We start from the raw sequence: 57,671 nt of genomic DNA on the forward strand, positions 1-57,671 counted from the left end.
AGCAACAAGTTACTCAATCAGCATTTTTGCTGTTATCAAAAATTTTCACTGGAAACATTAAGGTGATAAGTGACTGTGATCACAAATCAGGAAAGTAGGAGCAAATAAACAAGATTTTCGGAGTGTATGTTAATATGACCCTGGAAGGAGTTCGCGCCAGGATATTTCTGTCACTTCAACAGCCGCTTCAAGATTCGAACAGTACTCATCAAGCTTATTGAAGACCGAAGAACTGTATTTGATACGGGCGTTACCATTACCGAACTTGTTACTCCCTTGAAGATCCGACAAGGTTATTATCCCGCCGATGACTTTTCCGTTTCCATTGACTTTTGTCACCCTGTCGGCAATTATCAGCCCCCTGAATTCACCATGGAAATTAGTCAACTCAGCGGTTCCCCACTTATTATGACAGATATAAATACCGGCCCCGGTAACATCACAGTCACGATCGGTATACAAAAGACCCCGGTATCCATCCGCGGGACATTCATTCGTGTAGTACTTCTGCAGTGCTCCCTTCGGCAAACCAAGGATTTCTTCAGGTGTTACAGGATATCCCTCACAGGTTGGGCGACGTTCGACCGTTCCGGGTTTTTCACCCTTTTTATCCGGTGCCTTACCCTTTCCTCCGGTTGCCGAACTCCCGCCGATTGAAACAGAACCACAGGTACTCACCCCAAAAAGACCATCACCCACCACCTAATCTCCCGCTTCATTGTAATCCTGGCCGTCGATGATAATATTTCCTTTTGTTGTGATATCCCCTTTTGCGGTAACAGCGCCACGTATGGTCGAAAAATCGATATTCAAAACACTTCGAGAATATAATGCGGTGACCTCAATCGCTTTGCTCTTTTTATTCAGTGTTGCGACCGACACGATCCACAGTGAATCAACAGCAACATTTGAACTGCAAGTCACGGTGAATGCACCTCCACCAAAGGCCATGTCGGTTGCAATTTCGATTTCAGTTCCTGCTCCCGGTTCTATTTCCGAAGAACGGAGTTTTGCAAAGGCATATTCCTTGCCCGATTCAGCGATATTCATCAGCGAAGAGCCGGTACGCTTGTTTTTTGATGCACTGATATTCGCAGAGGTGAATTGGAGAGTCGCCATGGATGCAAATGTCCCGATAACGGCAATGATAATTACAACCAGTAATACGCCACCATCCGAATCGGTAATGCCAGGCTTCATTTTCATAGTAATATCTTCCGTTCCCATTAATTATCCCCAGCCCTTTCCCGCCAGGATAATTCTTTAATCTCCCAATTCATATTGTCGCAGTACTCTTCAATATTTTCGACGAGCGATGAGCAGTATTTAATAATTGCCGTTCCATTGCCGAATATTTCCTCCCCGGTTTCGGCCAGCGTTATCACCGCCCCTATCAATTCGGCATCACCGTTAAAATGATCGATCCTGTCGGCGATGATAATTCCTCCGAAAACCCCATTGTTCACCTGAAAATCGGCACTGCGGGTATCATTATGGCATATTATTATCCCTGATGAGACGCCAAAATCAATCGGTCCGTAATCGTTGGTTAAATAATAAATACCATGGAAGTCACCGGAAGGAAGCGACGCAACCTTATACTCATCGAGATCACCCGGCAGTATCCCGAGTACTTCTTCGGGAGTAGTCGGGTAACCGGTGCAGTCGGCATTCTGGTTTATTTCGGAGGAAGTCGCCGATGTGAATGGCGCCGTACCGTTACCGCCAATCTTTGAAGCCCCTTCCTGGGAAACTGTATTACAGGTGCTGATTCCGTATAAACCATCGTCGATAACATTACCATCGGCATCATGATTGCGTCCGTCAATAGTGACGGTGCCGATGGTCCGGACAAAACCGCATGCCGTAACAGCTCCCCGTACCCCTGTTATCGTAAAATCAAATTCCGGAGAGATCGATGCAATCACATCTATAGATCTGGTTTTGCCGTCATTAACCGCAACAGAACGAATCCACACCGAATCCATGGCCGTGTTTGCACTGCAACTTACAGTATAGTTTCCCTGTCCGTTTTGTTGATTTTCCGCAGCAATGAGCCGAGTATTTGCCTGGGGCATAAAGTTTTTAGTGCGGAGATTCGCCAGCAAATGCTCTTTGCTGGCTTCGGCAACATTCAAAAGCGAAACATTCACCCTTTTGTTTTTTGATGTTTCAATAATACGATTGGTTATCCTCAGCGTTACTAGTGCGGCTATTACACCGATAACAGCAACGATTATCACGGTTATTAAAACCGAACCCTCGGTAGTCTCTATGCGTCTCATTCCTGTTCTCCTTGAAAATTAGTGATAGTTGCGAGGGTTCGCTTCAATTGTGGTTTCAACCGTTTCAGAGGTTGTGGAGCCCGAAGGCACCCCTCCCACTCGAAAAAATAACGAGCGGGCATTTTCAAAATTTGCCGTTATTTCATTTCCTTCACTGTTTTTAATGGCTATTTCGAGTATACTAATCGATGGAATCTCTATCTCTTTTCCATTCTGGTTTCTTATTAAACTGTTTACTCCACCATCGGTACCGATTGAATACTGTATACCGGTTACCAGGAGAACTTTATCGCCTATAGCGAAGCCATGGCCCGCAGGCAACGGTTCGGTGACAGGAATGTTGCACGATGTTAAAGAGAGCGCGATGTCGGCTACCTGTCGATAGAGTGTATCGGCACCCATAAGACAAAGCCACTGATCAGATGTTATCGATGCGGGATCTTCAACGTGAATGCACGTCCCCCCTGATGCAGGGGCTGAAGCGAGAGCTGTTTCGCCTTTACTATCATCTCTGAAGATGAGTATCTCATCATCTGGATCACCAAGCGTAGGCCTGATACCCGTACCGGCAAGACCGTACCCAGCCATTCTGATATCCCGTTCAATTAATTCCGATACGCGGGTAAGTTGACTGCGCACTTCAGCAATCCTTCGCTGCTGTTTGTTCTGTTCTGCAAAACCACGATACAAGTTTGTCAATGCAAGGCCGACAATTGTTGCAATGACAATTGTTACCATTAACTCAATGAGCGTAAAGCCTTTATCCGAGTATCTCATAAATTCCTAAGGTTCTGCTATGATTGTTGACAGAGTAATCTGATGACTTCCGGTCTCCTGAGGCCAGGCAACAATAAGGTTAATCGTTTTTTTATCATTATCCGTATAGACTTCCCATACCCGGTAATATTTATTATTGATAATATCACTATTGCTTTCGAGTGCATCATAGCTTGTTGTTCGAAGGCTTTCGAGTTTGGAATTTCCAAGCGATGTTGCTTCTGCAATATCTTTTGAATTTTTATTTGTTGAGATAAATGAAAACAGATATCCATGAAGAGCAAAGGCAACAAGAGTCATTATAAACATTGCAATGATTATCTCGACCAGTGTAAATCCACTCTGATCATTGCGTTTCATATAATCATGCCTTTCAATTTCAGTTTTTACCGGAAAACGGACCATTATCATGCATCTCTAATTATAGATCTGCACTTCTGAGAAAAACGGAAGCTGTTTTTCCGATTTCCCGTAATATATAGAATAATACAACTATAAAAAGAACCCGCCAGGGATTATCTCTCTATAGATGCATTAGATTCATTTTCTGGAGGCGTTTCTACAGCGTTTTTCGCTGTGTCCTCAATTGAGAACTTCGGTAATTCTTTTAAAATTTCTCTTCTGGTATCGGTATACAACATAGGCCATAATATGCGTATTTTTTGATATATTTCATCCCTGGTGAACCGCGGCACACCCTGCTTATACTTCTCCGGCACCCTGTCGGCATGAACAAGCATGTAGTATAAATATCGTGCATACTGATCGGGGCCGATTTTATCAGATTCAAATTCGGCATGCATGGTTTTAACCGGTTCCACAAATTTGTTCACCTTCTTTCGAGCTGTTTCCCGGCTTTCAAAATGAAGATATCGGGCTGTCAAAAAACCGATTGTCAAAAAGAGCGTGTAAAAGGTAACATAGACGATGATTGCCGATGTTTTTCGGGCCTTAACCTCTTTTTGAAACGATTTGACAACATCTTTGCCCGATGCCAGTTTTTTATTCATACCGGCAACAACATCTTCTTTTTTCTTGAATTGATTTTTTGTCGAACCGATAGATCTGTTTTTAGCCATAAAAATCTAGATAAAGAGTAAGCGTAGATATAAAGGCACAAGGCGCACGAAGCGTATATATTCGTGCTCAATTATTGTATCACTTCAGAGCATATATTGTCAATGAAAGACGACGTGTGTAATATTTTAAAGGGGAAAAGAGAAAATAATAATATTAGTTATGCCGTAAGCAGGCATAAAGACCCCGAAGCATGCTTAAAAGCACTGGATTGGAAGAAGCTATTTTCTAATGCTGCCGGCGGGAAGCTGAATGATACTGTTTATTTAAACAAACATGGCTTCCCGATACATGCGTTTGGCGTTTTTGGGTTTTCTGCCGTTTGATGATGCATTGATTTCTTTTGCTGCCGAGCGAAGAAAACACCGGGCAACCCAGTATACAAAACCGGCAAACAGCAATGCTGCCAGGGCACGCATGTACCATGAGCGTTTTTTATTTTTATTGAACATGTAATAAAAATGGGTTAAAGTGAGAATAATACTGCGGTAGCGTTATCGTAATATACATTACCCTTATTATATCATAACAGGCCAAAGGATGTAAATATGAAATATTGTTCAGGGAAAACAGGACGGATATTTGTTGCGCGGCTTGAGGATGGTGATGACATTTATGCCTGCATAGAGCGTATCGCCTCCAGGGAAAAAATACCGGGGGCGGTAGTATGGATAATCGGTGGTATGAAAAACGGCGGAGTTGTTACCGGTCCGAAAACACCGATTGTTATGCCTCCCGAGGTAATGATCGAACGTTTCGAGGAGCCCCGGGAAGTTCTGGCGGTAGGAACGATTTTCCCTGGTGATGACGGTACGCCCTCACTCCATCTCCATGCAGGCGCAGGACGGGGCGATAAACCGCTTATCGGCTGTCCCCGGATCGCGGCGGAATGCTGGCTTATCGACGAAGTCGTTATTCTGGAAATAACAAAAATGAATGTTGCCCGTAAAAAAGATCCTTCCAGCGGCCTCGAACTCCTTGACATTGGAGATTAACGTGACCCCCGGCAGCAAACGCATTTCATCATTCCAAAAGACAATTCACCGGTATTACGAAATTCACGGAAGATCGTTGCCCTGGCGCTCCACCGGCGACCCTTACCATATCGTGGTGTCGGAAATAATGCTCCAGCAAACACAAGTCGACAGAGTAGTACCGAAATATCTTGAGTTTATCCACCGGTTTCCTGATTTCCATTCCCTTGCCCGGGCTTCGCTCGATCAGGTACTTGCCCTCTGGCACGGCCTCGGGTACAATCGACGGGCACTTTCACTTAAGAAACTTGCTGAAAAGGTAATTGACACATTCGACAGCCGATTGCCCGAATCAATCGATGAACTCATTACTCTGCCCGGCATTGGCAAAGCAACTGCATCATCTATAGCAGCCTTCGCCTTTAACAAACCGGTCGTTTTCATCGAAACGAATATCCGCACGGTGTTTATCCATTTCTTTTTTCCGGAACAAGAAAAGGTTACCGACACAGAGATTACCGAAATGGTTGAATGTACGCTCGACAGAAAAAACCCGCGCAAATGGTATAATGCACTCATGGATTACGGTGTCATGCTCAAACAGAATCATCCAAACCCGGGCCGGAAAAGCGCGCATTATAAAAAACAAACTCCTTTCGAAGGATCGCACCGACAAATCAGAGGAATGGTTCTGAAAGCATTGTTGAATGCAAAAGTCCTGACCCGGAAACAACTTCTGGACAAAATTGACAGGGAAGAGCACCGGGTGGACACCGCCCTTGATCATCTGATTGCCGAAAGCATTGTTATAAAAAAGAGAGGGAAATTCAGTATTGCATAATCGTTACAACGCCGGTAGAGATGTTCAATTGCAGGAGCGTTCAATTGTCCGTAACGTAGGGGCGTTCAATTGAACGCCCCTACGCCAGGCCGCACATCACAAAAACGCATCGTAAAGAAAGGAATAATCATGAATATCAACAACAATTTCGGCTTCTACGCTGTTCTTACCGATCCACTTCATGGCTACGAACGGTTGACCGAACTACTGGTTGAGCACCGGGTTCCCTATGTTCAGCTCAGAATAAAAGAGAGTGCCGAAGAACTCGTAAAAAGAACAGCCCGGGCCATGAAGAAAATCACGGCTAACTCATCAACCCGGTTAATAATCAATGATTATCCTCATATCGCCGCTGAAATCGGCGCAGATGGTGTTCATATCGGCCAAAATGATCTTCCCTACGAAAAAACCAGAGAAATCGTTGGCCCTGATGCAATAATCGGCATATCGACCCATTCACCGGAACAGACAAAAAATGCCTGCGCCCTCAATCCCGACTATATCGGTGTCGGGCCGGTGTTTGCTACGCCAACCAAAAAAAACCCCGATCCGGTGATCGGAATCCAGGGCATGAAAACTATGCTCGATATTGCAACAGTTCCCGCAGTGGCTATCGGGGGAATCAATCTTGCTAACCTCTCCGAAATCCTGAACGCGGGTGCACGGAATTTCTGCATGGTTCGGCAACTCACCCAGGCAAAGAATCCAACGGATATTCTTCTTAAAATGAATGAGATAAGCTCCAGAGAAAAATAGGGAGAGTTGTTGCGGCAGGAATGATCGTTACCAACTTTGCACCTGAATCGTTTGGATATCCCATGTCCCCACATCAGGTAATCACCCTTAGGGTTGCGTGAGCAGATGTGAGTGAAGCCGAGAAAGTCAAACCTTTCCGGCTTCTCCTCGCCGCGCCTCTGCCGGTTTGAAGCGACATTTTCAGTCCGTCTTCGATATCCTCTTGCCATCCGTTCACAAAAAATGTACCATTATCTATACTGTTTCTAATACCAATCACGTTTCGGAACATCTATGCTCTTCAGAAAAAACCGCCATTCACTAAAGCATCTGGAACCGGCAATTCTATTTGGTCTGGTACTACTCCTCTTTTTCACCATTGTAAGGGCTGCGCAGATCGCCACTACCGAAGAAGGAAAAAGTGTACTTCTCAAAGATGACGGCACCTGGAAATATGCCACTCAGAGCGATGTCATGGCGGTGAAAATGCTGCAAAATAAAAATAAACGGACATCATCGAACAAAGACCCATTTGGATTCTCTGCAAAGAATATCGACGCTCCCTCTCAGCAAAACAGCAAACAAAGGGCAACAACACAGCAGGCCCCCCGTAAAAACAGCAGCAGCGGAACACCGGTCAGTCTGACCCGGGTCATCCATCCAGGAGCGGGTTTTGATTTCCGTAAAGCTCGATGGGGAATGACAAAATCACAGGTTAAAAATTCCGAAACCGCCAAACTGATCAATGAAACCGCTACAAGCCTCCAGTATTCAAGCAAAATCGCGGGTATGACCTCGAAAATGACCTATATCTTTAAAGGCGGGAAACTTGCCGGGGCCTCATACGATATCAACCAGGGCCATGTAAACCCCTCACTGTTTTATGAAGATTTCGAGAAGCTGCTCGATCATATGAATAAAGCCTACAGCGCCCCCTCAACCAGGGATTATCAATGGAAAAATACCATGTATAAAAAGGACAAAAGCAAATGGGGCTTTGCGATCAGTATCGGATTTCTCACCTGTAATGTAATCTGGAAAACCACCCGCACCAAAATCAACTGCCATATCAGCGGCGGGAAACATACATTTATCACCAAGATCGATTATGAACAGATTTGAAGATATTCCACCGAAACCCGCTTTGGAGGAAACTACTTTTTCTTGTTTCTGATTTCGCTATTCGGATTTCGAATGTATTACTCCGGCTCCATCGGTAACAGCGGCAAAATGCACCGATGCCTCTCTTCCGGTTTTTTCTTTATACCCGGCTCTGATTTTTTTCCTGAATTCGTCAACAGCATCACGATGTATGAGTGTCAGGGTCGCGCCGCCCCAGCCGCCACCGGTAAGCCGGGAACCATAAACCCCCTCGAGGGAAGCTGCATAATCGACAAGGGTATCGAGTTCGGGACAGGAATTCTCAAAATTTACTCTTGAACTCTCGTGAGATTGATACAACAGGGTACCGAATTCGGTAAGTTTCCCCTCCTTTAAAAACTCCACGCCTCTGCGAACCCGTTCGTTTTCTCCAATCACATGAGCGGCTCTTTTGTAAACAACATCATCGAGTTCCCCTTTTGCAGACTCGAGCATTGTGGAAGAAACATCCCTGAGCGACACGACTGAAGAATCCCTTTTTGAAAAGAACTTCGCAGCTTCGGCGCATTCTTTGCGCCGGCCGTTATACGCTGAATCCGACAGTGAATGAGTAACTCCCGAGGTGGTGATTGCAAGAAGCATGTCCTGGTATTGAATGGGAACGGTCTGATGTTCCAGAGAGCGAAAATCGATAAACAGGGCGTGTTCTTTTTTCCCGAAAAGCACTGAAAACTGATCGAGAAGTCCGCAATTTGTCCCACAGAAAGTACTTTCGGCATCCCGGCAGATATGTGCCATTTCGACCGGGTCGACCGAAAATCCGTATACGGTGCTTAATGCAAGTCCGGAAGCTATTTCAAGAGCAGCCGATGATGACAGTCCGGCTCCCATGGGAATCGTGCCGGTTATTGCCAGTGCAAAAGGCGCTGCCGGAAATCCTTTCTCCCGCAAGATAGTATACACTCCCAGAGGATAATTCACCCACGCACTTCCCTGCTGACGGACAGCATCGGCCACTACCACCAGCGAGGAATTGAACGTAGAGAAAAATTCGAATGTGTTATTCTTTCCGGTTGGTCCTGCCGCTGCATAGATATACCGGTCGAGAGCACACGACAGCACAAGCCCTTCATTGTAGTCGGTATGGTTTCCAAGAAGTTCAACCCGACCGGGCGCCCGGGTGACTGCAAGAGGGAGGGTATTGAATTGATTGGCGAAAACCTTGCGTATTTCGTTTGCCGGAAGATTCATGAATGGATTATGCCGCTCCCCGCTCATACACGATTCTTCCCTGTGAAATAGTACAACTCGCATATCCCTGCAGCTCGAATCCGTCAAAGGCGGTGTTCCGGCTTTTGGAATACATACAGTTTGGATCGACTTTCCACCGTGCATCGGGGTCGATTACCGTGATATCGGCATCAGCCCCCCGAGAAAGCGTCCCTCCCGAAAGACCGAGAATGCGATTGGGAACGCAACTCATTCTTTCAACAAGTCTGTGCGGATCGATAACTTTTTTTCCAATAAGATAGGTGAGTACCACCCCCAGGGAGGTCTCCAGACCGATTACGCCGAATGATGCAGCTTCAAATTCCACGTCCTTTTTATCCTCACTCACATGGGGTGCATGATCACTGGCAATAATATCGATAGTGCCGTCGGCAATACCTTCCAGAAGAACATCCCGGTCGTGAGCGGTACGAAGTGGAGGATTCATTTTTTTATATGTATCGAATGCGGGAATAAGATCTTCATCGATCAGTGTAAAATAATGAGGACATGTTTCGCAGGTGATATTAACACCCCGTGCCTTTGCTTCCCGGATAATCCTGACCGACCCTGCTGTTGACACATGCGCTATATGGATCCGCGCGCCGGTGTATTCGGCCAGCATAATGTCCCGTGCCACCATAATCTCTTCGGATATCGACGGTATCCCCCGCATTCCCAGACGGGTGGAAACCGCACTTTCATTCATATGCGCACCTTTAGTAAGATCGGAATCTTCACAATGACAGATAACCGGTATGTCAAAAGATTTTGAATAATTCAGCGCATTTTTCATCAGCATCGATGAGATCACCGATTTCCCGTCATCGGAAACACCCCGCGCCCCGGCCCGTACCATTTCACCGAAAGGAGACAACTCCTTGCCCTCAAGTCCTTTGGTAATTGAACCGATCGGGTAAATCCGGCAAGTACAGGGCTCTCCCCGCTGAACAACATATCTAATTTTTGATTCTTCATCCAGAACCGGATTGGTGTTGGGCATACAGGCAACTGCGGTAAAGCCGCCCGCTGATGCAGCTCTTGTCCCGGTCTCGATAGTCTCACGATCTTCCCGGCCAGGCTCCCTCAGGTGAACATGCATATCCATGAGGCCGGGTACGACCCATTTCCCTGCAGCATCGATGGTCGTGTCGGGAGTAAACCCGGACGGAAGCTCGGGAGCAATCGAAACAATTGTCCCTTTGTCGACTGCCACACACAACCGGTCGTCGGTTCCGTTTACCGGATCGATAACCCGGCCGTTCAGGATGCCGATTGAGCCCGGAGGTACTGTGGGATCGACAGGATATAATTTCTGGTTATCTTTTTTGTTAAGCATTCTCACCGCCTCCAAGAAGATACAGCACCGCCATACGTACCGCCACACCGTTTGTCACCTGATCCAGAATTATCGATTTGTCTCCATCTGCTACATTCGATGAAAGTTCGATACCCCGGTTGATCGGACCCGGGTGCATAATAATGACATCATCCCGCATCGCCGAAATTTTTTCCAGATCGATACCATAGCGTTCCCGGTATTCCCTGATCGATGGGAACATTCCGCCCTGCTGCCGTTCCAACTGGAGTCTCAGCAGCATGACAACGTGGGCATCGCCAACTGCTTTTTCGATATTATCGGTTATTTTCACCGGCAGAGACTCGGAATGTTGCGGGAGAAGAGTGGGAGGACCGCAGAGGGTGACATCCATACCCATGGTTGTCATTCCCCAGGCATTGGAACGCGCTACCCGGCTGTGGATAACATCCCCGATGATTGCAACTTTCAATCTCTCGAGCTTGCCGAGTCGTTGACGGATTGTCATCATGTCCAGCAAGGCCTGGGTTGGATGCTCATGGGCGCCGTCACCGGCATTCACAATGACCGCATCGGTACACTGCGTGAGAAAAAAGGGAACACCGGGACACCCGTGCCGCACAACCACCATATCAATTTTCATCGCCTCAATATTGCGAATCGTATCTCTGAGCGTTTCACCTTTTTTTACCGAGCTTGTGGATGCCGAAAAATTGAGAGGACTTGCCGACAGACGCTTTTCTGCAAGTTCGAAAGAGATCCTGGTGCGTGTGCTGTTCTCATAAAAAAGGTTGACAATGGTCTTGCCCCGAAGGGTGGGTACCTGCTTGATCTTCCGCTGAAGGACTTCGTAAAAGTTATCCGCCGTATCCAGTATCTGAATAATATCATCCCTGGATACACCTTCAAGGCCGAGCAGGTGTTGTATTGCTAGTCCCATTATCGTTCCATGAGCCACAAAGAATCTTCGCCGTCAATTTCTTTTACATTCAATGCGACTTCCTGATTATCAGCGGTTGTCGTCTTTTTACCCACATAATCCGCCCGGATTGGAAGCTCCCGATGCCCCCGGTCGATTAGCACCGCCAGACGGATAATCTTTGGTCGTCCAAAATCCATAAGCGCATCGAGTGCAGCCCGAACAGTCCGCCCCGTATAAAGAACATCATCCACAAGAATGATGGTAATACCATTGATATCAAAAGGTATTTCGGTTATCTGAACATTTGGTTGTTTAAACGCTACCCGGTAGTCGTCGCGATAGAGGGTGATATCAAGAACTCCGGCAGTTAACGATGTGTTGAGAGCCTCGTTGATTTTATTGGAAATCCGACGGGCAAGATAAACACCCCGGGTCTGCATGCCCACGATACCGAACGTGGAAGGGTCTCGATGGTTCTCGAGGATCTGATGAGTCATGCGAGTCAGAGCAAGATCGATGCCCTGCTCATCCATTAGAAGTTCCATTCGTTTCATCGGCATCAAAATACTCAACCGTACGCAGCGATAGCAAGTGCATTACTCATTCGGTATCGTGCCCAATTTTGAAGGTACCACTTCCTGAAAAAGACCGGTGCCGATAAGCGTCAGATCGGGGACAAAAGTCGTTTCAAAATCTATCAACGGCGCGGTGTGACTCCACCCTCCGCCGGTCGTAAGGACAATACATTCTTTGGAAAATGTATTCTTAAGTTTGTGAACGAGCCGGGAAAGTGCTCCGGCAACGCCTTCCCGTACCCCGTGAGCGATACAGGAGCGGGTCGATGTTCCTGGAAAGGGGATATGGGCGTTTTTGGTGTCGATCTTTGGAAGCTCGGCAGTGCTTGTATGAAGCACTGTGCATTGAGTTTCAACCCCCGGCAGGATCACACCTCCCACAAACTCAGAGCCATTACGAAGATAGTCGACTGTAATTGCGGTGCCTGTATCGATAACAATAGAATCGTGGCCCGGATACGCGGCCCTGGCATAGAGAAGATTGGCGATGCGGTCTGAACCCAGTACCTGAGGCGGATCATAGGCTATCTTTATCGGAAGCGATGGATTGTACTCCACCAGAGCGCCAATTCCGGTCTTTTTCAGAAGAGGCAAAAGCTCTTTCCGAAGCGAATTGATAACCGTACTGACATACACCGGGGTCGGCCGTCCGGTTTCCCCCTGACGGGAGAAGGAATTGAGTGCAACGCCGACCTTGTTTCTGATCTTATCCGAAGAAAAAACTTTCTGTTTCTTGCAGGTAAGATTGACACAATCGATTAACCCGACCTGGGTACGGGTGTTTCCGATATCAACCGCTATTACAAATTCGCGCACCGGTAAAATCCTTTAGAAAGGCTTTCGTTCACAGACATGGCTGGTCTCCGATAACCCTCATTGGTCCGGAAGAAAAATAAAGCGTCATGCCATCCTTTTTCAAACATAACCTGCCGTCATCTAAAACGCCCTCAAAGATACCCTGTTGCTCTCCCAAGGCAATCATCATGCCGACGCCATACAATCTCTTGCAATATAGCTGATGCAATAGAGAAGAATCCAGATGAATATTCCTATAGAAATTTTCCACTACCCCCGCAAGGATCTCTTCAAGCGATACATTATCACCTGTTTCATCGCTGAGTGTTGTCGCAACAGCGGCAATATCGGGGGGAAACAGGCATGTTCTGTTATTTAGATTCAGGCCAAATCCTATTATCAAATGGTTTTTACTGTGACGAGACGTTTCCAGTAAAATACCACATATCTTCTTTTGATTGCACAAAATATCATTAGGCCATTTTATCGCGCAACAGGTATCCGGGGCTTTCTCGTGGAGAATATCATAAATTGCCATGCTGATTGCTCTGTTATACCTGAAATGACATGAAATATCATCAACCGGACAAACTATCGACACCCATAACCCCCCGGGGATATGGGAGAAAAAACTATTGCCCCGCTGCCCCCGACCCGCAGTTTGTATATCAGATAGAATTATATACATACCCTGTTGCGGAAAAGCCTTCAAGCTTTTGGCATAGGTATTAGTCGATTCGACTACCTCGAAGTGATCGAATTTCTCGACATACGGAAGCTCGGTAATAGACGAAAATCCCTGTAACACTGCTGCACCTTCAATATCATAGAAGTTTTCGGGTCAATAATATATATTTAAACACTTTATTTAATCAGCGAACAGAAAGAAATGACAATGTCTCAACTCCGCGGTGTTGCCCTCCTGCCGAATCAGTTTGTATTCAAACATGCTTTTCCTGCTCTGGCGAAAGATCCACACACCTGGAAAACCATCGCCCCTCTTGGGCTCAGGAAATATTTTGCTGCAAGGGATCCTGAAAAAGATATTCCTGTCGGTATGCTCTCACTCCGGGTTAATGAAGTATGCAACCTTCGATGCGGTTCATGCGGACAATGGGGTGAAAACGGGCACCTTCGCGCTAAGTTGGATGCAGGCGAGAAACTGAACCGGCTCGATTTTGACGTCGTTAAACGGGTACTCTACGAAACAAAACGTGACAAACCTTTCTACTATATCTGGGGTGGTGAACCCACCATGTGGAAACCATTGCTCCCCCTATTCCAGGAAATGGGCAAAAACAAGCTCTACGGCTCTATCGTTTCAAATGCCCAGTCTCTGGCGCCAATCATCGAAGATCTTATCGAAACAGGCGCCCTTGCCATTCTTTATTTGAGTCTTGATGGCTGGAATGCCGAATCGCAGAACCTCATGCGCTCTCCGGCCCGGGGCAAAAAATCGGATAATTTTGAAAAAACCATGGAAATCATCGATCGGGTGGATGAAATCAAAAAAAGAAAAAACCTTGCTGCCCCCCTGGTTATTCCAATTACCGTGATATCCAATGATAACTATATGCATCTCTCCCAGATCCACCGTCTGGTTCGAGAAAAAACTCAACTTCACCCCTATTACTTCGGATGGTATATCACCAAAGAACGTGCCGCACTCCACGAAGAGGTATTTGAAAAACGATTCGGCTACTTGCCAAAAAATCATAGAGGCTATCTCAAATCCTGTTTTCAGGATGTCGATCCCAAACTTTGCGCTCAGCAGATACGGGAAACCCGTCGGATAGCCAAAGGATGGCCTTCGGTACCCCAATTTCTACCTGATATAACATCCGAAAGCCAGATTCGCCGCTACTACGAAGATCACACCTGGGATTGCGGATTCTCCTCCTGCGAAAGCATTTATGTCACCGCGGAAATTTCACCCGACGGCAGAATAACCCCCTGCCGGGACTATCAGGACTACACCTGCGGGAATATCAATGAACAGGCTTTCTACGAGGTTTGGAATGGTGAAGACTTTAAGGAATTCCGCAGACAAATGGGAAAAGGTCTCATGCCGGTATGCACCCGCTGCTGCGGCCTTCAGGGATTTTAGCTGGCAACCAAAACCTGGGGTACAAGGTATACAATTTTGTTTCACATCGTTGTCCCTCTCCCGATAGCACCTCGGGCCAGGTCTTTTGTCTCACACCTTTCGTAATCTTCCCCTCATCTTCATCTCTCGACTTTCGCTCTTAATCCGGCCCGAAACATCGATAGGGATTTTCTGCAGCATAGTTCGACATAACTTCCCGGTAATCATCAAACCAGTATGCCCGTGGATTGCTCTCAAATTCCATGAACCCGGCTTTTTTCTGCGGGTGATATGCCCTGTGGTACCGGAAGTAAACCTTATGACGGCTTATTCCCAGGATCTCGATTTTACCTGTTGAGTGAGACATGACGAGACGGGCTCTTTTGGCAAGTCCCGAACACTCCATCCGCGCCAGCTCAAAAATCCGGAACGATTTCTCTACCGGTACCGCAAAGGGATGATTTCCCGAGGTAGGCCTTCCCTGAAAAACGTAATAGGGCGGTATTCCGGCAAAAGAAAGCTTCTTGAATAATTCGGCCAGCACATGGGGATCATCATTGATACCTTTCAACAGTGGGGTCTGGTTGCAGACAATAACGCCCGTCTTCTGAATAAGCGCCATCGCATCAAGTGCCTGCGGTGTCAACTCCCGGGGATGATTGAAATGAGTCATCAAATAAATACGTTTTTCCGGAAGTGAGTACTTGTTGAATACTTCGAGCAGGCTCCGGTCATTGAGTATCCGGAAGGGATTGAATGCCGGCATTTTGCTTCCGATACGAATAATTTTGACATGATCAATCTGCCTGATTCCATGGATAATCTTACTCAGCTTGTTCGTCGACAAAATCAACGGGTCGCCGCCGGTAAGAAGAACATTTGTCAGCTCGTTATGATCACGGATATACTCAAGAGCGGGCCCAATATCGCGGGTAACTTCATCGTTCAGATGCATAAACAGGCGCTTACGAAAACAGAACCGGCAATATCCTCCGCAAACATCGTTTACAAGAAGTAACGCGGTGTCCTCGTACTTGTGCTCCAGCCCCGGCGCTTTCGTATTCTTTCTTTCATCTGATGCATCGAGCCGTCCCCACACCTTTAATTCCCGGGTATCAGGTATAATTATCCGTCTGATCGGATCGTCGGGATCATCCCAGTTAATCAAGGAGAGGTAATAATCATTTGTTCGGAATGGATACTTTTCGCACACCGGTTTCAGAGCTTTACGTTCCTGCGGGATGAGATGCATAAGCTGATCGAGCTTGGTGATATACTTTGGTTGCTGCATAATCCTTAGCCTGAAATAATGTGACCGATCATGTATCTCGTTGGCACCAATAATAACGCGCCATTTATAACCTCAAAAACGGCGCCATCCTGTGCACTTGTAAAGGTCGGGGTTTCATTTCCCCACGATAGAATCAAGCTGTTACAGATTAGAATCGGAGACTCCGACAAGCGTTAAAATCCAACGGGCGGCGTTTTAATAGGAACGCCGCTCCTGCCGTTTCTTTTTGCGCTTATCTATAGGTATGAATGGCTTGCTTTTGGGCCCAATATAAATCTGCCGTGGACGATAAATTTTTGTTGATGATTCAACACCTTCTTTCCACTGAGCAATCCATCCGGGAAGTCTTCCCAAAGCGAACATTACTGTCAGCATATTTGTTGGAATACCGATAGCACGATAAAGAATACCTGTATAAAAATCGACATTGGGATATAATTTGCGGCTGACAAAATAGTCATCATTCAAAGCGATATCTTCGAGTTCCATAGCGATGTCAAGCAAAGGGTCGACGATGCCGAGTTTTGGAAGGAATTCGTCACACAGCCGCTTGCTGAATTTAGCACGGGGATCATAATTTTTATATACCGCATGACCGAAACCCATCAGACGGAAATCGTCATTTTTATCTTTTGCTTTCTGAACATACTTCTTGATATTCCTGCCGTCGTTCTTAATTTTATTCAGCATCTCGATAACCGCCTGATTGGCGCCGCCGTGAAATGGCCCCCAGAGGGCACAAATACCGGCGGAAATCGATGCATACAGATTGGCCCGCGCACTGGCGACAAGTCGCACGGCAGTTGCGGAACAGTTCTGACCATGATCGACATGGAGAATAAGCAATTTGTTCAGCAGCGTTACAATATCCGGATTAATATCATAATAGTTGACCGGTGAAGAAAACATCATGTTGAGAAAATTTGCACAATAGCTCAGGTCGTGACGTGGATAGACAAGCGGCTCGCCCTGTGATTTTTTATAGGAAAATGCCGCGATGGTTCTGACCTTCGAAATCAATCGTGCTGCGGTAATATCAAAATTAGGATCCTTGTGCGACAGCAGATGATAGAAACTCGATAAGGATGTCACCATTGAAGCCAGAACACCCATGGGATGAGAATCGGCAGGATAACCGGCAAAATAGTGGTGCATATTTTCATGAATCATCGAGTGCTGATTTAAATATCTGCTGAAACGATTGAGTTCCTGAGCAGTCGGCAATTCACCATGAACAAGAAGATATGCAACTTCAACAAAGGAGCAGTTTTCTGCAAGGTCAATGATATTATACCCCCGATGACGGCACTGCCCGTTTTCTCCATCAACAAAGGTTATCGAACTTAAACATGATGATGTATTTGCAAAACCATTATCAAAGGTTGTGCAGTTTGCATCGGCTTTTAATCGGCTGATATCAATACCGACCTGATTTTCGGTTCCTTCGATAATCGGAAGTTCAACATTATGGTTTTTTATTTTTAATCGCGCTTTCTGCGGTGTACTCATAAAATTCTAAATCCTTCAGGTTGATGGTTCCAGAAAAACAATATAGTAAACAACACCTTCAGCAGGCCCAAAAAGGGCACGTAGAATATATATTTCTTACACGCTGATCAGACAAATTCTAAAGACTTAAAATTCACCCTCAAACGTATGTTCGGGATAAACAGGCCTATTGGGGCATAATTAAACTGGGTCAATTAAAGAATAAGACTCCTGTTTTGTGTGAATAGCCTCCTCGCGGGTAAGATTGCTGGAATAGAGGAAAAACTGATCGACCGCTATGTCCGGTACCGAAAAAAGCGCATTATTGACCACAAAGGGCATCACTTTTGAAGACGGTACCTTCTCTTTAAGCCGACCGATAGTTATGTGGGGATGAAATTTTCGTTTCTCTGGTTCGCATCCGACAGAATGAAGCGCCTGCTCTATCCTGTTGAACAACTGCAACAGCAACTCATTATTTTCAACTCCAACCCACAGGACTCTCGGATCTCTTCGCGGAGGAAAATATCCTGTCCCTTTGAGTGAAAGTTTGAACTTTGTTGCATGAACCGAATATAACGCCGACTTTATCTCCTCAAACAGGTGCTTATCCACCTCTCCAATAAACCGAAGCGTCAGATGTATCTGGTCGGCAGGCATCCATCGTACATGAGGGATACCAAAACAGATACCTGCAATTGCTTCCTTGACATCATCGGAAAAATCAAGGGCAATAAACAAACGATACATACTACGACCCTGTATTTTTCTCTGTTGAAAGATTATATTTGTATTTTCGTATATATACTGCCTGGTTGCGGCAGCGTACAAACGTTAGTGATATCCGATTGTATTTACTTTCAATCGGCATCCATCGTGGAAACACCAATTCCGTAATAAAAAGCCGGCACAGAAACCATGGCAAGCAGGGAAAGCCGGTTGATCAAAGATTTTACATACTTATATTGCGAATCAATGCTGAAAATATTTCAGTGTTATCCTGAATACAAATTAGTCACCAAGTTTCATTTAATTGATTCTACTACCTGAAACGAAAGGCGAAATCATGATGCCTGTTCTTACTGTCTCACAAATGAGAGCTATTGATGAACAAGCGATATTGAGCAATATTTCGGTGGGATATTCTTATATGATGAAAGCCGGAATGGAATTATTCAGTGTAGCGCACCAGATGGTTAATGACCGGAAAACCGGAGATATTGCGATTCTATGCGGAAAAGGAAACAATGGCGGTGACGGTTACGTTGCCGGTCGGCTGCTTCTCGAGGCCGGGTATGGGGTGATGTGTTTCGGGTTGTGTGAAGGTGAAGAACTGGAGAATGAAGCTAAAAAGGCGTATGATGAATATATTGAAAAAAGCGGCAATTTCTGCCATCTTGATGATATCGAGCTTCTGGAAAATATCCATACGTATGCATTGATCATTGATGCCATGCTTGGTACCGGCATTAAAGGTAATCCCCGGGCATTTTACGCCGATGTTATCAGAAAAATCAATCAATCGGGTGTCCGGATTCTTGCGGTTGACACCCCCTCGGGACTCAATAACGACACGGGGATACCGAGTTCTCCGTGCATCAATGCAACCGCCACCGTTACCATGGGCTTTCCCAAAATCGGCGCCTATTTTTATCCGGGCAAATCATCAGTCGGTACGTTGTTTATTAAAGAACTCGGCTACCCTGAAAAGATCGTTGCCGCAAATCACGATAACATATTTATTCCCGAATTCGGCGACCTGAAAGGTGCTCTTCCGCCACGAAAACCCGACGGGTCCAAGTTTGATCATGGGTGTGCAATGATGGTATGCGGATCCAAGGGAATGACCGGCTCTGCAACACTTGCATGCCTGGCTGCAATACGAACCGGATGTGGCATGGTCCATTGCGCCACTCCTCACAGTGCCCTGCCGGTCCTCAGCAGCAAGCTGACCGAAACCGTTATGCACAGCATCGATGAAACCAGCCGGGGAACACCATCATATAATGCACTCTCCCAGTTGCTTGATCTGGCCGAAAAAAATGATTCGATCTGTATCGGGCCCGGCATTTCCCATGATAATGAGACAACACAACTTGTTAAAGAGTTCGTAAAAAAGGCCGGGAAACCGATGATCCTCGATGCCGACGGTATTAACGCGTTCAAGGGAGCTGCAGAGCACCTGAAGGAGATTAATGCCGAGATAATTCTTACTCCTCACAAAGGTGAATGGGCACGCCTTTTTGGTTCTTTGCCCGAGCAGCCATTGGAGATAATCGCGTCCCTCAAACAGAAAGCTTCGGAATATAACTGTACAATCCTTCTTAAAGGCAACCCGACACTTGTTGCCGATCCCCAGGCCAATATCTATATACTTCCCTACGGCAATTCGGGTATGGCTACTGCAGGCTCAGGTGATGTCCTCAGTGGAATTATCGCCTCCCTTCTGGCCCAGGGATGCAAAACAACCGATGCAGCGATCCTGGGTGCTTTTATCCAGGGAATCGCAGGCGATTTTGCCCGGGAAAAACGTGGGGAGTATTCCATGATTGCCGGAGATCTGATCGACTCAATATATAAGGTGATGAATATACTCACCGAATAGTCGGATCAATTTGAACCTAACCGGAAAAAGCCATTTTTGGCAATGAAAACACAAGAATAAGAGTAGATAAAAAAAGATCGGCCGCGAGTGCTGTATCTCACGGCCGGCTAGAAAGGAGTGTTACAAGAACAGACGTGCTGGTGCTATGGCAGTGGTGTAGGCTTACTTATATAATACCACTAAACGGATAAAGAGTCAAGGTTTTTTTTGGTTATTTTTGGTTATTTTTACAAAACTTGCGTTTTTCGCTCAAAAACGAGGTTTTTTTTAAAAATAAATTGCAAAAAAAAAATGGTTTATTACATTAATTAGGGGCCAAAAAGGGGAAGATCACTTAAATTTTCCCTGTCCGAATAATTTTTGCCGGTTTCTGGTGGCGGAGAATCGGATTGTATCGCAGGCATGTGACGGGTCGCTTTGATTTCATGGCCGGCCAGATACATTCCACCATCAACAATAACGAATTCATCACCGGGCAGAATATTCTTGCCGCAATTACAGAAGCACAGCCCCCAATTTTTTGTCGCATTCATAGAAACAGAAGCCGAAAAAAAAATAAAAATGCACCTTTTATTTTGCATTATCCGTGCACACAAAATAAAATACCTTATGGTTAAAACAATAAAAATCGATTAGCGTAATTTCTCATCATCCGGATTCTCAATTATTTTAAGTACATATTTTAAACCGTGTCATTATACCTGCAACAATAAAGGGACCTTAATGGAAATGCAACGAATACTCGTTACCGGAGGCGCAGGCTTTTTAGGCTCACACCTTTGCGATCGCCTGGTAGCGGAGGGCCACGATGTAATCTGCCTCGACAATTTTTTCACCGGTAACAAAAAAAATATCATGCACCTCATGGATTGTCATAATTTTGAAGTCCTTCGTCATGATATAACACTTCCCATATTTATCGAAGTCGATAAGATTTATAATTTTGCCTGTCCTGCATCGCCAATTCATTATCAATACAATGCGGTGAAAACAATCAAAACCAATGTAATGGGAGCAATTAATTGTCTTGGTATGGCCAAACGCGTGAAAGCCCGTGTCCTCCAGGCATCAACATCAGAGGTCTACGGTGATCCTACCGAGCACCCTCAGAAAGAGTCATACTGGGGAAATGTTAATCCGATTGGGCTACGCTCGTGTTACGATGAAGGCAAACGGGTTGCGGAGACACTGTTTTTTGATTATCACCGCATGAACGATGTCGATATCAGAGTAATGCGTATATTCAACACCTACGGTCCCCGAATGCATCCGCACGACGGCAGAGTTGTATCGAATTTCATTGTTCAGGCACTCAAGGGAGACAATATCACCATTTACGGAGACGGCTCACAGACTCGCTCATTCTGTTATGTCGACGACCTTATTAATGCTGCAATCCGATTTATGAATACGGAAGATGTTACCGGACCGGTTAATATCGGCAATCCGACAGAAACCACAATAAGAGAACTTGCAGAGTTAATTATTGAACTAACCGGGTCAAAATCCGAAATTGTTTCCAAAAAGCTCCCCTCCGACGACCCAAAGCAGCGTCGTCCGGAGATCACCCAAGCCAAATCGATCCTGAAGTGGGAGCCCAGAGTACCTCTGAAAGAGGGGCTTGGCAAAACAATCGAATATTTCACCAATCGCCTAAAGGGCTGATTTTTCAAGCTCTTTAGCACCGTTTCAGATTCTTTAAATATATCGAATATCATGAAACAGGCAGTAATCTCCACCAGAAATAAAGACGCCGTGGCGATTCTTAAATCGTGTCTTCAGAAAGAATATACCGCCGACTTTTTAGAAAATCCCAACGATTGTCTTGATCGGCTTCAGAAACAACGATATGAACTCCTGTTTATCGATATCCTTGCCCTGAGAAAAATGAGTATCGAATACGCTCAAGCAAATAATTACCGAAAACTGCTCAATCCCTTCTGGAAAACCGCTCCCTCTCTTGAGATAATTATTCTCTGCTCTCAGGAAAATATCCGGAAAGCCGTTGATGCCGTGCGGGCAGGAGCAAGCAATTACCTGACTTTTCCGCTCGATAAGAAAGAGGCGGAATATGTTATCGAAACCACCCTCGAGGCGACCCGTGCGCAGTCGGAACTCGATTATTTCCGTGACCAATTCTGGGATTCCGACTCATTAAGAATTGTCAGCACCAAAAATTCGACCATGCGCACAGTCTTCAGTAAGGTCAAATCGGTTGCCCCCTCGGCAACGACTGTCTTGATTACCGGAGAAACAGGGACAGGTAAGGGATTGATATCAAAGCTGATACACTCAAATAGCCCTCGAAATAGCAAACCCTTTATCAGTGTCCATTGCGGGGCGATACCCGAAAATCTTATTGAAAGCGAACTCTTTGGCCATGAACGAGGAGCATTTACCGGCGCGGTAAAACGAAAACTCGGAAAATTTGAAATTGCCGGTGATGGCACCATTTTTCTGGATGAGATCGGCACTATGCCGCTTTCTGCACAAATCAAACTCCTGCAGGTATTGCAAGAGAAGCATTTTCAGCGAGTTGGAGGTGAAACTGATATCTATACCAGTGCCCGGATTATCGCAGCATCTAACGCCAATCTCACATCAATGATTGAAAAGGGTGAATTCAGAAGGGACCTTTACTACCGGCTGAATGTCTTTCCTATCGAACTTCCACCCCTCTGCGAACGCCTTGAGGATATTCCATCACTTGCCAATGATTTTCTTTTTCGGCTGAATACGACCCATTCAAAAAATATTAAAAGCATTCATCCTGAAGTGCTTGATGCATTTTATTGCTATTCCTGGCCGGGCAATATCCGGGAAATGGAAAACCTGATGGAACGGGCCTATCTCATTGAAAAATCATCAATTCTGACACCAGAAAGCTTTCCGGGCGAATTATTCACCAGCCAAAAGACTGTTGCCGAAATCCCGTTGATTACCTCCCTCACCCTCGCCGAACTTCGAAAAACCAGCTATGCCGATATCGAAAGAAATTACCTGAAAGGGCTTCTGGCAAAAAATCAGGGAAGAATCGACAGCACCGCTCGCGCAGCAGGAATCACGACCAGACAACTCCACAAATTACTCACCAAACACGCTATCCGAAAAGAAGAATTCAAAAAATCGGAATTCAGCCGACAGGTTCAAGAACAATGAGTTCCGAAATAATGAAAAATGCGACACCAGCGTTCCTAAAATAAGCGATAATGCATGCTCTCCCTGAACAGAGCTGCTATTCCTGCCAAAATCTACCTATCCAGACCACGTTGGCATACTGATTGCATTATTCCTTCAGAAAATTGAACCGGACCAGATCATATCCCGGAAACATTTATTAACGGCGAAACATCATTTAACTAACAAAAAAGCAGTAACTTACATTTTTAGGCCAAGCACACTGAGCGTTTGATATCAATCAAATAAAGCATTGATATTACTGAAGATAAATAAATGTTCACTGTAAAACCGGTGGATTTGGTTTTCCGCCAATCACCAATGGTCGTAATCCATTGAAAATATTTAAATTAGAAAGGAAGGGTAGATCTATGGCCTATGGAGAGCTTCGATTCGAGGATGAAGACGATGGTGCCGCCTTTCATGAAGAATGTGAATTTTGTGGTCGAATCAGCGGTCATGACCCCGATTGTGTAATGACCGACAAATATGATGCGTTTGATGAAATTGAAGATGTTTGATGCTCTATGCCAACAATTGGAATGCAGGCGGAAAATAACGGTGAAGCAATTGTCCTTGATTCCGACAGTGATCCGGCTGTAAGCGATAAGCAAGAAGATAAAACATTGGATCAAGAGGAAGAGTCGGACGAATATTCATTTGAAAAGATACGATTAGTTTTCGCAAGCGGGGGCAGCCCTTTACTGTCTCCGCATTTTTTTTGCTTTTGTTGCCATTCATTGTGTGCTGTTGTTTCAAAGAAAATTATACGTAACAGTTGTTTTTTCTAGTATTTTCACATTTTCAATGTGGGATATGAAAGTTATTCCTCTTGCAATTCCTTTATTGACCCGGAGGCCAAGATTCCACTCCATCGAGAAAGGTGAGAAGTGAAGATAGCTGTAATATTCAATAAAACCGCTGTACAGGCTGATGATGTCATTGAGATATTCGGTCCCCAGACAAAAGAGCGTTATAATCCGAAAACGGTGGAGAAAGTTGCTACCGCCCTTGAAAAGTGTGGACATAATGTGCGGGTAATTGAGGGCAATATTAACGTCGCAGAGGAGCTTCGCAATTTCATGCCCCGGGTTATGGAAGGCGAAAAACCGGGTATGGTATTCAATATGGCCTATGGCATACAGGGCCAGAGCAGATACACCCATATTCCGGCGATGCTTGAAATGCTTGGCGTACCCTATGTCGGCTCCGGACCCCAGGCCCATGCGGTGGCACTCGATAAGGTCATGAGTAAGATTGTTTTTGAGCAGCACAATCTTCCCACACCGCGCTACTGGCTTTTTTCATCGGCCAATGAAAATCTTGCCCGTGAGGTACTCTTTCCTGCTATTGTGAAACCGAAGATGGAAGCGGTTTCCATGGGAATTGCAGTAGTGCATTCTACCGGGGAACTGCTTGAGGCCGTAATAAACATCACACAGACGTTCAGTCAACAGGCTCTGGTTGAAGAGTTTATTGCCGGAAGAGAGTTTGCCGTAGGACTTTTAGGCAACGGACCAGATCTTGAAACATTTCCTGTTGTCGAATTTGATTTTGGCGGCATTAAAGAAGGTATTCAGAGTCATGATGCAAAGATGATGGCACCGGTATCGAAGGTTTGTCCGGCAAAAATACCCGAAGAACTCAATAATGAACTGAAGCGAATTGCCAAAGAAGCCTTTAATGCCCTTGGCACACTCGATTTTGCCCGAATCGATTTCCGGGTAGATGGATCGAACAAGATATACATTCTTGAGATAAATTCGATGGCCAGTCTTGGTATGACCGGTTCCTATGTCTGTTCGGCAAAGGCAAATGGGTATTCATTCGAAATCCTGGTTAACCGTATTGTGGAGGTTGCCACAACCCGGTATTTTGGAAATCGTTTCATTACTGCGCCGGAAGAGGAAGAACTCCGGGCACGGGATGAAGCCATGCCGCTTCGAGTTCGGCTAAGGAGTCATGTGCGGGGAAACATCCCGGCTATTATCGACTATGTAAAACTCATGACCAGAATGGATACTTATGTCAATGATACCGAGGGGATAAATTCATTGGGAAACTGGATATCGGCCCGAATGAAAAATCTTGGATTCAACCGTCAGGTATTCCCCCAGACCGAAGCAGGAAATATTCTTTATTTTACCAACCATGAAGACCAACACAATGATATCCTGCTTATAAGTCATCTCGATACGATCTATACCTATTCGGAACGGGTCCCCTACAGGGAAGTACAGGGACGGATCTACGGTTCGGGTATTGCCGAGAGCAAAGGTGGTCTGGCAGTCATGCTCGGAGCATTGCAGGCGCTCCGGTTTACCCGCTGGCTGAAAAAAGTGCGATGCGCGGTTCTCTGCATTACCGATGATTCCCTGGGAGGTAAATTCGGCGGCAAATTGATTACCGACTTCTCGAAAAAATCAAAATATACCGTTGGTTTGAAATCTGGAGGAAAGGCTGGAGGTATTATAACTTCATGCAGCGGCAGTGCCAAATACCAGATTGTTCTTTCTCATGCCCGTAGTCCCGAAGAATCGAAACAGACCGACATTATCGGTGTGACGGCACATAAAATCCTTGCATGGCAAAAACTCGATTCGGAAAAAGACGGGCTCATGGTTCGGCCTGTATCACTCGAAGCGAAAACGGGGTTCGGCCTCTCAACCGATTATGCAAAGACTGCTCTGGAAGTTCGATTCAAAGATGAGAAACAGGTGGATATCCTCAATGAAGAAATCAGAAAGATTGCCGGAAAAAGCATCGATTCAAAAGTCCGGATTAGAGTAAAAAGAAGCATCTACTGCCCCGCATTCAATGAAAACCAGCATGTGAACGACTTTTACGGCAAGGTAAAAGTAATGGCCGAAAAACTGGAAGTACGGGCCGCATCGATACACCGGATAACATCATCGGCCATCGGGTATGTTGTTCCCGAGAGCCGTGCACTGGAAGGACTCGGGCCCGCAGGAGGCGATCAGCGTTCTCCTACCGAATATATAATCAGGGACAGCTTACTGGACCGTGCTACCTTGCTTGCCTTGATCATCCGGATGTCGATAAAAGATTAACCGTGCCACCAAAAAGGAGCTTTTCCATGCATGGCTCGTCGCAAAAATTCGCTGTTTCAAAAAACGGTATGGTTTCTACGGCCTTTCCTTTAGCCACCGAAGCCGGTGTTGCAATGTTGAGGGCCGGTGGCAATGCCATTGATGCCGCCTGTGCTGCAGCCTGGACCCTGGGTGTATGCGAACCCCAGGCAAGCGGCCTCGGCGGTCAAACCATGATGCTTCTTTATGGTGGTCGAAAAGTAATTGCTCTGGACGGTTCCTCCCGGGCTCCATCACTGACCCATGTCAATGCAATTTACCGGGATGACCGGACATTGGGATACAGGGCATCAACCGTACCCAGCACCCCGGCAACGCTCGGATATGCACATCTGCGCTACGGAACATTGCCCCGGGAGCAGATTATGGAACCGGCAATTGCCGCTGCCGCCCACGGCTACACGATCACTCCCCTGCAGCACCGTCTCCAGCATGAACAACTAGAAAACTTCAATATAATCGAATCCCGCTCGGGCGCCGATTATTTCCTTGATAATGGCACCGCCTATGCAGAAGGCGCGCTCTTTCGTCAACCCGACCTGGCGGTGCTCCTTAAGACATTATCAATAAAGGGAATAGAAGAATTCTACAATGGCACGACAGCCAAACAGATCGATGCTGATATGCGGGAAAACGGCGGACTACTCCGGTATGATGATCTTGCCCTTATTCCCTTGCCTCTTCTCAGAACACCACTCAAGTGCACATTCAGAAAACACCGGGTCTATTCCATGCCCCCGCCGGGGGCAGGACGGTCCCTTCTGTTTGCACTTCTGATGATCGATGCTATTCCGGCAAAACTGCTGAGAGATAAGGACCGCCGAAGGCTTCATATATTCGCCGAAGTCTTCCGAAAAACCCTGCTCGAAAGAGCCGACAGACCCTTTGATCCCAATTTCTATCCTCAACATCACGAAAAAGATATGCTCGACCGCTCATATTCACGTGAGAGTATTACCGAGCTCATAAATGCTGTCGATAGAACTATTTTACCATCCCTTATTACCGAAGATGAAATTTCGGGCGAAACAACGCATCTTTCGGTTATTGACCACAATGGATGGGCGGTCAGCCTGACACAATCAATCGAACGGGTATACGGCAGCAAAGCCGCCGCCGGAGGCCTGGGCTTCCTTTATAATAACTATCTTTCCGATTTTGAATACAAACTTCCGGAAAATCCCTATTATCTTCGCCCCAATTCCGTTCCCTGGGCATCAGTAGCACCTTCACTGATATTCAAAAAAGGAGAATTATGGATGGCTCTTGGATCACCCGGCAGCGGGCGGATCTTCTCTACACTGGCCCAGTTCCTGGTCCATGTCATCGATGATAAAATGTCGCTCTTCGATGCCATGAATGCTCCGAGGATCCATTGCTCACTGGGAGGACGGGTCAGCATCGAACGAGAACGGTTCCCGCAAGGCGTTGTCGATTTCCTTGAAGCAAAAGGGTACCGTATCGATCTGAGAGATCCCTATGCTTTTTACCTCGGTGCGGTTCATGCTGTTGTAATGTCGGAAAATGAATTCGAGGGAGTAGCGGAAATCCGGCGAGATGGAACGGCAGGCGGAATATAACAATGAAACTCCCTGTCCTGATTACCATCCCCCATGGTGGCACATCTGTACCACCCGAAATTAACGATCATATTGCACTTACACCGGAGGATATTCTCAAAGATGGAGACGCCTTTACCCGGGAGATATACGACCTGCGCAATAATGCGGTCGATACAATTATCTCGGAAACGGCCCGTGCGATTATCGACGTCAATCGTGCTCCCGATGATTTTCCACCGGGGAACCCTGATGGAGTTCTGAAAAGCGTTACCTGTTATAATAAATCGGTGTATTTGCCCGGAAAAACACCCGAAAGCAAAACTGCAGACCTGCTGCTGAAACGGTATTATGCCTCATTTCACCGAAAAATCAACAATTCTCTTGCAAGAAATAAGGAATTAAAGCTCGGATTGGACTGCCATTCAATGGCGGCATTCGCTCCTCCGATATCCCCGGACAGACAAAGTCCCCGACCCGCAATATGCCTTGGCAATCGCAGAGGTCAAAGCTGCCCTTTTCCCCTTGTGGAAAAACTCAGAGAGCGCCTTTCCGATGCCTTTGCTGTTTCGAAAAATGATATACGAATTAACGATCCCTTTGCAGGTGGCTATATTATCGGGACCTATGGGAACGAACCAATACCCTGGATTCAAATAGAACTCAACAGAAATTTATACATGACATTGCCTTCAAAGGAAGGCGAAAAAATTCTCCAGGATAATACAAGAATTCAAGACGTTAACCGAAAACTTAACCAGGGCTTACAAAGCTTTTTCCGCTCCTGCGGACTTTAACAAACTATTCCCAAAGATCTTCAGCATCATTGACATCGCTGACGATCTCAGCATAACCGTCTTTGGCTCTGTTTTCGAAATCAAGCTCTTCTACATCATCCTCATTAGAGAAATCTTCCTCGTAATCCTCATGTTCACGAAGAATTTCATCAGCATCATAGGATTCATTCAGCAGCATGCAACCTTCTCCTTAAAACGTTTAAATCAGAACCATTCCTTCTTATTTTTATAAAAAAGGAATAATTATTTCTTATTTCCTTTCCCCTAGCCAAAGGAAAGTATCTGGCAAAATGGTTAATGGCAGCAAAAATCGCAAGACCCATTATCCATTAATTCAGCAAGCTATGTAATTTAATAAAAAATTTTGAAAAATTCATGAAAAATTTCATTTATTTAAAAAAATATCTGCAAATATAATGCCTTTTCATTTCTTATCCTACCACCCCTCTTCATCGGTAAAATCATGAGCAATTATCCGCAATTTTTTTGTTTCATTTTTATCATTATTTTTAATCTGGAGTATTCTTGCACCAATCATTAACTATCAGAGGGGAATACCCCTTTGAGGGGATACGCCCCCGGCTTTCGCCAACCACAGCCTTACAAGAGTGCAACCACTCCTTTTTGGTAACCGGCTCGACGGTATTTCAAGAAACCACCGACAGTAAAACAGGATGATTCAAATAATTGTTAAAAAAGAATCAAGTGCTTGATATATATGTTGGATAGGAAGAATAATTCAACAATGAAACCGGCGTTGCTTTCTGTGCATACGGCCAGCTATGTTCCGAAGGAAGGAGTCCTTTGGTATAGCACTTTTTGAGCATGGTTCCCAATCCTTCAACATGGAAATACAAGGTGTCTCTCTTTTTCGTTCTTTTGATGAGACTGCTCGGAAATGTCGATATCCCGGTAATTGATTCCTGACCGCCGTTTACGCAAAGCGTTAAAGGAGTCGCCGCTTCAATTCCGCAGAGGGTCGGTTTATCATTGCGAACAGCATCAATCGTCTGCAGCACCTTTTCATAAGGGTCATCCATGGGAGAGCCGTAACTCTTTGTATTTCCATTATTAAACCGTGCGATCAAATTCTGACTTCCTTCGGCAAAAGTAACCCTGGCATTTTCAAACTCGAATTCGAACAGGGGCCCAATTTGTTCTTTTGTCGTATGTGATGCATAATGAAGGACTTGCACGCCGGAATCGGTGACACATCGCAGGGCGGCAGTATCATAATTTTCGATTGGATACGCACGAAACGCCTCGATTTCGATGCTCGATGGAACTGCACTCCTTTCGGTTTGTTTGCCAAGTACATAGAGTGAGTTGTGAAGAAAATGAGCGGTGGCATTTTGCACCGGGCTGTCGAGTACCCATTTACCGTCGGGATCTTTCAGCTTTCCCGCCCAGTTGTTTCGATGATAATATGATTCCGGCCGGGGCCAGAAAGTCAGGCTTTTAAAGATTTTGGAGCACCGAATACCCCCTTCAGAACATCCTGTTTCAAAGCTTGAATCGCCCTGCTGAATGACCATTGATAGCCGATTGCCACCAGCTTGCCTGTTCTATCACGAACATTTTTCATTGTCTGGATACCCTGAACAACTCCGCAAATGGGCTTTTCACAAAGCACATTGCTCCCCTGCTCCAGAGCAAAACAGGTGTGCGGAACATAATATTGGATCGGCGTCGGAATTATCATCAGGTCTACGGATAGATTATCATAAAATGCTTCAAAGGAAGAAAAGATTCGAATTCTCCTGTCTTTTAGCTCTTGCAGGCGGATACATTCATTGGGATTGATACTGATCGCGCCGGCGAAAGTTACCGAACTCACCGTGCGGTCGAGCAATGCGGAAAGAAAGAAATTACTGTAACCGGTAAGCGCTGCAAGACCAACGGAGATATCCTTTCCCATCCTTATCCCTCCTGTATCTCATTTCTTCTGTCTCCAGCATGAAGAAACAGATTCACGCAGGGATCATCGGGGTCTGCTGTCAGATGATGGTCTTCTCCGGGATCGACCACAAAGACATCACCGGTAATCATGGGATGTTTCTCCCCGTTTACTTCCAGAACGGCTTTTCCTCCAAGAACCACAAACACTTCACTCTCGTCTTCATGAATGTGCAGATCTCTGCCCCCCGGGCCGTCATTGGTGTGGGTCCTTTGATTGGGCTTCTTAAACCCCATCCCGCCCCCATTGATATACTTTCCGGGGATAATACCTTTCAGAAAATGGCCCTCTCGGATATCGGGCAACGAAGTCAATCGATACTTTTTCAAATCAGGCTCCTTCACTATTTATCCTTATCAAAATACAATATTTCTATTTGGAGAGGGCTTTCCCGTCATACCGACCAGTATTAAAAAACGGGCCACCGGAAAAATAACCTGTCGTAAAGCCCTTTTCCGAAAAAACACTTGCATTACTGTACCAAATGTCATACTATTAATTAGTACCTGTTCAGAAAAGCCTTTTCTGAACGGAGTGATGGAGTTTTGTTGCGAGTATCCGATATAATAATGGTTGTACAACAAAAGCATTGCCCTGCAATTTCACTCCACCAATATTCCGTTTAAAATTGATAAAAGTTAATTTTGAGCAGGTACTGATTAATACATCCTTTTTACCTTAACATTTATGTAATTCCCGGCCTATGGAATTTAATGAACAAGCCAGAGCCTGCTTCAAAGCGGCTCGTGAAGATCCTTCCAATCCCAAATTTACCTACGAGCTTAACTCCCTTTACTGGTCGACAATTCAGGGCAGGATTGGCGATCTTATTCTTGAGGAAAAGGATGTTTATTCCTTTCTTGACGCCGAGCAAGACTTCATAAATCTGGGTCTTGTTCCCGAGCTGATTGAAAATAGTGAGGAAATTAAATCCTCAACCAAAGAGAATCAGGAAAATCATTCACCTCTTACAGTGCAGACCGTCACCGAATGGCTGAAAGAGACCATTGAAAAAATTAATCAAGGCAATAAAAAAGAATTTCTGGAACGGGATATTGCCATGTATCGTCGGCAACGGAAAAAAGCCGGCAAAGAGATTGCATCAATTCAGGAGGGACGTAAAAACCTTTTGCTCTCTGCACTTGATGGCGTCTGTTCCACTCCGGAGCTAACGTTTATCAATAATCTACCCGAGATCGATAAAACAACCCTTTCTCTTATGAGGACAAAGCACAGTGTTGCGAAGGGAAAGTTTATGTCGGTACCCGAACGGCGAGACTTGGTGGCACGGGAAGCTAAAGTCAAAGAAGCCACCGAAAAGGTCGACAAGCTTTATAACAAAATTAAATCCGACAAACAACGGCTTGAATTGCGCAATTATGCTCGTCAGGTGAATGATCTATTCAATCAGATTATCGATGTGGAAGAAAATATCGTTAAGGCCAAAGATGAAATAGGGGAAATAGAAAAACAGCAGGAGGAATTGTCGCCAAAAGAAATCCAGGCCGGTATCACCAAAGAACTTGATTACCTTCGGGACCTGATGAAACTCTCGGCAAAACGGCTTCGAAACGAAAGTTGTCCGATTTTGAGAAGTGAGAAAGGCATATTTACCTGGAAACAGCTCTATTCGTGTCTTGATACGATTCTTGAATTTGACCCCGGCGTTTTCAGGAATGATCGGGCCTCCTTTATCGGCAAACCCTCGATCATGCTGGTACCGGGTAACGGCAACGCCCTCTACGACTGGAAAGCGAACAGAATTTTGGTTCCTCTTTGCCCACCGGCTGGCAATTTTATGGCGTCGATCGCTTCGGCAATAATCGAATACCGTATTGATGTTGATGATGATAAAACCATGATGAACTCCTACAGCAAACTCCCCCATCTCAAGGGAGTCCGCTCACTGTTTCAAATCAGATCAAGCTTTACCAAAGATTACACTACCTGGATGACCTCCGAGGCAAAGGGATTCAAAGTGCTCCAAAAAGAAACCAGGGTCTGGTTCGAGCATGAGATTGCCCCCAGTAAAAACGAGATTTACTGCCCTCCCCGGTATCAATCTTTCAATCTATCATCAGATCAATTCAGAAAACTTTTAGAAGAAACCGAAAGCCGCCTGGCGGATACTCTTGCCGAATCGGCTCCCGACGACCTCTTTGTTGCCGGCATCCTCAATTATCAGCAGGGTAATTTCGAACGCGCATTCGATTGCATCAAAGCTTACAGTGAAAAGCAACCCGAAAATCCTCTGGGTCAGTATAACCTCGGTCAGACCGGCATGAAAGTGTCCCGTAAAACTGAGGCGATCAATGCGTTTACCGAATTCTACCAGAAAAATCCCCAATCCTGGTGGGCGGGCGTAGCCCGGGAGCATCTGCGGCGATTGCAGATGGGATAAATAAATAGAGACCACCCGAACTGACGGATAACCCCGGAAAATTATTTTGTTTGCGAATTTTACCAGCTATTTCGAGCATTGTACGGGTATGGCTTTTAGATTTCCGGTGGTATCATCTATTTTAATGCTACACCTTACAAAGGAGATCGGTTATGAATGCAGGTATAATCGTCTATTCACAAACCGGCCATACTGTTCATGTTGCTCGTGCACTGGCAGACCTTTTACGGAAGAATGGCCATGATGCCGATATTCAGATGCTTCGAACAAACGGCATCGTCAAGCCAGGGGCCAGAGATTTCACCATTGTAAACACACCTGAAATCGATCAGTTCGACACCCTTATTTTCGGGACTCCTGTATGGGCATTTACTGCGGCACCGGTTATAATAAAATATCTAACTTCACTCAGTTCATTGAAGGGCAAAAAGACCCTTCCCTTCGCGGTAAAAGCGCTCCCCTTTTCCTGGACCGGCGGCAAGCAGGCGATCAACAAAATAACCGAAATGCTTGTTCTAAGCGGCGCTGAGGTCTGTGAAGGCGAAATTGTGCATTATGCAAGGAAACCCAGCGACGAAAAAATCGGAGAGATTGCCGAAAGTATGTATAAAAAGCTTGGGGAATGATGGTATTCTTTTAATATTATCAAAAGGTAATAAGAAAGTAAAAAGCTCGGGACGGGGTTTCTTTATTTCTTTAAACAACATGTTATCTTATCAATACTATTCTTTTCCCTCTTCAAGACCTTTATAATACAGCTTTGATACCGACGGCACCCCTATTCCAAGAAAATCTGCAATCTCTTTCATCGTAATCCCAAGACTATGTGCTTTAAAACAAAATGTCTCACGAGCTTTTGACCTGCTATTCATGCGTCCTTTGCGCAGAAGATCCTGCATTTTAATCCCATTTGAGCGACAAATCCATTCCGCTACCTGTCTTATATCCTTATCCACTTTGCTAATCAATTTTTCCTTTTCGTGATCAAGCTTTGCCTTGTGAAGCACTTCCTCAATAAAGCTTCTATCGCCAATAATGCGATCATCAACAGCTTTATTGCTCTGTTGAGCTTGCTTGTCCTTGAATATATAGATGTCCTCCTGAAAAAGTCCGGTATCCTTCTCAAGTCCTTCCTGCATAAAAGATAGGTAGGCTTGAATTGCATTTTTCCTGCTTTTGCAGAATCGAGCAAGTACCTCGCCACTTTGTTGCCATTCAGGTTTATTATAACCGACAATTCCACCATGACCGCACCAGGGATAAGATTCTAATTCCTTGAGATTTTTTACAACCCCGCCACGAACCGGATTAAGATGGATATATCTTACAAGCTCCAGGAAATAAACCCGCTCTTGACATATACGTGACCTGTATCGATCCTGATATACATATCCCTGCTTCGTGTGCCTTTTGTTAAAATACATTGCATAGGTAGTATTCAATTTTCGCATAAATCGGCTTAAGCTAACTGTGCTGGTACGAATGAGAAAATGATAGTGATTACTCATAAGCGCCCAGGCATAGCAGCGGTAATTATTTTCTTGCAGTAATCTTCCAATACGTGCGATAAAGAAACGGCGATCATTGTCATCAATAAAAATCTCTCGACCATCAATACCACGTGAAATGATATGATGGACTGCTCCAGGAATGGATATGCGTCGCTTTCGTGGCATGCTATAAATATACTACGCTTCAAGGGATAAAGCAATAAAGAAACTCCGTCCCTATTTATACAAGGAGAACTGCGACACTGTCGCCGACCAGTTAAAAGTATTTAGGAATTTTCATCCGGAGATAATCGACTATTCGGCAGCTTCGTCTGCCCGGACAAATGCCGGAAATTTTCTCACAGTCAGCTCTTCACACCAGGACCAATCATGGTATAATTTAAAGGGGAGCAAAATACCGGATCCACAGCGTTGCATAGGCTATCGACGAATAAAGGACTTGTCATTCTCGCAACACCGGAAGGTAACAACATTAAAAAGCTGCAGATCGGCTATCAGGAATAGCTGGCCTGCATCTCAGCGGTCATCACATGGGTGGTATGATCATCGGTATTAAACCAGAAAAGTAATTTATTATTATGAAGGGTGAAACATTCGGCAAGGGATGGCTTTGCAGTACACGGATAAATGCGCTTGTATTTCCGTTTGGCTTCGCTGATAAGTCTCTGCTGGTGCTTGTTCATTGCATATCCTTTCTAAACGACTGGAGATACAAATGCAAAAGCAATGCCAATCCAAATATGCGCAAATTGAGCTGTAAATGGGCGTTAAAGCGATTAAATGCGCAAGTTTTTCCGGGGCTTGATAGGAAATAAATGCCGGAAAAGAAGAATTGGAGCAATAGAGGGAGGGTGAAAATGAGAAAGCTGGTATCAACTATCCTTGGATGCTTTGCTCTCAGCTATGGGAGCGTCTTTTTTGTTGATCCACAGAATGGGAGTATCAATAACGACGGCTCCTCACAGAATCCCTGGTCGACTTTGCAGGAGGTAATCGACAACAACAAAATCGAGACCAGGCAACCGGCAGCCTATCCTTACCACTGGGGAGAGGCGCTCGAACCGAAGAATGCAGGTGCGCCAGTCAAAGCCGGAGACACACTTCTTTTAAGGACCGGGTTTCACGGCGAGATCACGATTTCACGGTGCTACAACACCGATTTTATTACCATAGCAGCGCAGGAAGGGCATACTCCCGGCGCACTGAGCCTTAAAATCACCGGCGCATGCAAGTGGAGAGTTAAGGGTCTTGAAATAAGCCCCGAATTTGTCTCACCCTATGCAAAAGTGAGCCCGCTTGCAGTTGTCGAAAATCACAACTATTCCGGCCCGAGCAGGGAAATCTTTGTGGAAGACTGTTTTATCTATTCTCTCAAAGACGCTTCCTCCTGGACAATGAGCGACTGGGACACAAAATCCTGCAATGCGATCGGTGTTTCTGGGACTCACGTCACCATCCGCAACAATCACTGCAAAAATGTCAATTTCGGTATCAGTGTTTCGGGTGACAGTTGTTTGATCGACCGCAACACGGTCGAGAATTTTGCCGGTGACGGCCTCCGGGGGCTTGGTGATGATGAAACGTTCAGCAACAACCTGATCAAGAATTGCTATGATGTCAACTCTAATCACGATGATGGTTTTCAGTCGTGGTCGCGCACCGCAGACGGCGTCGGGAAGGGCACTGTCTATCGGATCAAGCTGATCGGCAATACCATAATCAACTACGAAAATCCCGATCAGCCGTTCAGAGGCACACTCCAGGGAATCGGCTGTTTTGACGGCTTCTTCGAAGACTGGGTGATAAAAAACAATGTGATAATAACCGACCACTGGCACGGCATCACACTTTTGGGTGCTTTCAACTGCCGTATAGTCAATAACACGGTCTGCGATCTCAACAATCAGAATCCCGGCCCCCCATGGATTCGGATCGGCGACCATAAAACCCGGGGATCAAGCAGCGGTTGCATTGTACGCAACAATCTTACTACAAGCCTCAACAGCAGCGATATCGGCGTTACTGAAGACCACAATATTATTATCAGCGATCCGACAGATTTTTTTGTCGACTATGATGCTCTCGACCTTCGTCTTAAAGCAGAATGTGATGCTATCGATGCTGGAAATGAATCCCTGGCTCCCTCAACAGATATCACCGGAACGCTCCGTCCACAGGGTTCCGGCATTGATATCGGCGCCTACGAATACACCGATACGGCAGTCGATCCGACCAAAGCTGCCGGTATTGGGGGCCACAATATTGCTTTTCACATTTCAACATGCTCCCGGCACATGGTTGTTTATCTTTCCGGTATGCGGAATATAAATCTTACTCAACTTTCGCTGGTTGATTTTCAGGGACAAAAGGTAATGGAATTTGTCTGCCGGAACAGGTATGAATGGCACGGCAAAAAAGCATATAACCCCGGCCCGGGGATATATGCCCTGACCGGGGTCATGGATAGAACAATTTTTTATCGGAAACTGGTCGTCACCGAATGATCGCCGTGGCGGCATCACTTTTCCGTGTTTTTCCGACCAATGCGAAAAATTGATTTCGCTTTACTAATAATTAACCATACACGTATCCGCCGACTGATTTCCCATGGTATCGGTAGCCATGGCAAATATTACGTTGCTACCGGCGGATAGCTGGACCGCCTCCGAGCTTCGATAGCTGTTTCCCCACTCCCTTGTTGCGGGGAGATCATTGATTCTCACGGTCTCCACTCCCGACTGATCGGTCACTTCCACCTGTACCCAGATCTGCTGTTCCTTTGATGTTGAACCGCATACTGGATCGGTAAAACTAATGGATGGCCCCTGGGTGTCTCCTCCGGAGGTCGTCGTCGTATCGGTCGTCGTCGTGTCGGTACCGCTCGTATCCTGACTGTAGTAGATCACACAGGTGTCGATCGTCTGGTTACCGGCAAGATCATCCGCACGGATGATTATCATATTCGATCCAGGGCTTAAGCTGATCTGACGATTGCTCCGATAGGTGATGCTGTCCTCCTGTTCACCATTATCATAACCGATAAGAACCATTCCTAATCCCGAAGGATCGGTTATCCGGGCCCGTACCCAGACGTGCGATGAGTCGATTGTCGACCCGCAGGTGGGACTCACCACGCTGATCGACGGCCCCTGGGTGTCGGTGCCCGGCGTGGTCGTGTCGACAGTCCCCGTATCGATGGTACTGGTGTCGGTACCGCTCGTGTCTTGACTGTAGTAGATCATACAGGTGTCGATCGACTGGTTACCGATCATATCGAAGGCCTTGATTAAAATCATATTCGCCCCCGATGTCAGGCTCAGCGGCTGGTGAATGGCATATCTCGACGAATCAGTCATTTCAGCAGGCTCCTCGTTAATCATCACCCGCTCAACGCCCGACGGATCGGTTGCCTGGATCTCGACCCATACCTGTTGCTCGATAACCGTCGACCCGCAGGACGGATTCATCACACTGATCGACGGCCCCTGGGTGTCGGTGCCCGGCGTGGTTGTGTCGACAGTTCCCGTATCGATGGTACTGGTGTCGGTACCGCTCGTATCACCATTATACATGTAGTTTACAACCATCGTAGCGGTTGTGCCGTTTTTATCCCTGGCGGTAATGGTAAGACTGTTCATTCCCGGTGTAAGTGTTAGTGGAGTAGCGAATTCAGCGCTCGAACGAATGCTGTCAACCGGGAAACTGGTATCACTGGTGGACACTGCAACCAGAGGTCTTTCGGCAAAGACATGGAATCGGAATACTATCGGACTCACGGTCACCGTGTCTCCCGGCTGGGGGTCTTCAACCACAATCATGGGAGGACTTCCAGCCCTGGTGGTGTCGGTAGATCCGGTATCCGGCGGCGCTATCACAAAAACGGTAATCGAGTCGGAATGGGCAATATTGCTTTCATAATCCCGAGCGGAAAAAACCAGGACATTGGGTCCCTCCGTGCAACTTACCCGGGCGGAATAGACACCGTCGAGGCCGATCTCCATCCGTTTTCCATTGACAATCACCGCGGCCACCCCCGAGGGGTCGGTTGCCCGTGCTGCAGCGGTAATGGTCGACGTTGTCAGGGTGTCGCCGTTATGTGGAGTAACAATTGTCAACTCGGGAGCGGTGGTATCGGCTGTAACAGTACCCGTACCGCTCCACTCCGCGGGAGGGACCGCACCACCGTGGCGGAGCAACGTATACACCGCAACCGCACTGCCGGATTCTCCCCGCAGCACCAGATAGTTGCCGCTGATGGTACCGTGAAAGGTAACTGGTGTACTGTCCGATGTCATGGCCTCCAGAACAAGTGTATCCCCCTTGACCACGGTGGAAAGTGTGTCTTTAGCCACCACGCTGTCACCATCCGAGTAAGAATAGCGGATCGTATATCCTGTAAATATATCCACAATCACATCAACCGACATGTCCGCATTTCCGAACACTCCAAGGGGTGCGCTGTCGACCCGTGCCGTATAGAGCCGCCAGGCACCATTGAACTGCATGTCCGAAGCCGTCGTATCGGTAGCTTCAGCAACAACCACCACCCAGCTCAGGGTATCATACACTCCCTTGCCGTCGGTCACCGCAACCGCAACCTTGTTGAGCCCCAGTGCTTCGGCGCCGGGGAGCCAGGTAATGATGCTGTCGTCGAGGCCCATTCCTATGGTAGAATCGACAAAGGAGAAGATAAGTGGATCGTTGTTGGCATCGACGGCATACACCGTATCGGTGTACTGCTCTCCCACGTTCGCCCGGTCGGTCATCCACGACGGACCGTGGATAAAGTAGGCCTGCAGGTTTTCATCCCTCACAACCACGGTAATGCTGGTAGTGGCATAGACCGTACTGTCGATCCCCTGGGCCCTGAGACCGACATAGCGGGTACCGACCGCGCCGGTGGCGATCTCCAGCATGGGGCTCGATGTTGTTGTATCGTGAGTGCCGTCCGAATCGATATCCCAGGCAAAATAGCGGATTTTCACGCTGCCGGTAGTCGATGCATCGGCAAGAATCGTTATCCCCTGATCGGTTGAATTTGCAAAGACAATGGATGGTTTCAGTGTTATGCCGCCCGATGAGGCGCTCTTTACTACAGGCACATCGCCGATATCCGACTGGCCGCCTTCAACCGCCTGAATACCACCGATATCCATGCTGTCGCTCCCGGAGGTTACAGTCAGAGATACATCACCGCCACTGGGCACGCCGCTCAGTGAAAATGTTCCCGACGAATCGGTGGTATCGGAAATCACCCCGCCCACGGCAGTAACTACCGCTCCCGAAAGTACATCCTGAGTAGTGGCGGCTTGCTTACCGAGTGCAACCTGCCTTTTGGCCGTGCCGGTTGGTTTGAACAGACGCCCCGAGACCGTTCCTCCCATACGATCCAGAACGATCTGAACATTTTTTACTGTATCGTCCGACACCACGGTTGTTTCAAAGGAGCCGTATCCCATTCCCGGATAGGCGGCAAAAAGTTTCACCGTCCCGGGCTCTACTTTGCTGAGGAAAAATTCGCCGTTTGTCAGCGACATGTCCCTGGACACTTGCCGTTCGACAGCAATACCCGCCATGATGACCGGCATACCCCCGGCATCCACAATCTGCCCCTGGATTGTTCCGTAGCGATAGGTAAGCTGCATGGCCCCGGCATCGGCAAGCACCGCACTCGCACCCACCGCAAGGGCCGCAGAAAGGGTGTCCCGGTAATCGAGCAGATGATAGTGTAGGCTATAAGTCCCCTCCGGTAAACCATCCAGAGTAAAAGAACCGTCGGTAAGCGAAACCGTCGAAAGTCCTCCCGGCTCCGCAACAACCGTCGCCCCGGGAAGGGCGTTACCACTGCCGTCGGTTACCGTTCCCCCAATCGTATATGTTTGTGTCTCCTGCTGTGCGGTATTCGACGATATACCATCATCGGTGGCACACTTCACTCCGATAAGTGCACAGGTGGTAAGAATGATCCCGAGTATGCCTCGACCTTGCATCAGCTCCTCCTCGTTTATAAACGTTTATAAGATTATGGCAAGTACTATTACCCACTATAAAATAGAGGGTGCAGGTAATCAATTAAAGAATATCCGGAAACCTGAAGGAAATAAAGCAGAACCATCCCTTTTTTGTTTTTATTGTCATAATATCCGAAATATTTACACAAATCGATAAAGAATGAAATATGTATGACATAGACAAAATATAAATTAGCAAAAAGGGTGTCAATATCGGAGATTAATCCCTTACTAGAGATGTAAATTCAGACTGGTTCGGCATATCGCCTATAATATCAACCAGTTACATCCTTATCATCGATTGTTATCGTCGAAAAATCAACGACTTACGCGGATTCCTTTTTCATTATTTCTTTGTTCCGAAAATGGGCGTCATAACAAAATGGCTGTATTTGCCTGTTTAATGGTTCCCGATCATTTTTATCCCCGGCCGATATGAGAAACGCTCTTGTAGATCATTTTAGGTCCGAAATATATTATAACTACCACGGAGGTATTTTTATGAAAGATTACAGGAAATCGGTTATTTTGGGAATAGTGTTCTTTCTCTTGTTTCACTCTTCTGCGGCATTGGAGACTTGGCAAAAGTCAATTGGCGGCATCGGATCGGAACGGGGCAATGCCATTATTGCTCTTCCCGGGGGCGGGTTCGCTCTGACCGGGTATACATCTTCGTTCGGTGAAGGAAAGAAAGATGTCTGGTTTATCCGACTCACCGGGACCGGTGATACTCTTTTTACCCGGTCCTGGGGTGGTGGCGAAGACGACGAAGCTCATTCGGTGGTGCAAACCGCCGACAGTGGTTTCATTCTTGCCGGCTACACCGCTTCCTTTGGTGCCGGGGAAAAGGACGCTTATCTGGTGCGCCTTCGTAAAGACGGGGATACCCTCTGGACAAAAACCTTTGGCGACACGCTCGATGACATTGCTCATGAAATAATTGTATCATCCGACGGCGGTTTTGTTTTTACCGGCATGGCCGGCCGGGTAGTTTCTTCGGGGGCAATTTCCTTTGACTACAATTACATTTACCTTGTCAAAGTAAACAGCGCCGGTGATTCGCTGTGGAGTAAAACGATCAAATGCGCGTCCTTCGATGCAGGTCACTCCCTTTGCAAAACGCCGGAAGGCGGATTTATGATCACCGGATATCAGTCGTACGGTATGCAAAATGGCAGCCCCGGCGATTATGCGGATTTGGTTATTGTCAAAACCGACTCTCTGGGTGACACGCTCTGGACCCGGGTGTATAGCGGCCCGACAAATTACCGCTATGATGCCGGTAACTGTATCCGCCCCACTTCAGACAGCGGCTTTATAATCGCGGGCACCACCGAATCCTTTGGTCAAAACTATCCCGATGTATTCTTGCTGAAAACCGATGCCCGGGGCGACACACTTTGGACAAAATCAATCGGCTACACCTGGCCCGATTATGGTCATGCCGTTTTCGAAAGACCAATGGGAGGTTATTACATTGCGGGTTCCAGTATCCACCCCGATGAAAGCGAATTTACAACCAATATTTATCTGATCAAGACCGATGAATGGGGCGATACCCTCTGGAGCCGTCACTTTGGCGAGCTGAATGTCCGGGATGTGGGCATGGATGCAGCCCCAACCGGTAACGGGGGAGTGATTGTCACCGGCGCCTTTGGCGATTTTTCTTTTAGCGGTACCACATACGATGCGGCTCTCGTTTACCTGAATGATACTCCCGTTGCTATACAGACGGAAAAACCGGGGCCTGCAAAAAATTTATTTCCTCACAAAGAAACTATTCATGCCTGGGATCTCCGGGGAAGAAAAATCAATTATTCATCCATAACTTCACCGGGTGTATACATTATTAAGTACCGACAAAAAGCCCGGCGTTCCATGAAGAACATGATGCCCGACGGCCGGTCACGAATAATATATTGAACTTTCGAAAGGCCGAATTATTTGGAAAGGAATTCCATCCCTTTAAATCTCTTCTAAGGAAAATGCTTGATTATATGCTATGCCGAAAGGCTGGCATAGAAAGAGCAAATACCCGCAGGTCGTTACCTGCAACAAACCGTTTAGCCACACCGGGCAATGTGCATTCCACTTTGGCTCGGGACTTCCGGGTCGGACCACCAATAATCCTGTTTCCACTCTAAAATCGCCTATTCTTCCATTTTCTAACCGCTTAACCATCCTCTTACGCTTCGATTTGCCCCTCAAAATCTCCCTTGTAAGCCCTTGAAACTGACGCATTAATCGCTTAAAACCAAAAAATTATTACTTTAAAATCAGGTATTATATCGATCTGGGAATATGTAGCAGAACCCGGTTCAGGACCAAAACAATCGACTTCTGCGACGGATGAAGTTGTTTCAGGGGATATAGTCCGGTATCGTTCACTCTCCCAACGGCTCCTCCCCCGGCCCAAGCTTCCGGTTGCTTACCCGTTTGCCGGCCTTGTATTCCCTGAAAAAGCGGACCCGGCCGTCTTCGGAGTATACTACATATTCCCCCGTGCCCTCTCTCACTTTTCCCGAAAGCTTTCCTTTGGGAGTGAAAAAATCGGCATTCTCCATGGCGCCCTCGGAATACGTTGCCCAGTACCGCGCACTGCCGGAAAGGAAATATTCCCGTATTTCAACAATTTCACCGTTTTCGTATACCGTGCTGTCCTTGCGCGTCCCGTCTTCACGCCAGGTTTGACTCAGACCGTGTTGTTTGCCGTCTTTGGAGTTGCAGATTGCCTTTTTTTTACCATTTTTAAAAAAAGATTTTGCTTCACCATGAGACTTGCCATTTTTCATTCTGCTTAATGTAAGGGTGTCACCTTCATTCGACAAAGTTATGCTAAACCCATCCTGAATAGCCCTAACTTTAAGCTTTCCATCTGGGTAATACGTAAGTGATGTATCTGTGATCGAGCCTTTTTGATAGTGCATAACCGACATGAGTGTTCCGTCTTCATACCATTCGATCTGCTTTCCATGCAGTTCTCCGTTCATGTATCTGTCACATGCGATTGGTTTCCCTTTTTCACTCCATGTTGAGCATGTCACCATGGTATCGGATGAAACGATAGTTGTATCGCATACATATTCTCCACAAACTATACTTTGTAAAATTATTAGTAGCGTAAATATGAACTTAGGCATATCGTATCTCATTCCTTCTAAGGATCGTTCTTACTTCTCGAGAATAACTTGCTTTTGCCTGCTCAAGCCCCTCTACATTTTCTCCAAAACGAAGCACTCTCCTGATCCCCTCCTCAAGCAACTTACCATCGGGATCTTCAGAAACATAACTCACGGTACTCCGCAATATCCACTTCAATTCATGCCTGGACCCGGCGGATTTCAGCACTGTGATTATGGCATCAAAATCATCCGGTTCGACCGATGGTTTTCCTGTTCGTAATGAGCCGAAAAATGTAATGCTACAGGGAGTGTTCAAAACCACTATCTCGTTTGACCCTGCAAGATCAGATGGAATAATATATTCTACTTTGAGAGAGAGAAGGGGGTTCTCGGTTTTATTCCTCCGCCTGAAGAAGCCCTCCTGCGTTGATACTGTTTCTGGAATTAAGCGATCACGATCATTCTTTCCCCGCCACCGCCCCTTTCGACTCAAGATACCGGGCAATTTCAGCGTGTTCATTATATTCAGACATTCCCATTTGACGGGCTTCCTCGGTCCCGTATTGACGGGCAACATCCAGCGCGGTAAAGCCATCATCGGTTTTCGCGTTTATTTCCGCGCCATTCTCGGCACATGCCTTTACTGCATCGAGCCTCCCCGAAGCCGAAGCAACGATAAGCGGTGTGGCGCCATGCATGTTTCGAGCATTCATGTCAAGACCCATGCTGGCGAGAGTGCGGATCATCTGATCTTTCCCGGCCATTGCTGCCAGATGAATGCCGGTGCTGCTATCGATTGAAATCGCATGCTTGTTAGCGCCTTTTTCGACAAGGTATTTGACTATTTTTATTGATTCTGTTTCATTTTCGATTCTGTCCGCTTCAGATTTGAATTTTCGATGCTCTTTATCAATGCCGCGGCAGGCATAGAGGAACGGGGTCATGCCGCGCTCAATAGTTTTATCGACAATATTTACATCAGCACCCTTTTTTACTAATTTCGCCACCCTTTCATAATCTCCGGTCCAAGGTTTATGGCATGCCCAGAGCAATTCTCTCGATAGTCCAGCTTCGCTTTGATGTTGACACATAAAAGCGAAACAACTTATTGCTACAGCCACTACCTTTATCAAAATGTTAAAATCTACATAATTAATTGCCTTAATCCGGCATCCATCTGTCACTGAAGGACTGCTTTCCGGCTTCCGCCGGAATGACGGAAACCATATGCATTCAATTTTGTAGCTCTCAATAGTCATTTTTATTAGCTCCAAGGTTATTGATAGTGATACTTAATTTTCAGGTCATCAAATTCTTTTTGCTGCTTAAAATCTAATAGATTTGAAATGTCGACTTTCTCTCTTCCATTTTTAGAATCACCCATTTTCAAACCTTGGACAATTTTTTCAAATTCCATATCATGCCTGCAACTCTTCAACACCGTAATTACCGCATCTTCCTTATCCTCTTCGGAAAATCCGCCCAATCCGGCGCCGCCATGGCGCATTTCGTAGATCAGGTTCTGTTTCATCTGCCAGGTCGCATAATGCCACCGGTTATTGGCCTGGGATTCCTTGACAGCCCTGATCGCATTCTCCTTTTCGGCATCTTCGGTATTGACTCTCTTTAAATAATTATAGGTTGAGCGAAGTATCAAAAAATTGGAGTTGAATTGCTTGAATCCGGAATAGCCGGGAATAAACTTATCAAAGGTGTCATCGACCTCTTTTAATTTCCCAAGGCCTTTCACCATAGCCTCACGCGTATTATCCATGATTTCATCAAGACTTTCACTTCCTTCTTCCCACGCCTTCAGCAAGGTATTTCCTGCCAGAAAGCAGTTTGCCATGAGACCCTGAAACAAATCATATACATTATCTTGCAAAACATCACTGATATTCTTCCAGTTAAATGCATTAACCACAGTCCAGATAAATTTTGCACTATTGGCGACACTCACGTTTCCTTTGATATCGGTTCCCGCCCCGATTTTAAAGGCTGCACCAATCTGAGAATGATATCTGACTCTTCCATTAAAATAGCCAACCTTAAAACCCGCCGATATCCCCGCTCCTATTGCAGCCCAGGTGCCGAACGATGCGTCACCAAGCTCCTGCCAGTCCCCATCCTCCGGTTTCATATTATTTGCAGTATCATAATCATCAATAAGTCTCATTAAGAGTGATAATTTAGCATCGGCGTCAACCTTTGCGCCGGCAAAGAAGTCAACTCCGGCTTGTAGTCCCGCAGAAACAGACTCCTCACTGTCCGAAGGCTTATTCGCTTCAGGACTCTTGGGATCAAGCACCACACCGAGTTCAGCTTGAATCGACGCACACACGCCTACGAATGCAGAACCGGTAAACGCGATCTGAAACATTAAAAATGCACTACCACAATCATCATCAACGAACCCTGGATCCTTTGTCCGGAGAAAATCTATCAGGTCGAATCCGGATTCATTGGGCAAATTAACCTTGATTTCTCCCTGGGCCTGTGTCAGTGATGCACTTCCTTCAATTTTTGCGCCGGCCTTTATGCTTTTTTCATCACCCCATTTAATCGATGCCCCAAGGGCACCTTCATAGGAATACCGCAAGAACTGAGCACCAATGCCACCATCAAGAATCGTGTTGGATTCCCAGAAATCTTTCTTGAAATTCTCATTAAATTCTTTGCACCATTGCGACTCACCTTCACCAGGAGGAAAAAGCTTCTTTTCGAATAACTTGATCTCGAGTTCCTTGTGCGATCGATTGTTTTCTTTGCGATTTCCCTTTTCCTCTCCAAGCTCGCTGCGGAGCTTTCTGCCAACAGTTTTCCTGTCGAACCAGCGGTACCGTTTGGGAACGTTTTTGTTCCGTACCCGGATCATGCGTTTACCAGTCACCCACCAGTACTCCTGAATATTCCCTGCTTTCAGCTTATGCCCCATTGGCGATACATTTCCTTTTTGTTCCCGCTCATTGAGATATTTTCTCTTTTCTTCATCGATTTTTGAATCCAGTGAGGCGACAATATCATCAACCTTCTGTTCATCCCTTTCTTCGCAGATAACTCTCATCCAGTACATTACCGCATGAATGGTTGCCGCCCGCTTTTTGTCACTCATGTTTTCTTCCGATACAAAAGCTTTCATCCACGGAAGAAAGGCATCGAATATCTCGATCTCCCGTCGCATCGCTTTCATATCACCGGGAGAAATTATACCCAGTTCATCAGTCGACGTATTAAGGAATATCTCCCCATCCAGCACCGGCTCAAAACCATCTTTGTCAAGGGGCTTTTTCTCAACAACACTTTCATCAAAAACCGGGCACTCCTCTTTGGGGATAACTGTTGCCGTATCTGAGTGGGCCACCAGCACTGGCGCCTGCTCCGTATCCCAGAATGCGATTTCAACCCGGCGGTTCTCACGGGATGCGTAATTGTCCTTTCCGTCACCATCAAGGGGGAAAGACTCGCCGCAGGGATACACTCCCGAACCATCATTACCCCATGAGAGCTGCGGCAGTGTCCTTTTATCATCATCTTTACGATATGACTCTTCAATAAGAGAGCGCAAAACAGTAAACAGAGCCTCCCAGGTCTGTGGTCCCATCGCGCCGTCTACGCTGATCGATTTGCCGAAGCGCTCATTGAATTCTGCCTGAAATGATTTCACCCCTGCCTGCGTTTTCGGGCCGTCAGCATTGTCAACAGCCCCCGGGTCACAAGACCACCCAAAAGAATCGGTCAAGGACTTGAGACACAACTGATAATCCTGTACCTGATTTTTGTCACCAACAGCCTCCTTCCATAATGCAGCATCGTTCCCCAGAAGTGCCTTGACCGTTTGGGCACGCGCTTGCGATAATTCGTAATTGTACTGTTCCCTCCCCTCAGTATCGGTATGACCAAAAACAACGATCTCTTTCGATGGATTAGCCGCTGCGAAATTCAACGCGGCAACAACCGCACCGATAACCGTTGCATTTTCATCCAGGCACGGGACCGCACTGTCGCTGTTGAAAAGCACATCGGGAATTTCGACAAAATCCACATGTACCTTATCAACATGGGGCATCTCAAGGAGCGGACTTTCGAGCTCTTTGACCCCCTTGCTGTGTTCGGCGCGGAACAGGTAATGACATTTGGCTGATGGATCCTCGCACCAGGCGTCATAATATTTTTCGCCATAGTAGAGCGTTACCTCAACTTCGCCTTCACCGTTATCATCGAGGAACAACTCAGGGAACTGCTTCAGGTCTTCATCCTCGCCTTCATGACGGACAAATATTTTGAGTTTCACCCGTTTACGGGCGGTATCCTTGAGGAATTCGGCCTTTACAAAAGCCTTGCAGGCCTCGTTGAACCGGTAGCCGTTGGGCCCCGGACGCCAGGCGCCCTCGACCAGCCGCACCTCAGTCGTGTCTTCCTTTGCCACGGTCGTGATTATTTCGACTTCTTTTGCCTCAACACGTTCTTCTTTTTTACCCGCGCCAAAGCCAAAACCGGGCTCATTGATATCGTGCCATTCTTTCGGCATAAGTATCTCTCTGTTTGACAAATAATGATTTAAGCGTAGCTGCTCAGGTCCCTGTGGACGATTCCCGGCGTCAATCCGGTAAAAGCCGGAATCCTGTCGAATTCTTGCCGGAAACAAGATGGATTCCGGCTTTCGCCGGAATGACGAACCCGACCCACCTGAGTAGTTACATGAAAATACCAATTGTTACCGCGAGATGTCTGTGACCGTGATCACATTTGGGACAATCGATGAAAATTTCCGGCGCACGTTTCTCACACCAGCCGCAAAAACCGCGACCCCTCATACTTCTTTCTCCGCCCATGCTCGTATTTCTGCGCGCAGGAGAGCAGATACAGGATTTTCTCGGCACGGGTGACTCCCACATAAAAGAGCCTGGTCTCTTCATCGATATCACACTCTATTGGCGGCGGTTTTTTGCGCAGGATATAACGGCGGAAGACATCGTTCCAGTTACGGATCCTCTGTGATTTACGCAGTCGGTAATTGGGGAAAACCCCTTCTTCGAGGTCGCATAAAAATACCACGGGAAATTCGAGCCCCTTGGCGCCGTGAATTGTGGAGAATACCGGAAAGTTTTCTTCTTCAATGCCCGAAGTTTCAAACTGCTCCCGTGTCCATTCGAGGGTCTGGTTGACCCGGAAAAGCAAGGCCGTCTTACAGGGAGGTATAGTATGCCGTTTCTGGACCTCCGACAATTGACTTTGTATCCAGATCACCATATCTTCCTGGGTGTTGAAATGGCTTTTTGACGGTTTAGGATAGCGCCTGGCCTCTCCTAAAGAGTACATACCCGAGTGAAGCACTTTTCGGAGCTCCTTTGGCTTGGAGCGGAAAATTCTGTTTGCCGTATGCAACACGGCGGGCACGCTCCGGTAATTGGTCTCGAGCTTGTAAATTTTCGCTCCCGGGAAATGGGTTGTAAAATTCATGATCGGCCCGATATCCGCGCCCCGGAATCCGTAAATCGCCTGATCGTCATCACCCACGGCAAAGAGTGAACTGTTCGGTGCACAAATTTTTTTGAGCAGGTGTATCTGCAGGGGATTGGTATCCTGGAATTCATCAACCAGTATGGCGGTGTATTTTCGCTGATAATGGCGCGCAATATCCTTATGGTCCCCGAAGAGTTTCAGTGTCATTCCTATCATGTCCGCAAACTCCCACCGGTTCTCCCGGAACTTGGTCTGCTTCAACCGGTTATCGATTGTGGTAAGAAGGTTTCTTTTCTGAATCGCAAGACCTGCAAGCTTATCCGCAAAGACATGGAGTGTGGAGAGGAGGGAATCCAGTTTCAGGAGGTCTAGCCCGAGGGCGAGACGTTCCTGTTTTGAACTGCACCGGGCGAGCATTTCGAGTCGTTCCTTTTCCGGAAGCAGCGAGGGTTCTTTGCTGTATCCCAGGCGCTCGAAATTTCTTTGATTGGCCACTTTATCTTTGAGCACGCCGAGGCCGAAGCCGTGAAAGGTGGTGATACGGGGCATATTTTGCGAAGGATCGATACCGTCGAGAATCTCTATCCGCTCGGCCATTTCCTTTGCAGCTTTACGGGTGAATGTGAGCGCCAGGATCGCCTGTTGCGGGCAGCGGGAATGGGCGAGAAAAGCGATTCGCCGGGTCAACACCGCGGTTTTGCCGCATCCGGCGCCGGCCAGCACCAGGACCGGTCCCCGATGTCTGGTGGTTACTGACGACAGCTGTTCATCATTGAGTTGACGGGTAAGTGATTGAATTACGGCATCGTGGCTCATTCATAATAAAATAGTTTGCCGTCAACCGACGTTGTATTACTTCCGGCTGCTTACGGAATCGTAGGTGTCCATTGGTAAAACCGGTATCCTCCCTCTGTGCATTCGTAATCTTTTTCGGCAATTTTGCCTTTGTCTGAGACGGCGACGGCATCTTTTCTTTTCAAATGGTGTTGTTTATTAAAAGTAAGCCTGTTGACAAAACCACCATTTTCATCGAAAACAACAACCTCTGCCCGACCTTCCAGGTCTACCCGGACAAATACCTGCCGGTTATCGACGACATTGAGGACCCGGGCACAAAGGAGCCGGTCGGCGGCGCCGTAATCAAAGGAGCACATCACGCCACGCCGGTTGGAAAGGGAAATGCTATAGGGGGCCCAGCAGGTAGATTCCTCTGAAAGAGAATCCTGCATGGCGGCGACAGGGGGTGGAAGGTGAGATCGTGATTTAGAAATCTTTTTGGTAATATTGCGGTAGACCGGACGGTGCAGCCGGACTATATGTTTTTTCGTGGTAAGATCCCGGATTTTAGCTTTTTGCTTCTCCCCGTCTTCATTCATAATCCATACCACAGGAACCGCGGCGCCGCTTCGAACACTCGAATTATGGTCTAATATCATCGCTTCATAGGAGACGCGCTGTTCATCCCGGAGCTTCTGTTCAAGCATTGGCCCTGAAGGTTGCGGAGCATAGTAGAAATAAGACCGCTTCCTCACCACGATTTCCCTGTTTTGATAATCCAGAATACCGTAAAAAAGTGTCCCCAGACTGTCGACCCAGGGAGGAAATCCCCACTGAGCGGTCCGTTCAAAGGTATACTCCCGGGTTCCCCGCTTTTCCAGCACGGTTTCTCTGATCGTTTGTTTAAGAAGCGTATCCAGCCGGAGAATATTCCCGGCTTCATCACACAAAAGCACCTGCTGATAATATTCCGAACGTTCGGAACCGGTTGATGCCTTGAGGCCGTAATAGTACCGCTCTCCTTCCCGCTGCACCACCGACAGCGGTTCTATAAGAAATTTTTTTATTCGAAGACCTTCCCTGACCTTGACGCCAGGAAAAAAGGAGCCAAACCGTTCTTTCTGCTCCATGATAGTCGGCGAAGTAAAACTGTATCGTTTTTCCAGCGACCACCATCGTGTTTCTGTCTGAAGATCGAATCCGACAAGCCCCGGTTTGCTGTAGGTTCGCTCCACCATTTCACTGGTAAGTGTATTATAAGCTATATTGAGTATCTGTGTTGCGGATGGATCGCCATACTGCTTTGCTTCATCCCCGCCAATTTTTCTCATTCGTTTTTTTGTAATTTTATTTCCATATATCTCATTGGGGGTTTTATTTTTATAATACAATATTGTAGATCTGTCGGTGGGATAAGCGAGTGAAAGCCGGTTGGGATTACCGGGCTTGAGACGCCTGTTCTGTTGATGGAGCGAATGCGAATGCAGCAGTGTGCCTTTTTGATCGTAGAGCGCATAGCCGAAACGGGAATAAAAAAGAAGGTTATTGTTTTCGACTAACACCGGTCCCGAAAGCAGATCGACCAAGGCGATATCACGGGAACAATAATACAGATTATCGGGCTTGTCGTTAAGCCTGACAGTGAATAAAAGCGTATCTTCCCCGTGATGATCTGAAAAGCAAAGGGCCCCTTTGATAGTGAGGAAACTGATGAGGAACAGCAAGTATGGCTTCACGGCATGCCCTTCTTGAGGGGAAAAGAAAATATCCGATACCGCCCCCCGGCGGAAAATATTCATATATTTATAGACATTAAGTAGTTTATAAAATAAAATTTTACTATATATCAAAAAACAAAACAATAGCTCGATCGATTTATTTCTTTGAGGGGGTCCTATGCCTCAGACAGCCAACCGAAAACCTATCGGTAATTTTTTCATTAAAAAGCCTCTTCAAATGCGGCTGATTTCAAAAATTGTTCTTGCGGTTATCATTTCGACACTTGTATGCTCCGGAACCCTGCTTTTCACCTACTTGCTGAAATATCAGAGTACCGCCTTTTATCGGGTGATTCTCGATCATAACATGGATATCCCGCCGCGGGAAAATATCATCTTCATCATTTTGCCCAGCCTTCTGATCAGCGCGGTGGTGAACATTCTGGTCGCAGCCGTTATCGGCTTGTGGGCCTCACGAAAGTATGCAGTGCCGATCTACAAACTCGAACAGTGGGCCGACCTTCTGAAGGACGGTAATCTGACTGCCAAACTCCGGTTCAGGGAAAAAGAGGAATTTAAAGAACTCTCCTCCCACTGCAACAAGCTTAGTGAAAATCTTCGAGAAAAATTTCTTGAAATTAAAACGAGTTCCGATTCGCTGAAGGAGCGGGTGGAGGATTCCGAGGAGTTGGCCCATATCGACGACGTACTGGAAGGTCTGGAGCTGGAAACGAAGCCGATCGAAGTCCATACGACGTTTCATCGCATAAAGTCGGCCGGAAACCAGGGACCTACCCCGCCTTCCGGAAATAAGGCGTAAGCAGGTTTTCAACATAGTCTGCAATTGCAAGCGCCGAGGTGAGTCCCGGCGATTCGATACCTGCCAGATTGACAAATCCCGGCAAGGCGCGTGCGCTTTCTTCGGCAATGATAAAATCCCGAGACGGTTCTTGAGGTTTCTGAAGTTTGGGGCGGATCCCCGCCATGTCCGGTGACAGATCATCGGGAGAAATAAAGGGGAGAAAACGCGCCGCGCTTCGAATAAAATCTTCTTTGTGACCCGGATCGACATCATACTCCAGCGAATCAACATAGAATGCATTGGGTCCCATTTTTATGGCGCCGTCAAGGGTGAGGACCGCATGGAGGCCCAGACTGATTTGAGTGGGAGCAGGATAGACAAGATGAGTGAGTTTGCCTTTATGACGGTTTGAGACGCTGAAATATTCTCCTTTGCAGGGATGAATTCTGTAGCCGCACGAATCGATATCAAGCCCGGCCATCGATGCAATCCTGTCCGCATGCACTCCGGCGGCATTGACAACCATGCGTGATCGAAAAGCAAAATGTTCCCCGTCAACATCCTTGATATCAAGAGAATACCCATCTTTCTCCCGGCTAACCCCCGCTACAGAACAGTTATAGGCCACAACCGCGCCCTTATCGCCGGCCTCCCGCTCCAGTGATTTCATGAGTGCATGGGTATCCACAATGCCGGTCTCTTTGCTTAAAACCCCCCCCTGTGCAGCAACATGGGGCTCCAGACGCGATATCTCAGCGCCCTCCAGCATGCACAACCCCTCAACACCATTGAGAAGCCCCTGATTATAGACCGCCCCGACCCTGTCGACTTCCTCCGTGCTTCCGGCAACCACCAGTTTCCCGGTCTTTTTAAAAGGGATATTCCTTTTTTCACAGTACTCATAGAGTAATCTGTTCCCGGCAACACACATCTGTGCTTTCAGAGAACCTGAGGGATAATAGAGCCCGGCATGAATGACTTCGCTGTTTCGCGAGGAGGTTTCCCGTCCGAAGCCGTCATGACGCTCCACGACGACAATGTCCCGCTCCGAACGGGCAAGTCGTCGGGCTATCGCCAGACCCACAACTCCTGCTCCAATGATAGTAATATCGACCTGTTCCATGTATGATTCCGATGAGAGGGGGGTAGATTATGGGAATAAACCGTTTGCATTATCCCCATTAAAAAACCGAAAGAATGGAATGTACCTCTCCTGCAGGTGTACAATCCGCTCTTTCGGTAGAAAGCTGCCTGAAAAAAAAAATTAGAATCTTATGGAAATCAGAAGCACCTCTGCCAGTCTTTATACTGCTTGTCCTTTTTCTTCATCCATTCATCAAGATCGGGCGGGAGATCACAGAGTTCATTTTCTATCAATTCACAATAAGCCAGCGACATATTCATAATCGACAATGGCAGGGTCTCGAGACGATTTCCCTTGAGGTACAGCTCCTTGAGCCCGGTCATCGACGAAATATCTTCGGGGAGACTCTTGATCTTGTTATTCTGCAGGTGAAGGTACCAGAGCTTTTCCATGCCTACCACCTGCCCGGGAAATTCGTACAGCGAATTATTGCCCAGATCGAGCTTTTCCAGCTCGGTGAGGTTGGCAAACGACTCGGGCAGCCTCGAAAGATCGTTGCCTCTGAGATCAAGATTTTTCAGTTTGGTAAGGTTACCGATCTCTGCAGGAATCGACATAAGCGTGTTATGAGCAAGATTAAGCGACTGAAGTTCCGATAATTTCCCGATAACCGGAGGTATCCGGTCCACGAAAGATTCAGCGAGATCCTTGGAACTCAAATCAAGATGCGTAATCCTTCCGTCTTTGGATTTTGTTATGCTTTCAATGCTGACACCGGTAATGCCATTGCTGTCCAGAATTGCCCGAATTACCGAAACATCTTCGAGATAATCTCCAGCCATGCCTGTTGTTGCCAGCGCAAAGACGACCAATAATATCATTCGCCTCACAGGTCCTCCTTTGTTGAGGTGATTATGTGCGCCACACCTTTCTCTTGTAAACTGCCCCTGCTTAGATAAATATATGATGCACATGCTAATATCAAGAATTTTCGATTGATATATCAATCTCACCGTTATTAAAATGATTTTACGCCTTTGCCTGGGCAAAATATTTATCTGTTTTCAGTGTAACCGAATTAAACCTGATTCGGCAGGGCTGTTCTTTTGACTCCAATATAATTACGATTCACCGCTAATCTGTAGTGATATTTTATTTGCAACAAAGGAGGCCGGACTGGCCGAACAATCGGTAATTCATTATATATCAAACGCTTACAGGCTCCGACGAATTACAAAAGTGTTTTTTCCATGACATGTTGACATTTTTTTCTTTTTCGGGTATAATTAATACATAAAAATGCTGGTATTTTAACAAAAATTTCAGTCTCCACCCGAGGCTGGGCCGTGAGTAAAAATTCTCATGGCCATTTTTATATATCTCCTTGTAGATAAATAAGATACATTAAGCATATTGATAGGTATATGTGTTAGAAAAGAAGTTCATGGAAGGTTTGATGCATGGCTATAGAACGAACTGAAACACCTCAATTCATCTATCTTTTGTACCGCAGAGAAGGTCATCATGATTTCGAAAAAATGAAAAAGGAGTTAAGCTGTTTTTCCAGCAAATTATCGGTGCCCAAGGATATTGTGCTGGACCTCAGCCACCTGAATACTATCAGCTCTCCCGAGATGGGAGCCATCGTACGGCTTGCGGCCGATTTGAAAGGGACTGGAAGGTATCTTCGCCTGATCCCGAGTCCGAAAATAAAGGGGGTTATCGAATCGAGTAATATCGGCAAACTCGAACATCTTGTTGTATACGGTAACCGTGAAGTATTTGTAAATCAACTTAAAAAGCTCAAATCACAGATGTCCTCCCCATCTGAACAAAGCAACGCCGGCAAATAAAATACCAGGACATAAATGGCCCTTTCTATACCATATAAAACTACTGTTGACTTTGATTTTTATTTTTTTCTTGACTGAGCCCCACCTCACATGATATACTTCATATTTACTGCACATATTTTCAAAGGCGAATGAGTCATGGAGATCTACACAAAACCCAATGGTAAGCATATAACATTCGAACTTGCAGGCGACATGAGAGGAAGGGATTTTGTAGACCTTCTGGAAAAGATGCGCGAATCCGCCTATCCAAAATGTATTGTCGACCTGAGCCGTCTTCATTATATCGACAGCCAAGGGCTTGGGGGACTGATTTATTCCAATAAAATTCTCAGCATGGCCGGCAAAGAGCTCGTCCTGGTATCGCCTCAGCACTATGTCCGGAAAATATTCAACGACTATTCGCTGGACCAGGTACTGAATATTGCCGACCCTGAACCGGTACCCTGTTAAATGCATTTAGCATTTTTATCCCCAAAGCGTTGACAATTTTTTTCTATCAACGTATTTTACAATGTCTTGAAATTGATATTTTCGCTAATCACTGCTCAGTAGCTCAGTTGGCTGAGTCCCGATCGCATCGGGATTAACCACCGGGTCGAGCAAAATTTGAAATAATGTACTGCTCAGTAGCTCAGTTGGCAGAGCAGGTGGCTGTTAACCACCGGGTCGGGGGTTCGAGTCCCTCCTGAGCAGCCAAAAAGGCCCTTGTTCCAAGTACAAGGGCCTTTTTTTTGTTATGATCTGCCTTTATCTAAAAGCCCCTATTATGAGCAAATTCACCGTCTATATCCTCTACAGCTGCAGCACCGATAAATACTATATCGGACACACCCAAAATCTCGAAGCAAGAATTCAAAGCCACAACGATTCCGATATATCACTTGGAAAGTACACTCGCAAAAACGGCCCCTGGGAACTCGTCTACAAAGAAGATTCATTCAATACCCGGTCGGAAGCTATTAAGCGGGAAAGGCAAATCAAAAGCTGGAAAAGCAGAAAACAGATTGAGCGGTTAGTATCCTGTTCCAGGTTCTCCATCGTACAGTAGTTGCATATAATTAGCCTGCACATGCTGCCTGTTTCCATCGTGTTACACCATCTCATCACCGAACTTCACTCCATTTCTTTACTCTGATTCTTATCAGCAGTAAACACTTTTCTAATTTTTTTCTTGTATATAAAGTTAATATTAACTTAATTTATTGCCGGAGGCTTTGATTTTGACTGGTGGTGTATTTACGAAATTATTTACAGGAGTGTTCAGTGGAAATTTACAAAACATGCTTATCGCCTGTCTACTATTCATCTTTCATTCCCCTTATATTATCAGGTAAAAGTGATCTGCCGCCTTGCGGTAGCAGGCATTCCGTTTTGTTCAAGGCTCATAATTGCCGTATAATTTTCTCGGCTTTTACAACAGAATATTTCAGAATAAATTCAAGGAGTAACCTGTGAAACGTTTATTGTCCGTCATTATTCTTTTTGCACCGCTGGTACTCTTCTTTACACCGGTTTTGGGAGAAGAAAAAGAAAAAACGGAAATTTCCGATTCAGTTTCAGTGAAAGACACCACTGCAAAAAAGCGACCGGCACAAATGTCCGAAAGCGACGATGATTCATTTCATGCAGCCGATTCGGTGACGCTCGACGGTGGGGTGGTTCGAAAAGAAACCCTCGAAAAACCGCCACCCACTCAGTCGGACAGCCTCAAAGAACCCGAAACTGTGCAATCCGACAGCCTCGCGGATTCGACTCTCAGTACCACCGATGAGATAAAAACGGAAATCCCTGAATTCGATACGGTCCCCCGGATGCTATCAATTTCGGTAAAGGTAAACAATATCGATCCTGAAGAAAAGTTTAAAATGAAGGTAGGCGATAATATTTCCGAAAATCACACCGCTTATTTTACCCTCATTGCCTCTTCCGTCCGTGCAGAATTCAAATATTCTGCAATTAAATCGATTCAGCGTATTAAAATCAATTTTCTCGGAGATTCACTTGTTCTCGACACGGCCGAATTCGACAAAATTGTGCTTTCAAAGTGGAGTTTCGATCCTGTGGGCGGTGAAATACGCCTGTTGCTCAAACTGCCGGATATAGGCTGGGACTGTGTACTTAAGGGAAAAGAGTTATTTAAATCCGAAGTGCCGGTAGTTAAATTTAACGGAGAAAAAATGCCCTCCC

Annotated in this window: 54 protein-coding genes and 1 tRNA gene (1 of these 55 running past the window's edge); 23 read left to right on the forward strand and 32 right to left on the reverse strand. The window is 46.4% G+C overall.

The window, feature by feature from the left end:
- Positions 1-129 precede the first annotated feature (129 nt).
- The 7 genes from GF401_14720 to GF401_14750 all read right to left on the reverse strand — a co-directional run bounded on the left by GF401_14720 (position 130) and on the right by GF401_14750 (position 4,591).
- Positions 130-702, reverse strand: coding sequence for a hypothetical protein (locus GF401_14720; GenBank protein ID MBD3346305.1), 573 nt, complete (start codon positions 700-702; stop codon positions 130-132).
- Positions 703-1,206: a hypothetical protein gene (locus tag GF401_14725; GenBank protein ID MBD3346306.1), complete on the reverse strand. Its 504-nt coding sequence runs from the start codon at positions 1,204-1,206 to the stop codon at positions 703-705. It abuts the gene before it with no gap.
- Positions 1,207-1,226: 20 nt separating this feature from the next.
- Positions 1,227-2,285 carry a hypothetical protein gene (locus tag GF401_14730; GenBank protein ID MBD3346307.1) on the reverse strand — a complete coding sequence of 353 codons (1,059 nt, stop codon included), beginning with the start codon at positions 2,283-2,285 and terminating at the stop codon, positions 1,227-1,229.
- Between the two features lie 18 nt (positions 2,286-2,303).
- Positions 2,304-3,062: a prepilin-type N-terminal cleavage/methylation domain-containing protein gene (locus GF401_14735; GenBank protein ID MBD3346308.1), complete on the reverse strand. Its 759-nt coding sequence runs from the start codon at positions 3,060-3,062 to the stop codon at positions 2,304-2,306.
- A gap of 6 nt (positions 3,063-3,068) precedes the next feature.
- On the reverse strand, positions 3,069-3,473 hold the full coding sequence (locus GF401_14740) for a prepilin-type N-terminal cleavage/methylation domain-containing protein (GenBank protein ID MBD3346309.1): 405 nt from the start codon (positions 3,471-3,473) through the stop codon (positions 3,069-3,071).
- A gap of 104 nt (positions 3,474-3,577) precedes the next feature.
- Positions 3,578-4,141 (reverse strand): hypothetical protein, encoded by a 564-nt coding sequence (locus GF401_14745; GenBank protein ID MBD3346310.1) that lies wholly within the window; start codon positions 4,139-4,141, stop codon positions 3,578-3,580.
- 264 nt (positions 4,142-4,405) lie between these two features.
- Positions 4,406-4,591, reverse strand: coding sequence for a hypothetical protein (locus GF401_14750; GenBank protein MBD3346311.1), 186 nt, complete (start codon positions 4,589-4,591; stop codon positions 4,406-4,408).
- Between the two features lie 96 nt (positions 4,592-4,687).
- Between GF401_14750 and GF401_14755 the strand changes: the two genes are divergently transcribed.
- The 4 genes from GF401_14755 to GF401_14770 all read left to right on the forward strand — a co-directional run bounded on the left by GF401_14755 (position 4,688) and on the right by GF401_14770 (position 7,811).
- Positions 4,688-5,134 (forward strand): DUF296 domain-containing protein, encoded by a 447-nt coding sequence (locus tag GF401_14755; GenBank protein ID MBD3346312.1) that lies wholly within the window; start codon positions 4,688-4,690, stop codon positions 5,132-5,134.
- Positions 5,076-5,954 carry an A/G-specific adenine glycosylase gene (locus tag GF401_14760; GenBank protein MBD3346313.1) on the forward strand — a complete coding sequence of 293 codons (879 nt, stop codon included), beginning with the start codon at positions 5,076-5,078 and terminating at the stop codon, positions 5,952-5,954. The genes GF401_14755 and GF401_14760 overlap by 59 nt, the downstream gene beginning before the upstream one ends.
- Positions 5,955-6,083: 129 nt before the next feature.
- Positions 6,084-6,710 (forward strand): thiamine phosphate synthase, encoded by a 627-nt coding sequence (thiE, locus tag GF401_14765; protein MBD3346314.1) that lies wholly within the window; start codon positions 6,084-6,086, stop codon positions 6,708-6,710.
- A 273-nt stretch (positions 6,711-6,983) separates the two neighbouring features.
- Positions 6,984-7,811, forward strand: coding sequence for a DUF3157 family protein (locus tag GF401_14770; protein MBD3346315.1), 828 nt, complete (start codon positions 6,984-6,986; stop codon positions 7,809-7,811).
- A gap of 57 nt (positions 7,812-7,868) precedes the next feature.
- On the opposite strand, the gene galK is transcribed toward GF401_14770, so the two are convergent.
- Genes galK through GF401_14800 form a run of 6 tightly spaced genes read right to left on the reverse strand, consistent with a single transcriptional unit; the run spans position 7,869 to position 13,492 of the window.
- Positions 7,869-9,104 carry a galactokinase gene (gene galK / locus GF401_14775; protein MBD3346316.1) on the reverse strand — a complete coding sequence of 412 codons (1,236 nt, stop codon included), beginning with the start codon at positions 9,102-9,104 and terminating at the stop codon, positions 7,869-7,871.
- Positions 9,049-10,398 (reverse strand): amidohydrolase family protein, encoded by a 1,350-nt coding sequence (locus GF401_14780; protein ID MBD3346317.1) that lies wholly within the window; start codon positions 10,396-10,398, stop codon positions 9,049-9,051. The genes galK and GF401_14780 overlap by 56 nt, the downstream gene beginning before the upstream one ends.
- Positions 10,391-11,320, reverse strand: a complete 930-nt coding sequence (locus GF401_14785; GenBank protein MBD3346318.1) for an aspartate carbamoyltransferase catalytic subunit — start codon at positions 11,318-11,320, stop codon at positions 10,391-10,393. Before GF401_14785 ends, GF401_14780 begins: the two co-directional genes overlap by 8 nt.
- On the reverse strand, positions 11,317-11,859 hold the full coding sequence (gene pyrR / locus GF401_14790; GenBank protein MBD3346319.1) for a bifunctional pyr operon transcriptional regulator/uracil phosphoribosyltransferase PyrR: 543 nt from the start codon (positions 11,857-11,859) through the stop codon (positions 11,317-11,319). Before pyrR ends, GF401_14785 begins: the two co-directional genes overlap by 4 nt.
- A gap of 36 nt (positions 11,860-11,895) precedes the next feature.
- Complete coding sequence (locus tag GF401_14795; protein MBD3346320.1) at positions 11,896-12,699, reverse strand: type III pantothenate kinase; 804 nt, start codon at positions 12,697-12,699, stop codon at positions 11,896-11,898.
- 19 nt (positions 12,700-12,718) lie between these two features.
- Positions 12,719-13,492 carry a biotin--[acetyl-CoA-carboxylase] ligase gene (locus GF401_14800; protein MBD3346321.1) on the reverse strand — a complete coding sequence of 258 codons (774 nt, stop codon included), beginning with the start codon at positions 13,490-13,492 and terminating at the stop codon, positions 12,719-12,721.
- A 66-nt stretch (positions 13,493-13,558) separates the two neighbouring features.
- Here GF401_14800 and GF401_14805 point away from each other — a divergent pair, with 66 nt between their 5' ends.
- Positions 13,559-14,776: a hypothetical protein gene (locus GF401_14805; GenBank protein ID MBD3346322.1), complete on the forward strand. Its 1,218-nt coding sequence runs from the start codon at positions 13,559-13,561 to the stop codon at positions 14,774-14,776.
- 139 nt (positions 14,777-14,915) lie between these two features.
- Here the strand turns inward: GF401_14805 and GF401_14810 are convergent, their stop codons facing one another.
- From GF401_14810 to thpR, 3 genes are all read right to left on the reverse strand, one after another.
- A complete protein-coding gene (locus GF401_14810; protein MBD3346323.1) occupies positions 14,916-16,046 on the reverse strand; it encodes a KamA family radical SAM protein in 1,131 nt (376 codons plus the stop codon).
- A 195-nt stretch (positions 16,047-16,241) separates the two neighbouring features.
- On the reverse strand, positions 16,242-17,555 hold the full coding sequence (locus GF401_14815; protein ID MBD3346324.1) for a citrate synthase: 1,314 nt from the start codon (positions 17,553-17,555) through the stop codon (positions 16,242-16,244).
- Positions 17,556-17,735: 180 nt separating this feature from the next.
- Positions 17,736-18,284 carry an RNA 2',3'-cyclic phosphodiesterase gene (thpR, locus tag GF401_14820; protein MBD3346325.1) on the reverse strand — a complete coding sequence of 183 codons (549 nt, stop codon included), beginning with the start codon at positions 18,282-18,284 and terminating at the stop codon, positions 17,736-17,738.
- 316 nt (positions 18,285-18,600) lie between these two features.
- On the opposite strand from thpR, the gene GF401_14825 reads away from it, so the two are divergent.
- Entirely contained in the window at positions 18,601-20,139 is a 1,539-nt protein-coding gene (locus GF401_14825) for an NAD(P)H-hydrate dehydratase (GenBank protein ID MBD3346326.1), read from the forward strand.
- Between the two features lie 308 nt (positions 20,140-20,447).
- Here GF401_14825 and GF401_14830 read toward each other — a convergent pair whose 3' ends face one another.
- Positions 20,448-20,672, reverse strand: coding sequence for a hypothetical protein (locus GF401_14830; GenBank protein MBD3346327.1), 225 nt, complete (start codon positions 20,670-20,672; stop codon positions 20,448-20,450).
- 196 nt (positions 20,673-20,868) lie between these two features.
- On the opposite strand from GF401_14830, the gene GF401_14835 reads away from it, so the two are divergent.
- The 6 genes from GF401_14835 (at position 20,869) to GF401_14860 (ending at position 28,782) form a co-directional block, all read left to right on the forward strand.
- Positions 20,869-21,804, forward strand: coding sequence for an NAD-dependent epimerase/dehydratase family protein (locus GF401_14835; GenBank protein ID MBD3346328.1), 936 nt, complete (start codon positions 20,869-20,871; stop codon positions 21,802-21,804).
- Positions 21,805-21,855: 51 nt separating this feature from the next.
- Positions 21,856-23,298, forward strand: coding sequence for an AAA domain-containing protein (locus GF401_14840; GenBank protein ID MBD3346329.1), 1,443 nt, complete (start codon positions 21,856-21,858; stop codon positions 23,296-23,298).
- Positions 23,299-23,687: 389 nt separating this feature from the next.
- Positions 23,688-23,837, forward strand: coding sequence for a hypothetical protein (locus GF401_14845; GenBank protein ID MBD3346330.1), 150 nt, complete (start codon positions 23,688-23,690; stop codon positions 23,835-23,837).
- 369 nt (positions 23,838-24,206) lie between these two features.
- Positions 24,207-26,387: a M20/M25/M40 family metallo-hydrolase gene (locus GF401_14850; protein ID MBD3346331.1), complete on the forward strand. Its 2,181-nt coding sequence runs from the start codon at positions 24,207-24,209 to the stop codon at positions 26,385-26,387.
- Positions 26,388-26,413: 26 nt separating this feature from the next.
- Complete coding sequence (locus GF401_14855) at positions 26,414-28,006, forward strand: gamma-glutamyltransferase (protein ID MBD3346332.1); 1,593 nt, start codon at positions 26,414-26,416, stop codon at positions 28,004-28,006.
- A 2-nt stretch (positions 28,007-28,008) separates the two neighbouring features.
- Positions 28,009-28,782, forward strand: coding sequence for an N-formylglutamate amidohydrolase (locus GF401_14860; protein MBD3346333.1), 774 nt, complete (start codon positions 28,009-28,011; stop codon positions 28,780-28,782).
- A 4-nt stretch (positions 28,783-28,786) separates the two neighbouring features.
- Here GF401_14860 and GF401_14865 read toward each other — a convergent pair whose 3' ends face one another.
- Entirely contained in the window at positions 28,787-28,960 is a 174-nt protein-coding gene (locus tag GF401_14865; GenBank protein MBD3346334.1) for a hypothetical protein, read from the reverse strand.
- Between the two features lie 347 nt (positions 28,961-29,307).
- Here GF401_14865 and GF401_14870 point away from each other — a divergent pair, with 347 nt between their 5' ends.
- The gene (locus GF401_14870) at positions 29,308-29,460 is read left to right on the forward strand and encodes a hypothetical protein (GenBank protein ID MBD3346335.1); all 153 of its coding nucleotides are present in this window, start codon (positions 29,308-29,310) and stop codon (positions 29,458-29,460) included.
- Positions 29,461-29,483: 23 nt separating this feature from the next.
- On the opposite strand, the gene GF401_14875 is transcribed toward GF401_14870, so the two are convergent.
- Genes GF401_14875 through GF401_14885 form a run of 3 tightly spaced genes read right to left on the reverse strand, consistent with a single transcriptional unit; the run spans position 29,484 to position 31,068 of the window.
- Positions 29,484-30,317 carry a hypothetical protein gene (locus GF401_14875; GenBank protein ID MBD3346336.1) on the reverse strand — a complete coding sequence of 278 codons (834 nt, stop codon included), beginning with the start codon at positions 30,315-30,317 and terminating at the stop codon, positions 29,484-29,486.
- Positions 30,233-30,700 carry a hypothetical protein gene (locus GF401_14880; GenBank protein MBD3346337.1) on the reverse strand — a complete coding sequence of 156 codons (468 nt, stop codon included), beginning with the start codon at positions 30,698-30,700 and terminating at the stop codon, positions 30,233-30,235. The genes GF401_14875 and GF401_14880 overlap by 85 nt, the downstream gene beginning before the upstream one ends.
- Before the next feature lie 2 nt (positions 30,701-30,702).
- Positions 30,703-31,068 (reverse strand): cupin domain-containing protein, encoded by a 366-nt coding sequence (locus tag GF401_14885; protein MBD3346338.1) that lies wholly within the window; start codon positions 31,066-31,068, stop codon positions 30,703-30,705.
- Positions 31,069-31,442: 374 nt separating this feature from the next.
- Between GF401_14885 and GF401_14890 the strand changes: the two genes are divergently transcribed.
- Both GF401_14890 and GF401_14895 read left to right on the forward strand, forming a co-directional pair.
- Positions 31,443-33,140 carry a hypothetical protein gene (locus GF401_14890; GenBank protein MBD3346339.1) on the forward strand — a complete coding sequence of 566 codons (1,698 nt, stop codon included), beginning with the start codon at positions 31,443-31,445 and terminating at the stop codon, positions 33,138-33,140.
- A gap of 152 nt (positions 33,141-33,292) precedes the next feature.
- Positions 33,293-33,766 (forward strand): flavodoxin, encoded by a 474-nt coding sequence (locus tag GF401_14895; GenBank protein MBD3346340.1) that lies wholly within the window; start codon positions 33,293-33,295, stop codon positions 33,764-33,766.
- A gap of 96 nt (positions 33,767-33,862) precedes the next feature.
- Here the strand turns inward: GF401_14895 and GF401_14900 are convergent, their stop codons facing one another.
- Complete coding sequence (locus GF401_14900; GenBank protein MBD3346341.1) at positions 33,863-34,816, reverse strand: hypothetical protein; 954 nt, start codon at positions 34,814-34,816, stop codon at positions 33,863-33,865.
- Positions 34,817-35,145: 329 nt separating this feature from the next.
- Positions 35,146-35,334, reverse strand: coding sequence for a hypothetical protein (locus tag GF401_14905; protein ID MBD3346342.1), 189 nt, complete (start codon positions 35,332-35,334; stop codon positions 35,146-35,148).
- A gap of 132 nt (positions 35,335-35,466) precedes the next feature.
- Between GF401_14905 and GF401_14910 the strand changes: the two genes are divergently transcribed.
- Positions 35,467-37,155 (forward strand): hypothetical protein, encoded by a 1,689-nt coding sequence (locus GF401_14910; GenBank protein ID MBD3346343.1) that lies wholly within the window; start codon positions 35,467-35,469, stop codon positions 37,153-37,155.
- A gap of 63 nt (positions 37,156-37,218) precedes the next feature.
- Here the strand turns inward: GF401_14910 and GF401_14915 are convergent, their stop codons facing one another.
- The gene (locus GF401_14915) at positions 37,219-40,641 is read right to left on the reverse strand and encodes a hypothetical protein (protein MBD3346344.1); all 3,423 of its coding nucleotides are present in this window, start codon (positions 40,639-40,641) and stop codon (positions 37,219-37,221) included.
- A 522-nt stretch (positions 40,642-41,163) separates the two neighbouring features.
- Between GF401_14915 and GF401_14920 the strand changes: the two genes are divergently transcribed.
- The gene (locus tag GF401_14920) at positions 41,164-42,585 is read left to right on the forward strand and encodes a hypothetical protein (GenBank protein MBD3346345.1); all 1,422 of its coding nucleotides are present in this window, start codon (positions 41,164-41,166) and stop codon (positions 42,583-42,585) included.
- A gap of 461 nt (positions 42,586-43,046) precedes the next feature.
- On the opposite strand, the gene GF401_14925 is transcribed toward GF401_14920, so the two are convergent.
- The 6 genes from GF401_14925 to GF401_14950 form a co-directional block, all read right to left on the reverse strand.
- Complete coding sequence (locus GF401_14925; GenBank protein ID MBD3346346.1) at positions 43,047-43,814, reverse strand: hypothetical protein; 768 nt, start codon at positions 43,812-43,814, stop codon at positions 43,047-43,049.
- Positions 43,795-44,100, reverse strand: a complete 306-nt coding sequence (locus GF401_14930) for a hypothetical protein (GenBank protein MBD3346347.1) — start codon at positions 44,098-44,100, stop codon at positions 43,795-43,797. Before GF401_14930 ends, GF401_14925 begins: the two co-directional genes overlap by 20 nt.
- A 142-nt stretch (positions 44,101-44,242) precedes the next feature.
- Positions 44,243-45,043 (reverse strand): hypothetical protein, encoded by an 801-nt coding sequence (locus tag GF401_14935; GenBank protein MBD3346348.1) that lies wholly within the window; start codon positions 45,041-45,043, stop codon positions 44,243-44,245.
- Between the two features lie 17 nt (positions 45,044-45,060).
- Entirely contained in the window at positions 45,061-48,312 is a 3,252-nt protein-coding gene (locus GF401_14940) for an OmpA family protein (GenBank protein MBD3346349.1), read from the reverse strand.
- 254 nt (positions 48,313-48,566) lie between these two features.
- The gene (locus GF401_14945) at positions 48,567-49,244 is read right to left on the reverse strand and encodes a hypothetical protein (protein MBD3346350.1); all 678 of its coding nucleotides are present in this window, start codon (positions 49,242-49,244) and stop codon (positions 48,567-48,569) included.
- Between the two features lie 869 nt (positions 49,245-50,113).
- Positions 50,114-51,760 carry a hypothetical protein gene (locus tag GF401_14950; GenBank protein MBD3346351.1) on the reverse strand — a complete coding sequence of 549 codons (1,647 nt, stop codon included), beginning with the start codon at positions 51,758-51,760 and terminating at the stop codon, positions 50,114-50,116.
- Positions 51,761-51,920: 160 nt separating this feature from the next.
- On the opposite strand from GF401_14950, the gene GF401_14955 reads away from it, so the two are divergent.
- Positions 51,921-52,562 (forward strand): hypothetical protein, encoded by a 642-nt coding sequence (locus GF401_14955; protein MBD3346352.1) that lies wholly within the window; start codon positions 51,921-51,923, stop codon positions 52,560-52,562.
- On the opposite strand, the gene GF401_14960 is transcribed toward GF401_14955, so the two are convergent.
- Both GF401_14960 and GF401_14965 read right to left on the reverse strand, forming a co-directional pair.
- Complete coding sequence (locus GF401_14960; GenBank protein ID MBD3346353.1) at positions 52,534-53,667, reverse strand: FAD-dependent oxidoreductase; 1,134 nt, start codon at positions 53,665-53,667, stop codon at positions 52,534-52,536. The genes GF401_14955 and GF401_14960 overlap by 29 nt on opposite strands.
- A 158-nt stretch (positions 53,668-53,825) precedes the next feature.
- Complete coding sequence (locus GF401_14965; GenBank protein ID MBD3346354.1) at positions 53,826-54,602, reverse strand: hypothetical protein; 777 nt, start codon at positions 54,600-54,602, stop codon at positions 53,826-53,828.
- Between the two features lie 486 nt (positions 54,603-55,088).
- On the opposite strand from GF401_14965, the gene GF401_14970 reads away from it, so the two are divergent.
- From GF401_14970 to GF401_14990, 5 genes are all read left to right on the forward strand, one after another.
- The gene (locus GF401_14970) at positions 55,089-55,481 is read left to right on the forward strand and encodes a hypothetical protein (protein MBD3346355.1); all 393 of its coding nucleotides are present in this window, start codon (positions 55,089-55,091) and stop codon (positions 55,479-55,481) included.
- Positions 55,482-55,619: 138 nt separating this feature from the next.
- Positions 55,620-55,934 (forward strand): STAS domain-containing protein, encoded by a 315-nt coding sequence (locus tag GF401_14975; protein MBD3346356.1) that lies wholly within the window; start codon positions 55,620-55,622, stop codon positions 55,932-55,934.
- Positions 55,935-56,104: 170 nt separating this feature from the next.
- Positions 56,105-56,180, forward strand: a tRNA-Asn gene (locus GF401_14980).
- Positions 56,181-56,250: 70 nt separating this feature from the next.
- Positions 56,251-56,532: a GIY-YIG nuclease family protein gene (locus GF401_14985; protein MBD3346357.1), complete on the forward strand. Its 282-nt coding sequence runs from the start codon at positions 56,251-56,253 to the stop codon at positions 56,530-56,532.
- A gap of 403 nt (positions 56,533-56,935) precedes the next feature.
- Positions 56,936-57,671: the 5' portion of a hypothetical protein gene (locus tag GF401_14990; GenBank protein MBD3346358.1), read on the forward strand. Its footprint extends 857 nt past the window's final position; only the first 736 of its 1,593 coding nucleotides appear in the window; it begins with the start codon at positions 56,936-56,938; the stop codon falls past the right edge of the window.

The sequence above is a fragment of the Chitinivibrionales bacterium genome (assembly GCA_014728215.1).
GTDB lineage: Bacteria > Fibrobacterota > Chitinivibrionia > Chitinivibrionales > WJKA01 > WJKA01.

What these genes read in the sequence shown, in the direction of transcription:
- GF401_14940 (MBD3346349.1), bottom strand. Translation starts at nt 48,312, where the DNA reads ATGCCGAAAGAATGGCACGATATCAATGAGCCCGGTTTTGGCTTTGGC.
- GF401_14960 (MBD3346353.1), bottom strand. Translation starts at nt 53,667, where the DNA reads ATGGAACAGGTCGATATTACTATCATTGGAGCAGGAGTTGTGGGTCTG.
- GF401_14810 (MBD3346323.1), bottom strand. Translation starts at nt 16,046, where the DNA reads ATGCAGCAACCAAAGTATATCACCAAGCTCGATCAGCTTATGCATCTC.
- GF401_14920 (MBD3346345.1), top strand. Translation starts at nt 41,164, where the DNA reads ATGAAAGATTACAGGAAATCGGTTATTTTGGGAATAGTGTTCTTTCTC.
- GF401_14770 (MBD3346315.1), top strand. Translation starts at nt 6,984, where the DNA reads ATGCTCTTCAGAAAAAACCGCCATTCACTAAAGCATCTGGAACCGGCA.
- GF401_14905 (MBD3346342.1), bottom strand. Translation starts at nt 35,334, where the DNA reads ATGAACAAGCACCAGCAGAGACTTATCAGCGAAGCCAAACGGAAATAC.
- GF401_14840 (MBD3346329.1), top strand. Translation starts at nt 21,856, where the DNA reads ATGAAACAGGCAGTAATCTCCACCAGAAATAAAGACGCCGTGGCGATT.
- GF401_14830 (MBD3346327.1), bottom strand. Translation starts at nt 20,672, where the DNA reads ATGAATGCGACAAAAAATTGGGGGCTGTGCTTCTGTAATTGCGGCAAG.
- GF401_14935 (MBD3346348.1), bottom strand. Translation starts at nt 45,043, where the DNA reads ATGACTATTGAGAGCTACAAAATTGAATGCATATGGTTTCCGTCATTC.
- GF401_14780 (MBD3346317.1), bottom strand. Translation starts at nt 10,398, where the DNA reads ATGCTTAACAAAAAAGATAACCAGAAATTATATCCTGTCGATCCCACA.
- galK (MBD3346316.1), bottom strand. Translation starts at nt 9,104, where the DNA reads ATGCGAGTTGTACTATTTCACAGGGAAGAATCGTGTATGAGCGGGGAG.
- GF401_14805 (MBD3346322.1), top strand. Translation starts at nt 13,559, where the DNA reads ATGACAATGTCTCAACTCCGCGGTGTTGCCCTCCTGCCGAATCAGTTT.
- GF401_14915 (MBD3346344.1), bottom strand. Translation starts at nt 40,641, where the DNA reads ATGCAAGGTCGAGGCATACTCGGGATCATTCTTACCACCTGTGCACTT.
- GF401_14835 (MBD3346328.1), top strand. Translation starts at nt 20,869, where the DNA reads ATGCAACGAATACTCGTTACCGGAGGCGCAGGCTTTTTAGGCTCACAC.
- GF401_14965 (MBD3346354.1), bottom strand. Translation starts at nt 54,602, where the DNA reads ATGTGCATCATATATTTATCTAAGCAGGGGCAGTTTACAAGAGAAAGG.
- GF401_14945 (MBD3346350.1), bottom strand. Translation starts at nt 49,244, where the DNA reads ATGAATTTTACAACCCATTTCCCGGGAGCGAAAATTTACAAGCTCGAG.
- GF401_14755 (MBD3346312.1), top strand. Translation starts at nt 4,688, where the DNA reads ATGAAATATTGTTCAGGGAAAACAGGACGGATATTTGTTGCGCGGCTT.
- thpR (MBD3346325.1), bottom strand. Translation starts at nt 18,284, where the DNA reads ATGTATCGTTTGTTTATTGCCCTTGATTTTTCCGATGATGTCAAGGAA.
- GF401_14925 (MBD3346346.1), bottom strand. Translation starts at nt 43,814, where the DNA reads ATGAGATACGATATGCCTAAGTTCATATTTACGCTACTAATAATTTTA.
- GF401_14730 (MBD3346307.1), bottom strand. Translation starts at nt 2,285, where the DNA reads ATGAGACGCATAGAGACTACCGAGGGTTCGGTTTTAATAACCGTGATA.
- GF401_14860 (MBD3346333.1), top strand. Translation starts at nt 28,009, where the DNA reads ATGAAACTCCCTGTCCTGATTACCATCCCCCATGGTGGCACATCTGTA.
- GF401_14825 (MBD3346326.1), top strand. Translation starts at nt 18,601, where the DNA reads ATGATGCCTGTTCTTACTGTCTCACAAATGAGAGCTATTGATGAACAA.
- GF401_14750 (MBD3346311.1), bottom strand. Translation starts at nt 4,591, where the DNA reads ATGTTCAATAAAAATAAAAAACGCTCATGGTACATGCGTGCCCTGGCA.
- GF401_14875 (MBD3346336.1), bottom strand. Translation starts at nt 30,317, where the DNA reads ATGGTCATTCAGCAGGGCGATTCAAGCTTTGAAACAGGATGTTCTGAA.
- GF401_14855 (MBD3346332.1), top strand. Translation starts at nt 26,414, where the DNA reads ATGCATGGCTCGTCGCAAAAATTCGCTGTTTCAAAAAACGGTATGGTT.
- GF401_14845 (MBD3346330.1), top strand. Translation starts at nt 23,688, where the DNA reads ATGGCCTATGGAGAGCTTCGATTCGAGGATGAAGACGATGGTGCCGCC.
- GF401_14910 (MBD3346343.1), top strand. Translation starts at nt 35,467, where the DNA reads ATGCCGGAAAAGAAGAATTGGAGCAATAGAGGGAGGGTGAAAATGAGA.
- GF401_14865 (MBD3346334.1), bottom strand. Translation starts at nt 28,960, where the DNA reads ATGCTGCTGAATGAATCCTATGATGCTGATGAAATTCTTCGTGAACAT.
- GF401_14975 (MBD3346356.1), top strand. Translation starts at nt 55,620, where the DNA reads ATGGAGATCTACACAAAACCCAATGGTAAGCATATAACATTCGAACTT.
- GF401_14895 (MBD3346340.1), top strand. Translation starts at nt 33,293, where the DNA reads ATGAATGCAGGTATAATCGTCTATTCACAAACCGGCCATACTGTTCAT.
- GF401_14815 (MBD3346324.1), bottom strand. Translation starts at nt 17,555, where the DNA reads ATGAGTACACCGCAGAAAGCGCGATTAAAAATAAAAAACCATAATGTT.
- GF401_14880 (MBD3346337.1), bottom strand. Translation starts at nt 30,700, where the DNA reads ATGGGAAAGGATATCTCCGTTGGTCTTGCAGCGCTTACCGGTTACAGT.
- GF401_14760 (MBD3346313.1), top strand. Translation starts at nt 5,076, where the DNA reads ATGTTGCCCGTAAAAAAGATCCTTCCAGCGGCCTCGAACTCCTTGACA.
- GF401_14890 (MBD3346339.1), top strand. Translation starts at nt 31,443, where the DNA reads ATGGAATTTAATGAACAAGCCAGAGCCTGCTTCAAAGCGGCTCGTGAA.
- GF401_14985 (MBD3346357.1), top strand. Translation starts at nt 56,251, where the DNA reads ATGAGCAAATTCACCGTCTATATCCTCTACAGCTGCAGCACCGATAAA.
- GF401_14725 (MBD3346306.1), bottom strand. Translation starts at nt 1,206, where the DNA reads ATGAAAATGAAGCCTGGCATTACCGATTCGGATGGTGGCGTATTACTG.
- GF401_14745 (MBD3346310.1), bottom strand. Translation starts at nt 4,141, where the DNA reads ATGGCTAAAAACAGATCTATCGGTTCGACAAAAAATCAATTCAAGAAA.
- GF401_14955 (MBD3346352.1), top strand. Translation starts at nt 51,921, where the DNA reads ATGCCTCAGACAGCCAACCGAAAACCTATCGGTAATTTTTTCATTAAA.
- pyrR (MBD3346319.1), bottom strand. Translation starts at nt 11,859, where the DNA reads ATGCCGATGAAACGAATGGAACTTCTAATGGATGAGCAGGGCATCGAT.
- GF401_14735 (MBD3346308.1), bottom strand. Translation starts at nt 3,062, where the DNA reads ATGAGATACTCGGATAAAGGCTTTACGCTCATTGAGTTAATGGTAACA.
- GF401_14970 (MBD3346355.1), top strand. Translation starts at nt 55,089, where the DNA reads ATGGCTATAGAACGAACTGAAACACCTCAATTCATCTATCTTTTGTAC.
- thiE (MBD3346314.1), top strand. Translation starts at nt 6,084, where the DNA reads ATGAATATCAACAACAATTTCGGCTTCTACGCTGTTCTTACCGATCCA.
- GF401_14740 (MBD3346309.1), bottom strand. Translation starts at nt 3,473, where the DNA reads ATGATAATGGTCCGTTTTCCGGTAAAAACTGAAATTGAAAGGCATGAT.
- GF401_14900 (MBD3346341.1), bottom strand. Translation starts at nt 34,816, where the DNA reads ATGCCACGAAAGCGACGCATATCCATTCCTGGAGCAGTCCATCATATC.